This is a genomic window from Pseudoramibacter alactolyticus ATCC 23263, from assembly GCF_000185505.1.
Taxonomy (GTDB): Bacteria; Bacillota; Clostridia; order Eubacteriales; family Eubacteriaceae; genus Pseudoramibacter; species Pseudoramibacter alactolyticus.
On record NZ_GL622359.1, the window covers coordinates 959,447 to 1,017,117 of the forward strand.

General features: G+C 54.2%; 56 protein-coding genes, 1 other RNA gene and 1 other annotated feature (2 of these 58 running past the window's edge). Of the genes, 9 read left to right on the forward strand and 48 right to left on the reverse strand.

The features are described 5' to 3' along the window. From HMPREF0721_RS04525 to HMPREF0721_RS12580, 7 genes are all read right to left on the reverse strand, one after another. On the reverse strand, nt 1–974 hold the 5' portion of the coding sequence (locus HMPREF0721_RS04525) for an FGGY-family carbohydrate kinase (protein WP_040639908.1). It extends 532 nt beyond the left edge of the window; the window shows 974 of its 1,506 coding nt (coding positions 1–974); its start codon is at nt 972–974; the stop codon falls past the left edge of the window. A 128-nt stretch (nt 975–1,102) separates the two neighbouring features. Beyond that, nucleotides 1,103–1,693: a glycerol-3-phosphate responsive antiterminator gene (locus HMPREF0721_RS04530; RefSeq protein ID WP_242821852.1), complete on the reverse strand. Its 591-nt coding sequence runs from the start codon at nt 1,691–1,693 to the stop codon at nt 1,103–1,105. Next, entirely contained in the window at nt 1,694–3,184 is a 1,491-nt protein-coding gene (gene glpK, locus HMPREF0721_RS04535; RefSeq protein ID WP_040639909.1) for a glycerol kinase GlpK, read from the reverse strand. Nucleotides 3,185–3,477: 293 nt separating this feature from the next. Continuing rightward, nucleotides 3,478–3,642 (reverse strand): rubredoxin, encoded by a 165-nt coding sequence (gene rd / locus HMPREF0721_RS04540; RefSeq protein ID WP_006598413.1) that lies wholly within the window; start codon nt 3,640–3,642, stop codon nt 3,478–3,480. Nucleotides 3,643–3,761: 119 nt separating this feature from the next. After that, entirely contained in the window at nt 3,762–4,238 is a 477-nt protein-coding gene (locus tag HMPREF0721_RS04545) for a 23S rRNA (pseudouridine(1915)-N(3))-methyltransferase RlmH (protein WP_006598414.1), read from the reverse strand. Between the two features lie 5 nt (nt 4,239–4,243). Next, entirely contained in the window at nt 4,244–4,465 is a 222-nt protein-coding gene (locus HMPREF0721_RS12575; RefSeq protein WP_040639910.1) for a hypothetical protein, read from the reverse strand. Then, entirely contained in the window at nt 4,453–4,941 is a 489-nt protein-coding gene (locus HMPREF0721_RS12580; protein WP_006598415.1) for a DUF1638 domain-containing protein, read from the reverse strand. The genes HMPREF0721_RS12575 and HMPREF0721_RS12580 overlap by 13 nt, the downstream gene beginning before the upstream one ends. Nucleotides 4,942–5,142: 201 nt before the next feature. Here HMPREF0721_RS12580 and HMPREF0721_RS04560 point away from each other — a divergent pair, with 201 nt between their 5' ends. After that, nucleotides 5,143–5,553 (forward strand): ACT domain-containing protein, encoded by a 411-nt coding sequence (locus HMPREF0721_RS04560; RefSeq protein WP_006598416.1) that lies wholly within the window; start codon nt 5,143–5,145, stop codon nt 5,551–5,553. Nucleotides 5,554–5,621: 68 nt separating this feature from the next. Here HMPREF0721_RS04560 and HMPREF0721_RS04565 read toward each other — a convergent pair whose 3' ends face one another. Both HMPREF0721_RS04565 and HMPREF0721_RS04570 read right to left on the reverse strand, forming a co-directional pair. Then, the gene (locus tag HMPREF0721_RS04565; protein WP_006598417.1) at nt 5,622–7,019 is read right to left on the reverse strand and encodes an MATE family efflux transporter; all 1,398 of its coding nucleotides are present in this window, start codon (nt 7,017–7,019) and stop codon (nt 5,622–5,624) included. A gap of 167 nt (nt 7,020–7,186) precedes the next feature. After that, entirely contained in the window at nt 7,187–8,218 is a 1,032-nt protein-coding gene (locus tag HMPREF0721_RS04570; RefSeq protein ID WP_341349331.1) for a 3-deoxy-7-phosphoheptulonate synthase, read from the reverse strand. Nucleotides 8,219–8,473: 255 nt separating this feature from the next. Between HMPREF0721_RS04570 and HMPREF0721_RS04575 the strand changes: the two genes are divergently transcribed. From HMPREF0721_RS04575 to yaaA, 3 genes are read left to right on the forward strand one after another with little or no spacing between them, the layout of a single operon-like run. After that, complete coding sequence (locus tag HMPREF0721_RS04575) at nt 8,474–8,890, forward strand: secondary thiamine-phosphate synthase enzyme YjbQ (RefSeq protein WP_006598419.1); 417 nt, start codon at nt 8,474–8,476, stop codon at nt 8,888–8,890. 8 nt (nt 8,891–8,898) lie between these two features. Next, nucleotides 8,899–9,609 (forward strand): tetratricopeptide repeat protein, encoded by a 711-nt coding sequence (locus HMPREF0721_RS04580; protein ID WP_006598420.1) that lies wholly within the window; start codon nt 8,899–8,901, stop codon nt 9,607–9,609. After that, nucleotides 9,606–10,358, forward strand: a complete 753-nt coding sequence (gene yaaA / locus HMPREF0721_RS04585; protein WP_006598421.1) for a peroxide stress protein YaaA — start codon at nt 9,606–9,608, stop codon at nt 10,356–10,358. The genes HMPREF0721_RS04580 and yaaA overlap by 4 nt, the downstream gene beginning before the upstream one ends. 6 nt (nt 10,359–10,364) lie before the next feature. Here the strand turns inward: yaaA and HMPREF0721_RS04590 are convergent, their stop codons facing one another. From HMPREF0721_RS04590 to HMPREF0721_RS04605, 4 genes are all read right to left on the reverse strand, one after another. Then, nucleotides 10,365–10,787, reverse strand: a complete 423-nt coding sequence (locus HMPREF0721_RS04590; protein WP_006598422.1) for an EamA family transporter — start codon at nt 10,785–10,787, stop codon at nt 10,365–10,367. Further along, nucleotides 10,784–11,200 carry a GNAT family N-acetyltransferase gene (locus tag HMPREF0721_RS04595; protein WP_242821853.1) on the reverse strand — a complete coding sequence of 139 codons (417 nt, stop codon included), beginning with the start codon at nt 11,198–11,200 and terminating at the stop codon, nt 10,784–10,786. Before HMPREF0721_RS04595 ends, HMPREF0721_RS04590 begins: the two co-directional genes overlap by 4 nt. A 17-nt stretch (nt 11,201–11,217) precedes the next feature. Beyond that, on the reverse strand, nt 11,218–11,520 hold the full coding sequence (locus HMPREF0721_RS11760; protein ID WP_006598424.1) for a hypothetical protein: 303 nt from the start codon (nt 11,518–11,520) through the stop codon (nt 11,218–11,220). Nucleotides 11,521–12,201: 681 nt separating this feature from the next. Then, nucleotides 12,202–12,384 (reverse strand): hypothetical protein, encoded by a 183-nt coding sequence (locus tag HMPREF0721_RS04605; RefSeq protein ID WP_040639914.1) that lies wholly within the window; start codon nt 12,382–12,384, stop codon nt 12,202–12,204. A 274-nt stretch (nt 12,385–12,658) separates the two neighbouring features. Here HMPREF0721_RS04605 and HMPREF0721_RS12880 point away from each other — a divergent pair, with 274 nt between their 5' ends. Next, the gene (locus HMPREF0721_RS12880; protein ID WP_462687200.1) at nt 12,659–12,907 is read left to right on the forward strand and encodes a hypothetical protein; all 249 of its coding nucleotides are present in this window, start codon (nt 12,659–12,661) and stop codon (nt 12,905–12,907) included. Nucleotides 12,908–13,078: 171 nt separating this feature from the next. Here HMPREF0721_RS12880 and HMPREF0721_RS04610 read toward each other — a convergent pair whose 3' ends face one another. Then, the gene (locus HMPREF0721_RS04610; RefSeq protein ID WP_006598429.1) at nt 13,079–13,957 is read right to left on the reverse strand and encodes a DUF445 domain-containing protein; all 879 of its coding nucleotides are present in this window, start codon (nt 13,955–13,957) and stop codon (nt 13,079–13,081) included. Between the two features lie 114 nt (nt 13,958–14,071). Continuing rightward, nucleotides 14,072–15,013 (reverse strand): quinolinate synthase NadA, encoded by a 942-nt coding sequence (gene nadA, locus HMPREF0721_RS04615; protein ID WP_006598430.1) that lies wholly within the window; start codon nt 15,011–15,013, stop codon nt 14,072–14,074. 170 nt (nt 15,014–15,183) lie between these two features. On the opposite strand from nadA, the gene HMPREF0721_RS04620 reads away from it, so the two are divergent. Genes HMPREF0721_RS04620 through HMPREF0721_RS04630 form a run of 3 tightly spaced genes read left to right on the forward strand, consistent with a single transcriptional unit; the run spans nt 15,184 to nt 17,986 of the window. Next, on the forward strand, nt 15,184–16,515 hold the full coding sequence (locus HMPREF0721_RS04620; RefSeq protein ID WP_006598431.1) for an L-aspartate oxidase: 1,332 nt from the start codon (nt 15,184–15,186) through the stop codon (nt 16,513–16,515). Between the two features lie 10 nt (nt 16,516–16,525). Then, nucleotides 16,526–17,392, forward strand: coding sequence for a carboxylating nicotinate-nucleotide diphosphorylase (gene nadC / locus HMPREF0721_RS04625; protein ID WP_006598432.1), 867 nt, complete (start codon nt 16,526–16,528; stop codon nt 17,390–17,392). A gap of 36 nt (nt 17,393–17,428) precedes the next feature. Further along, a complete protein-coding gene (locus HMPREF0721_RS04630) occupies nt 17,429–17,986 on the forward strand; it encodes a transcription repressor NadR (RefSeq protein ID WP_006598433.1) in 558 nt (185 codons plus the stop codon). A gap of 76 nt (nt 17,987–18,062) precedes the next feature. On the opposite strand, the gene HMPREF0721_RS04635 is transcribed toward HMPREF0721_RS04630, so the two are convergent. The 30 genes from HMPREF0721_RS04635 to HMPREF0721_RS04770 all read right to left on the reverse strand — a co-directional run bounded on the left by HMPREF0721_RS04635 (nt 18,063) and on the right by HMPREF0721_RS04770 (nt 52,221). Then, nucleotides 18,063–20,312 (reverse strand): SulP family inorganic anion transporter, encoded by a 2,250-nt coding sequence (locus HMPREF0721_RS04635; RefSeq protein ID WP_006598434.1) that lies wholly within the window; start codon nt 20,310–20,312, stop codon nt 18,063–18,065. Next, nucleotides 20,303–21,574, reverse strand: coding sequence for a peptidase U32 family protein (locus tag HMPREF0721_RS04640; RefSeq protein WP_006598435.1), 1,272 nt, complete (start codon nt 21,572–21,574; stop codon nt 20,303–20,305). Before HMPREF0721_RS04640 ends, HMPREF0721_RS04635 begins: the two co-directional genes overlap by 10 nt. A gap of 87 nt (nt 21,575–21,661) precedes the next feature. After that, nucleotides 21,662–22,900, reverse strand: coding sequence for an endolytic transglycosylase MltG (mltG, locus tag HMPREF0721_RS04645; RefSeq protein WP_006598436.1), 1,239 nt, complete (start codon nt 22,898–22,900; stop codon nt 21,662–21,664). Nucleotides 22,901–22,932: 32 nt separating this feature from the next. After that, nucleotides 22,933–23,298, reverse strand: a complete 366-nt coding sequence (locus HMPREF0721_RS04650; RefSeq protein WP_040639915.1) for a YlbF/YmcA family competence regulator — start codon at nt 23,296–23,298, stop codon at nt 22,933–22,935. A 93-nt stretch (nt 23,299–23,391) separates the two neighbouring features. Then, entirely contained in the window at nt 23,392–25,155 is a 1,764-nt protein-coding gene (locus HMPREF0721_RS04655; RefSeq protein ID WP_462687199.1) for a ribonuclease J, read from the reverse strand. A 75-nt stretch (nt 25,156–25,230) separates the two neighbouring features. Then, on the reverse strand, nt 25,231–25,956 hold the full coding sequence (gene sfsA / locus HMPREF0721_RS04660) for a DNA/RNA nuclease SfsA (protein ID WP_006598439.1): 726 nt from the start codon (nt 25,954–25,956) through the stop codon (nt 25,231–25,233). After that, a complete protein-coding gene (locus tag HMPREF0721_RS04665) occupies nt 25,957–26,253 on the reverse strand; it encodes a DUF1292 domain-containing protein (RefSeq protein ID WP_050786963.1) in 297 nt (98 codons plus the stop codon). A 45-nt stretch (nt 26,254–26,298) separates the two neighbouring features. Then, nucleotides 26,299–26,508 (reverse strand): hypothetical protein, encoded by a 210-nt coding sequence (locus HMPREF0721_RS11765; protein WP_006598441.1) that lies wholly within the window; start codon nt 26,506–26,508, stop codon nt 26,299–26,301. Next, nucleotides 26,498–26,929 (reverse strand): Holliday junction resolvase RuvX, encoded by a 432-nt coding sequence (ruvX, locus tag HMPREF0721_RS04670; protein WP_006598442.1) that lies wholly within the window; start codon nt 26,927–26,929, stop codon nt 26,498–26,500. The genes HMPREF0721_RS11765 and ruvX overlap by 11 nt, the downstream gene beginning before the upstream one ends. A 116-nt stretch (nt 26,930–27,045) precedes the next feature. Continuing rightward, nucleotides 27,046–27,324, reverse strand: a complete 279-nt coding sequence (locus HMPREF0721_RS04675; protein WP_040639916.1) for an IreB family regulatory phosphoprotein — start codon at nt 27,322–27,324, stop codon at nt 27,046–27,048. A gap of 102 nt (nt 27,325–27,426) precedes the next feature. Beyond that, nucleotides 27,427–30,075, reverse strand: coding sequence for an alanine--tRNA ligase (gene alaS, locus HMPREF0721_RS04680; RefSeq protein WP_006598444.1), 2,649 nt, complete (start codon nt 30,073–30,075; stop codon nt 27,427–27,429). Between the two features lie 176 nt (nt 30,076–30,251). Beyond that, a complete protein-coding gene (locus HMPREF0721_RS04685; RefSeq protein WP_006598445.1) occupies nt 30,252–31,388 on the reverse strand; it encodes a cysteine desulfurase family protein in 1,137 nt (378 codons plus the stop codon). Further along, entirely contained in the window at nt 31,385–31,804 is a 420-nt protein-coding gene (locus HMPREF0721_RS04690; protein WP_006598446.1) for an RrF2 family transcriptional regulator, read from the reverse strand. Before HMPREF0721_RS04690 ends, HMPREF0721_RS04685 begins: the two co-directional genes overlap by 4 nt. A 211-nt stretch (nt 31,805–32,015) precedes the next feature. Continuing rightward, nucleotides 32,016–33,119 carry an HRDC domain-containing protein gene (locus HMPREF0721_RS04695; protein WP_006598447.1) on the reverse strand — a complete coding sequence of 368 codons (1,104 nt, stop codon included), beginning with the start codon at nt 33,117–33,119 and terminating at the stop codon, nt 32,016–32,018. A gap of 24 nt (nt 33,120–33,143) precedes the next feature. Beyond that, nucleotides 33,144–34,028 carry a tyrosine-protein phosphatase gene (locus tag HMPREF0721_RS04700; protein ID WP_006598448.1) on the reverse strand — a complete coding sequence of 295 codons (885 nt, stop codon included), beginning with the start codon at nt 34,026–34,028 and terminating at the stop codon, nt 33,144–33,146. Between the two features lie 29 nt (nt 34,029–34,057). After that, nucleotides 34,058–34,235, reverse strand: a non-coding RNA gene (ssrS, locus tag HMPREF0721_RS11485) — 6S RNA. Between the two features lie 74 nt (nt 34,236–34,309). Further along, nucleotides 34,310–35,716, reverse strand: a complete 1,407-nt coding sequence (radA, locus tag HMPREF0721_RS04705; protein ID WP_006598449.1) for a DNA repair protein RadA — start codon at nt 35,714–35,716, stop codon at nt 34,310–34,312. A gap of 57 nt (nt 35,717–35,773) precedes the next feature. Next, the gene (locus HMPREF0721_RS04710; RefSeq protein WP_006598450.1) at nt 35,774–36,616 is read right to left on the reverse strand and encodes a hypothetical protein; all 843 of its coding nucleotides are present in this window, start codon (nt 36,614–36,616) and stop codon (nt 35,774–35,776) included. A gap of 111 nt (nt 36,617–36,727) precedes the next feature. Further along, a complete protein-coding gene (locus HMPREF0721_RS04715; protein WP_006598451.1) occupies nt 36,728–37,492 on the reverse strand; it encodes a prepilin peptidase in 765 nt (254 codons plus the stop codon). Between the two features lie 130 nt (nt 37,493–37,622). Next, nucleotides 37,623–39,287: a biosynthetic-type acetolactate synthase large subunit gene (ilvB, locus tag HMPREF0721_RS04720; RefSeq protein ID WP_006598453.1), complete on the reverse strand. Its 1,665-nt coding sequence runs from the start codon at nt 39,285–39,287 to the stop codon at nt 37,623–37,625. 130 nt (nt 39,288–39,417) lie between these two features. Then, on the reverse strand, nt 39,418–41,061 hold the full coding sequence (gene ilvD / locus HMPREF0721_RS04725) for a dihydroxy-acid dehydratase (protein WP_006598454.1): 1,644 nt from the start codon (nt 41,059–41,061) through the stop codon (nt 39,418–39,420). 59 nt (nt 41,062–41,120) lie between these two features. Next, a complete protein-coding gene (gene leuB, locus HMPREF0721_RS04730) occupies nt 41,121–42,185 on the reverse strand; it encodes a 3-isopropylmalate dehydrogenase (protein WP_462687201.1) in 1,065 nt (354 codons plus the stop codon). Between the two features lie 27 nt (nt 42,186–42,212). Then, on the reverse strand, nt 42,213–42,704 hold the full coding sequence (gene leuD / locus HMPREF0721_RS04735; protein WP_006598456.1) for a 3-isopropylmalate dehydratase small subunit: 492 nt from the start codon (nt 42,702–42,704) through the stop codon (nt 42,213–42,215). Nucleotides 42,705–42,721: 17 nt separating this feature from the next. After that, nucleotides 42,722–43,984 carry a 3-isopropylmalate dehydratase large subunit gene (gene leuC, locus HMPREF0721_RS04740; RefSeq protein ID WP_006598457.1) on the reverse strand — a complete coding sequence of 421 codons (1,263 nt, stop codon included), beginning with the start codon at nt 43,982–43,984 and terminating at the stop codon, nt 42,722–42,724. A gap of 97 nt (nt 43,985–44,081) precedes the next feature. After that, a complete protein-coding gene (gene cimA, locus HMPREF0721_RS04745) occupies nt 44,082–45,674 on the reverse strand; it encodes a citramalate synthase (protein ID WP_006598458.1) in 1,593 nt (530 codons plus the stop codon). Nucleotides 45,675–45,719: 45 nt separating this feature from the next. Continuing rightward, nucleotides 45,720–45,983: a binding site (T-box leader), on the reverse strand. 103 nt (nt 45,984–46,086) lie between these two features. Beyond that, complete coding sequence (locus HMPREF0721_RS04750; RefSeq protein ID WP_006598459.1) at nt 46,087–46,581, reverse strand: nucleoside deaminase; 495 nt, start codon at nt 46,579–46,581, stop codon at nt 46,087–46,089. Between the two features lie 69 nt (nt 46,582–46,650). Continuing rightward, nucleotides 46,651–49,041 (reverse strand): endopeptidase La, encoded by a 2,391-nt coding sequence (gene lon, locus HMPREF0721_RS04755; RefSeq protein ID WP_006598460.1) that lies wholly within the window; start codon nt 49,039–49,041, stop codon nt 46,651–46,653. Continuing rightward, entirely contained in the window at nt 49,041–49,478 is a 438-nt protein-coding gene (locus tag HMPREF0721_RS04760) for a MarR family winged helix-turn-helix transcriptional regulator (protein ID WP_040639918.1), read from the reverse strand. Before HMPREF0721_RS04760 ends, lon begins: the two co-directional genes overlap by 1 nt. 212 nt (nt 49,479–49,690) lie before the next feature. Beyond that, nucleotides 49,691–51,268, reverse strand: a complete 1,578-nt coding sequence (gene pckA, locus HMPREF0721_RS04765) for a phosphoenolpyruvate carboxykinase (ATP) (protein ID WP_006598462.1) — start codon at nt 51,266–51,268, stop codon at nt 49,691–49,693. A gap of 269 nt (nt 51,269–51,537) precedes the next feature. Next, complete coding sequence (locus HMPREF0721_RS04770; protein ID WP_207635238.1) at nt 51,538–52,221, reverse strand: M48 family metallopeptidase; 684 nt, start codon at nt 52,219–52,221, stop codon at nt 51,538–51,540. 180 nt (nt 52,222–52,401) lie between these two features. Between HMPREF0721_RS04770 and coaBC the strand changes: the two genes are divergently transcribed. Continuing rightward, on the forward strand, nt 52,402–53,595 hold the full coding sequence (coaBC, locus tag HMPREF0721_RS04775) for a bifunctional phosphopantothenoylcysteine decarboxylase/phosphopantothenate--cysteine ligase CoaBC (RefSeq protein WP_006598465.1): 1,194 nt from the start codon (nt 52,402–52,404) through the stop codon (nt 53,593–53,595). Nucleotides 53,596–53,652: 57 nt separating this feature from the next. Here coaBC and dprA read toward each other — a convergent pair whose 3' ends face one another. The 3 genes in view from dprA to HMPREF0721_RS04790 are tightly spaced (at most 20 nt apart) and all read right to left on the reverse strand, a layout consistent with a single transcriptional unit that may run on beyond the window. Beyond that, complete coding sequence (dprA, locus tag HMPREF0721_RS04780; protein WP_006598466.1) at nt 53,653–54,762, reverse strand: DNA-processing protein DprA; 1,110 nt, start codon at nt 54,760–54,762, stop codon at nt 53,653–53,655. A 9-nt stretch (nt 54,763–54,771) separates the two neighbouring features. Then, nucleotides 54,772–56,286, reverse strand: a complete 1,515-nt coding sequence (locus tag HMPREF0721_RS04785; RefSeq protein WP_006598467.1) for a YifB family Mg chelatase-like AAA ATPase — start codon at nt 56,284–56,286, stop codon at nt 54,772–54,774. A gap of 20 nt (nt 56,287–56,306) precedes the next feature. Beyond that, nucleotides 56,307–57,671, reverse strand: partial view of an amidophosphoribosyltransferase gene (locus HMPREF0721_RS04790; RefSeq protein WP_006598468.1) — the 3' portion only. Its footprint extends 60 nt past the window's final position; 1,365 of the gene's 1,425 nt are visible here — the last part of the coding sequence; the start codon falls outside the window, past its right edge; its stop codon occupies nt 56,307–56,309.

The following is a 57,671-nucleotide window of genomic DNA, read 5'->3' on the forward strand; positions in this document are numbered from 1 at the left end:
ATATCCTTGCCTTTTAAATCCACATCCCGCAAAATTTCCGTGAGAAACCATTCGAGATTGCTGGCAGAGGTCGGACTACCTTCGAGGATCATCCAATAACCGGGTATCGTATCGATGGAGGTCATGAATAAATCCTTGTCCACCACCGGCTTTCTGCTGATATATTCGTTGATGCTCCAGGTGCCGGCTACCACACACATGGTGTTTTCATCGGTGACGCCCACGGCCATGGCCGACGCGTGAATATCCATACTGCCGCCGGCCACCGGCGTCCCTGCTTTAAGCCCGGTAAGCCCAGCCGCTTCTTCCGTCACCCGACCGCAGATTTCCCCGGCGTATTTGAGAGGCGGCAGCTTATCATAAATGGATTCAAGTCCCATCTCAGCCAAAAGCACCCGGTCGTAACATACATCCCGCACGTTCATCAGGCTGGAGCCCGAATAATCGGTAATTTCGGCATAGGGTTCCCCGGTGAGTTTCATTCGGATAAAATCCTTGCACATTAAAATCCAGCGGGTATCGGTCAGGACTTCCGGCCGATATTTCATAAACCAGCGCAGAATCGTCGTCGGCTGCCCGGCCCAGCAAGACTGCATCGTCTTGGGCAGGATGCGCTCGAAGGTGCCGTCGCTGTTCCAGGCGATGGCGAATTCTTTGCCGCGGGAATCGGTAGAAATGATGCCGTTGTAAGCCGGGGTGCCATCGGCCCGGGTTAAATAAAGCCCGTTGCCGTGGCCCGTTGCCGCGACGCCGAGCACTTCCTCCCCGGAGATACCCGCTTCGGACAGCACCGAGCGAATCGCCCCGACATTCGCTGCCCACATTTCATCCCCGTCGCGCTCGGTAAAACCAGGCTCCGGTTGAATCAGCGCCGTTTTGCGACTGCTCACCGCCACTTCATGCCCCTTCAGGTCGTAAAGCGCCACTTTGGTTATCGTGCCGCCGTTGTCGAGTCCCAATAAATATGCTCCCATGATTTTCTCCTTATCCATCTGAACGCATTTAAACCCACATTTAAAAAGCCTGTTTAACCGGCGAAACAACGCCGATCAAACAGAACTTCACCACATCTCTTTCCCGCTGCAATCTTTTGTTGTCGCTTTTAATACAAATCCCGCCGACTGATGGTTGCCCCGTTAAAGCCCGCCACCTGCACCTGTTCAAGATCCGAAGACGTTCGGATAAAGCCGCCGGCCAGCAGCGGCATGGCTGTTACTTGCCGCAGTTTCTCAATGATCATCACGCCGATCACCGCCGGCAAAATTTCTGCCGCGTGCGCAGCTGATCCCTTCAAAATGCGCGTGCTGGTGTCCAAAGCGCGGGAATCGCTGATCAGAAAACGCTGGATGGTGTAAAGCCCCGCATGACGTGCCATACCCAGCCGGCTGCTGTCGGTGGACATCACCCCGTCTACGCCGTAATAATTCTTCAGCAATTTAATACCCGCCTGGTCGCGCCCGAAGCCCCCCAACAGTTCCATATTGACGAGCACCTCTTTGCCTGCTGCATGTACTTTTTCAGCCAGCGGCTTTAAATTTGCAATATCCGCCCCCGTCAGCAAAATAGCCGAACAATCGCCCTTTAATGCCGCTGTCAAATCGCCGAGCCGTTTGATTGACGGAATGACCGTAAATCCCTTCGTCAATATGCTTTCGATGCTTTCCATGCGGTCGTTTCTTTCTTGTCGATCCAATTATGCTCTGGCCCAGTCCTTCGAGCGTTCCACGGCAGACCGCCACTGATCGTAAAGCAGCTCCCGCTCGGTGTCGCCGATCTGCGGTTCAAAAATTTTGTCGGCTTGCCACATATCCCGGATCTCATCGATGCTTTTAAAGATCCCGCAGCCGAGTCCCGCCAGATAGCAGGCACCGAGCGCCGTCGTTTCAATATCCTTCGGCCGGATTACTTTACAGTTAAGAATATCTGCCTGGAACTGCATTAGCCAGTCGTTTTGTGCCGCGCCGCCGTCCACCTTGAGCTCTTTGAGGGTGATACCGGAGTTCTCAGCCATGTCCTCCAGCAGATCCCTGGTTTGATACGCCATGGATTCCAACGCCGCCCGGGTGATCTGTTCCTGCGTCGTGTCTGCTGTGACACCGATGATCATACCCCGGGCATTGGTGTTGTAATGCGGAGCTCCCAGTCCGGTAAACGCCGGCACGAAGAAGACGCCGCCGTTATCCGCAAGCGAAGCGGCCATCGCTTCGGATTCGCTGGCTTTGCCGAAAAAGTGCATCTTGTCCCGCAGCCACTGCACCACCTGACCGGCGATTAAAATGGATGCGCCCATCGAATACTTGATCCGATCGTTGATGCCCCAAGCCAGAGTCATCAAGCCGGTGGCGGTGCGCGGGGCTTTATCACCGGTAAACATCAGCGGCACTGCCGAAGTTCCATACGTGTTCTTGGCCGCACCTTCATCAAAACAGGCCTGCCCGAAAAGCGCCGCCGACTGATCGCCGGCAATTCCAGTAATTGGAATTGCCGCACCAAACCACTTGGGATCGGCCATGCCGAAAAGTCCCACCGAGTTTTTGACTTCCGGTAAAATGTCCTTTGGAATGGCCAACACCTTGAGCAGATCGTCATCCCATTTGCCTTCGTAGGGGTTAAACACCAAGGTGCGTGCCGCATTGGAATAATCCGTCGCATGGACCTGGCCACAGGTTAAATTCCAGAGCAGCCAGGCGTCGATGTTCCCGAATTTCAAATCGCCGCTGTTCGCCTTGGTCTGAGCTTCCGGCACGTTATCAAGAATCCAACGGATCTTGGTCCCCGAATAAGTCGGATCCAGCACGAGGCCCGTTCGCTGATTGAAGAGCGCGTTGTGTCCTTCCCGGCGCAGCCGTTCCACAATGGGCGCCGTCCGGCGGCATCCCCAGACAATGTCATGATATACCGGTTTGCCGGTGTTTTTATCCCACATCACCGTGGTTTCCCGCTGGTTGGTAATCCCGATCGCCGTGATATCCGCCCCGGCCAGACCGGCTTTGGCGATGGCATTGCGCGAGGTTTCTAGCGTGACCTGCCAAATTTCTTCGGCCGATTGTTCCCACCAGCCGGATTTGGGATAAAATTGTTCGTATTCCTTGTAATCCAGTGCGACCACGTACCCATTTTCATCATAAATCACTCCGCGGGATCCCGTCGTCCCTTGATCCATGATCAGAATATGCTTTGCCATTGCTCCCCTCCTCATTGTTCACCATGTGCTGAGGCGATAAAAACATCCAACAAAAAATCCTGCTTAATAAGCGTACTTCTTTCTCCATACACTTATTAAACAGGACTCAGCGTTTCCGTCCATCTCCTCAATCTCCAGATGTATTCTGTTTGTCATTAGTCTATCACGACTTGTAAAGGGTGTCAATATTCCGTAGATGATTTCAGTTAATTTTTATTTTATCCATTCCATTCGAGGCGCAAAGAAAGACCGCAGGTCTCCCCGCGGTCTGATTGTGTTTGCTCTATCCTTAATTATTCTTCGACGAGTTCGAATTCGTCTTTGCTGGCGCCGCACAGCGGGCACTCCCAGTCCTCCGGCAGATCTTCCCACTTGGTGCCCGGTGCAACGCCGTTGTCCGGGTCGCCGGCTGCTTCGTCATAGATATAACCACATAAAGTGCATTCGTATTTTCTCATAAGTTCCTCCTTGATGGATCTCAGTAATTTAAACTGTTTTGATTATAACCGATCTAATGTGCTTTGTCTATTCGAAAAACAAAAAATGCTTTTTCTTCCGCTTTTTCTGCCCCGCCCGCCTATTTGTGATATTTCCGGCCTACGTCAATCATCAAACCTCGGTATATCTGTTCCAGCGCGAGCACCCGGGTCATCAAATGGGTAAAGGTCAGACGTGACAACTGCCAGCGCGCATCGGCACGCCGAATAAGGGCTCCGCCCACCCCGAGCGATCCCCCGATGACGAACACCAGCTCCGACGCTTTAAGCCGCCACACTGCCAGCTGCTCAGCAAAGGCTTCCGAGGTCCACTGATGGCCGTGCAGATCCAGCAACACCACCCAGGCCCCCGGTTTGATCTTGGCCAGAGCCCGCTTCGCCTCACGCTCCAAGATTTTCTGACGCTCGCCGGGGCGTTCTTCACGGAAATTGGCCTCATCCTTTATTTCGATCACTTCGCATTTGGCAAAGGCCCCCAACCGCTTGCAATAATCCGCCTGAAGTGCCGCCAGATGTTTATCCTTTAATTTACCGATGGCTACAATGGTCAGTTTCATCAAAATTAAAACCTCTCCTTGGCATAGGCCTGCCAACTTTCACTGAAGAAATCATCCCGGGTGATGATTTCTCCCGGCACCTTCACCATGAACTGATCGTCCCAGCGTCCAGTGATGAGTTTTTCGAGAACGCGGTTGCTCCCCGGCACTGGGTGCACCTGGGCCTTCATCAAATCGGCTCCGCGTTTCGCTTTGCCGGCGAAGGGCTCCCGGGTCAGATCTTCCACGCCGGTATCCACCACATCCAGCGCATCATAATCGGCGAACCAGGTGTCGAACAGCGCCTGGGCCTCGGCCTGGCCGTGCTCTTTCGCCAAACGGTGATACAAACGCTCCGGCGAAAAAAAGCCGGGGACCGGATATTGAACATATAAAAATGGCCGGCCTGCTTCAGATCGGGATGATAAGTGTCGTCGGTCGTCAAGGCGATGGAAACGCAATCGTCAAAACGCGGAATCACGATTTTCTGCCGGGCGGCGATCCCTTCCCAAACGCCGCCACAATAGCCCTGAGCCACGAGCACCGTGTCCCGGTCCCCGGGGATGCGGCGATCCAGAGCGTCGACGGCCGCTTCGCGCATTTTGGGCGGATCCACGTGCAGCCGCATGTTCAGGGCTACCACCGGATAGTGCGTGCCGCATTTTTTCTGGGCCGCCATCACATAGTGAACCAAATTACCGCAAGCTAAAATCACTGGCTTCATAACATTCCTCTCCTTTTATGCTCGATTGATGTTTTCGTGCTTCATTTCTTATTTTACGCCATTTTAACCGCTTTAGCAATTTGTGAAAAATATTTCAAAAAAACATGGCCCGGCAAAGTTCTGTGTTACAATAACATCAATCGATGTTAATCAATTCATCCGTCGGGCCGCCAAGCCCGGCGACTCTTCAAAGGAGACCATATGCCCAATCAAATTTCGCTATTTGCCGAAAATAAAAAAGGCGCCCTGCACGCCATTACTGCCGTTTTAGCCGACGCCAATATCAACATCAACACCATGCTGACCAACGACTCCGCCGAGTACGGCATCGTCCGGCTGATCGTCGACCGCCCAGAAGAGGCCATCGCCGCACTTAAAACCGCAGGCTATCAATGCCGGCTCGATCAGGTGCTCGCGGTACATATGCCCGACGATCCCGGTTCCCTCGACAAAATTTTAAAGGCCCTCTCCGACGGGCGCATCAATATCGACTATCTTTATATTTCCTACGACCGCCACGCGGCGACGCCCATCGCCGTGATTAAAACCAGCGAGCCGGAGGCCGAAGCCTTTCTGCGCGGCCGTGGCTATCAAATCGCCGATCAGTTTTAAATCAACCAATTGTCTTTAATGGCCGATACAAAAAATCAGCACGTCAAACGTGCTGATTTTTTTGCTTTTTATAATATCGCACCCGCCGAAAGCTGATCCATCTTCCGAAATTCAATGCGGTCGAGCACAAGACTGAGCACAAAGGAAGCCAGGTCGGCCACGGGTGCCGACCACATGATGCCGACAATCCCCCACTTTAACGGCAGAATCAAAATCATCGGGATCAAAAAGAGCACCTGACGCGAAAGCGAAAGCACGATGCCCCGGGCGGGCTTGCCGATGGCCGAGAAAAAGTTGGACGAGAGCAGCTGCACGCCGTTGATCAGCACGGTGCACAAAAACGTGCGCATGAAGAGCACGGTAAAACGCATATAAAGCCGGTTGTCCGCCGCACCGAAAAGGGACACGATGGTTTTCGGAAAAAACTGAAATGCCACAAAGGCAATGACCGAAATAATAAAGGAATATTCCACCGCGAGTTTGAAAGTCGCCTTGACCCGGCCGTACTGGCGGGCCCCATAATTAAAACCGAGAATCGGCTGGGATCCCTGGGCAAGTCCGACGAACACCCCGATGACAATGGCGTTGACTTTCATGCAGATGCCCGCTCCCGAAAGGGGAATATCCGTGCCGTAAATCGACAGGGCGCCGTAATGGGTCAGCGAATGGTTTAAAATCACCTGCACCAGCGCAAAGAGCACTTGATTGAGGCTGTTGCTCATGCCCAGCATCGCAATACGTCCGCAGTCCCAAAGATTCGGCCGCGCAAAGGAGGCTCGGGTCAGCTGCACCGTTTTGTACTGGAAAAGATAACGTACCGCGATGATGCAGGAAAGCACCTGGGACAGCGCCGTAGCCATAGCCGCGCCGGCGACACCCAAGTGCAGGCCAAAAATAAAAATCGGATCGAGAATGGTGTTGGTCACCGCGCCGACCACCATGAACATCATCGAGTACTTCGGCGAGCCGTCCGCCCGAATCATATTGCTCATCACATTGGTCAGCAGCAAAAAAGGCAGTCCCAGCCCGGTAAAGCGCACATAGCTTTGCGCATAAGGCAACACGGTCTTCGTGGCGCCAAAGGCATAAAGCATCGGCGTCATGGCCGACTCGACCACCGCCGCCAGCGTCACGCCGACAATTGCCGCCATCCATACCACCGTGCCCACGGTTTTTTCTGCCTGCGCATCGTTGCCCCGGCCAAGCTCCAGAGAAAAATTCGCCGCACCGCCGATGCCGATGAGCAGCGTCAGCGCGAGACAGATTGTCGTGATCGGAAATGCCACATTGGTCGCTGCGTTTCCCAAATAGCCCACGCCCTGACCGATAAAAATCTGATCGACGATATTGTAAAGCGAGCTGACGACCATGGCGATGATCGACGGCACCGCAAATTGCCGCAGGAGAGCCGGAATTTTTTCCCAGCCCAGCGGATTGCTTCCCTGGTTTTGTTTTTCTGCTGTCAAAGCTTTTCCACCATTCCTTTCAATCGCTTTTCATTAAAAGCCGATGCGCCATCGGCCTTCACACACGACGACCGCCGTCTTTTCGGTGCAAGACAGCCCGCCGACAATTCACAAAAAAAGCAGCTTCCCTTTTAAAACTGCTTCTCGAAGCTGCTGAATTTGAAGCTTCAGACCATTTCCGCCAATCCATAAATAAGCGCCTTCGATTTATCCCAGCCCAGGCAAGGATCGGTGATGGACTGACCGTAACACCCGCCGCCGATGGGCTGATTGCCGTCTTTCAGATAGCTTTCGATCATAAACCCCTTTACCAGCTGGTTGATGTCCGCCGAAACGCGACAGCTGTGCATCACGTCCTTGGCGATGCGTACTTGCTCCTGCCAGCGCTTGCCGGAATTGCAGTGATTAGTGTCCACGATCACCGCCGGGTTTTTAAGCTCGGCCTTTTCGTGATAGGCATCGAGCAATCCCTGCAGATCCTCATAATGATAATTGGGAAAGGTCCGCCCATATTGATTGACATAGCCCCGCAAAATGGCGTGCGCCAGCGGATTGCCGGCGGTTTTGACTTCCCAGCCGCGATAGAGAAAAGTGTGACCGTGCTGGGCTGCAATCAAGGAATTCATCATCACGGAAATATCGCCGGATGTCGGATTTTTCATCCCTGCCGGGATGCCGATGCCGCTGGCCACGATGCGGTGCTGCTGATCCTCCACCGAGCGGGCGCCCACCGCCACATAGGCCAGCAAATCCGAAAGATAGCGGTGATTTTCCGGATAAAGCATTTCCTCTGCACAGGTAAAGCCCGTTTCGCGCACAGCGCGGGTGTGCATCTCGCGGATCGCGATAATCCCCGTGAGCATATCCTCCTTCGCGTCGGGATCCGGTTGATGCAGCATGCCTTTGTAGCCCAGGCCCGTGGTCCGCGGCTTGTTGGTATAAACCCGCGGAATGATGAAAATTTTATCCTTCACCCGATCGGCAACCTTCGCCAGCCGATACAGATAATCGAGCACGGCGTCTTCACTGTCTGCCGAACAGGGGCCGATGATGAGCAGCAGCCGGTCGTCCTTGCCCGCAAAAATATCGGCAATCTGCTGATCCCGTTCTTCTTTAATCGCGGCAACCCGGGCGTTCAATGGAAATTTTGTCTTCAATTCCTGGGGCGTCGGCATCTTCCTGAAAAATTCCATTTGCATATCCATCGTGATCATCTCCTTTGTAAGCGCTGCGGCGGCAATAATCGGCGGACCGCACCAGCCTCGTTATAAATGCTTGATTTAAAAAACGGCCTCCGCCGTTTAAATTGGTCTCATTATAACATAACGATTCGAGGATACGCCCGTTTTAAGCATGTATTTATTTTCGTTCACAAGCCGTGAGCGATCGCCTCCCGTGTTATAATAAAATTGCGTAATAATTATCGTTTCATTTGCATTCAAAAGGAGTCTGTCATGCAATCTTTTCGCAAAGAATTATTTTTTCACTTCGACACCCGCCGCGGCTTGAAGAACATTACCCCGGACGTCAAGGCGGCGCTGGCCGAAAGCGGCATCAGGGAAGGACTCGTGCTGGTCAACGCGATGAACATCACGGCCTCGGTGTTCATCAACGACGACGAGCCGGGACTTCACCGGGATTTTGAACGCTGGCTCGAAAAACTCGCGCCGGAAAAACCCTACAGCCAATATGATCACAACGGCTACGAGGATAATGCCGACGCCCATCTCAAGCGCACCGTCATGGGCCGGGAGGTGGTTGTCGCCGTGACCGACGGCCGTCTGGATTTCGGCACCTGGGAGCAAATTTTTTATTACGAGCTCGACGGCAGGCGCACCAAGCATGCGCTGATCAAAATCATCGGCGAGTAGGAGTGGTCATGCCGACAACGGATTACGATTTTCACGCGCATTTTTTTGGCGACAATCGCCGGCTGATGACCGATGCTGAAAAAAAGCGGCTACACGCCGCCATCAGCACGGCCGCCGAGCATCGCGATCCCGAGGGAATGACGCTCCTCGGCCGTCTGTATTACGAAGGGTTTACCGTCGCGCAGAATTATACGGCTGCACGCCGCTGGTTTGAGCGGGCCGATACCGCCGGCGACAGTTGGGGAACGGTCTATCTGGCTTATTGCTATTATTACGGGCGAAATATTCCCGTCAATTATCCGCGGGCACGCGCGCTCTTCGCCAAAGCGGCCAAGGCGGGCAATCACTGCGCCCTTTATAAACTGGGCGACATGGCCCGAGACGGGCTGGCCGTCCCCGTCGATTTGCCCCGAGCTCTGGCCTGTTACCGCGAAGCCTTGGCCAAAATCACCCCAGCTATCCCCGAATATCCCAATATTGCCGCGCGCATCGGCCATTTGCTCCTCGCCGGTATCGATCCCGACGCCGGCACGGCGGACGCCCTGCACTGGCTGCACATCGCCCAAGAGGGCTGCTACCGCCTGTTGATGCGCGGCGATCCCTACGCCCATTTATCCCTTCCCCAAATCGAAGCGGATCTCGCCGAATGCACGGCACTTCTTAAAGCGGCCGTGGCCGATCTGCCGCAAAAAGTGCGGTATCCAGGAAAGCCTTCATGAAAATCATCATTTCGCCGGCCAAAAAAATGACAACGGCTGTCGATACCGTTGCCGCCACACGTCCGCTGTTGCTCGATCGGGCCAAAACGCTTTACGCCTGGCTGAAGGGCCGATATCCCGCTGCCCTGCAAAAACTCTGGCAGTGCAGTGACGCTATCGCCGCACTGAATATCGAACGGCTGAAAAACACCGCCCTCGAGGATCTCGACACGGCACCGACACCGGCGCTCTTGGCCTATCAGGGCATTCAATACCAAGCCATGGCGCCCTTGGTCTTCACCGAGCATGCCGAAGCCTATCTCGCCGAACATCTGCGCATTTTATCGGCGCTTTACGGAGTACTGGCCCCCACCGACGGCGTTGTTCCCTATCGCCTCGAAATGGCCCAGAAAGCTGTCGTCGCATCTCATCGCAATCTTTATGCCTTTTGGGGCGACGCGCTCTATCACAGCCTGATGGACAAAGACCGCACCATCGTAAATCTGGCCTCTAAGGAATACGCCAAGGCTGTCATCCCTTATCTCATGCCCGGCGACCGTTTCGTCACCTGCCTGTTCGCCGACCTTGTGGATGGCAAACCGCGGCAAAAAGCCACCTACGCCAAGATGGCCCGAGGCGAAATGGTCCGCTTCATGGCCGAAAACGCCGTCACAGATCTCGAGGCGCTTAAGGCCTTCGACGGCATTCATTATTTTTATGATGCCGGCCGGTCGAATGGCGATACCTTTGTCTTTATCCGCAGGCCTTGACCCCCATCATTTAAGCAGGCCGATGCCAATCAAGCAAAACACGATGCCGGCCACTTGTTTTAAATCGAGATGTTCTTTATAAAAAAGCACGCCCATCACCGCCAAAACCACCGCCACGCAGATATTTGCGATGAGAGAAGCCTGGCTGACAGCCCAGCCGGCACGGTAAATCAAAAGATAGCCGGCCTCCAGTCCGATGATGGCCAACCCCAGCGCCCAGGTGCTCCAATTCAAATGTCTGAAATCCGTCTGGAAATCGTGGGGCATGAACGCGAGATAAATAATCATGCAACAAATAAAGCTCACCAGATACGTCCCCGCCAGTGAAAGCATCGGGTTCGCATCGGGCGGCGTATTTTTTGACACATTATGATAGATCACATTGGATGCGATCACCATGACCATCGGCAAATAAACCATTAATTTCATGCTAATGTCTTCTCCATGGTGATGTGCTCACAAAATTCATCCAAATAATTTTCCCCTTTAGCTGCATATCCCAGCTTTTCATAAAAAGACTGCACCCGCACCTGCGCCGAAAGCTGCAGTATCGGCACGCCTCGGCCTTTCAGCACTTTCTCCGCCGCCATGACCATTTGCGCACCGAAGCCTTCCCCGCGATGGGTTCGGATCACAGCAATGCGTCCGATGTGATAAGCTCCGGACGCGTCCCGGTAAAACCGACAGCAGCCCACGGCCTGATTGTTTTCATAAGCGACCAGATGGGTCGCCGTTTTATCCAACGCATCAAACTCGTCATGAAAGCCCTGCTCGTCGACAAAGACGGTCTGTCGGATGGTTCTCGCATCCGGCGGCAGACCTGCCTGCATTCGTATTTCCACGATTTCAAATCTCCCTTTCAATTTTTGCGTCCTTTAAAAAAGGATTCAAAGCCTCCCTTATAGCGCAAACGCGCCGTACCTGCGGTGAGGCTTTGAATCCTTGACACGCCACCCGGTGATGGCGCAGGACGTTTATTTTTTACAGCATCTTTATTATAGAAAAAAGGCTCGAAGCCTGTCAAGGAAAAATGACCGGTCAACATAAAAAATCTTGTCGCTTTACAATAGATGTGAGACCTTGAGAATAGAAAAAAGCGATTGAGCCCGTTAAAATTGTTTTTGCCACTAAACTCCTTTGACGAAAGGTCTTCAATCGTCATGAATAGTATATCGCATTCACAACGATTACTTGCCCCATACTCTTGAAACTGGAAGCGTTAGGTATTAAATATGGCAGATGGATGTTCCAAAAGCTTATTATGTCGGCAAGATGCCTGACAAATTCATCAGTATACTTTGATGAAGCATCAAGGAAACGATTCTGCAACTTCCTGAATTTCTGCTCGTTCAAGGATCTGAAAAAGCAGATGGACAGATATATGCGCAGATCGAACAACCTCCCAATGGCAGTGCTTGGATGGATGTCTCCATTTGAAAGGCGTGCGCAGCCCAAGGGATAACTTTCGAGCCTTGGCAGAAACAATCGGATGTTATCAAATGACTTTCTCCTTTTTCAGATCTCACATCATTGGATAACGTACATTTTTATATTTTTTTTATTCTCATCGTTGACAAATTTGCCAATAGCCATTCACCATCAGGTTTTTCTATTTGTGCCGTTTCTTGTTGACTTTTCGATGCCCTGCCTTTGTCTATAAAAAGAGCTGAAGGCTTAGCTGATATACCGAGCCTTCGCATCGTTCAAATTTACACAATGGCAGCCAACATCTCCGTCGCTCCGCGCACCTTCGAAACGTTGCAGATAAAACAGAATTCATAAACTTGATCTTTGGCCAATTCATCCAGCTAAATGTACTCCAAGATATGCACGCCCTGCTGAATCAGCAGGTAATGGTGAACCGGCTGCAGGTGTTCCAAAACAAACAAAGAGCCACCCGCGTTAAATCCATCGACGCAGGCCCTGTCATTGCCGACGACGATAGCGCCGTCTTATTCGTCGGCTCATCCAGCCATTTCCCGGTTTCATACCAATTGACGCTTTTGTCGATCTGAGAGCCTTTCATAATTCCCCGCTTTATAACACAGATAACACACTTTATTTTAAAAATCTGCAATGTTTAATCATCACGCTTCCCACCTTCTCGAACAAATCGCCGATGCCCGTCTCTGCGACAGACATAAAAAGCTCATCTTTTCTGCCGTTCCGTCCGCAACGGACGTAAAACCATCCGTCGTACAGCGGCTACACAATTTAACTGCCTTTTGCTGCCCACGCAACCCCGTTCGCCGACGAAAAGAAGATTTTAAAAGCATTGTCACCATCTTTATATCCGTGAAATTAATGCCTGCCATGGCACTTCCGTCGTCGGATTTGAGGATGCCGCCGAAATACTTTTCATGCAATTTCCCTGGCCCAGCAATATTCCCCAATTAAAACGTGTCCTCACTGAGTTGATTCTATCCACCGAAAATTTCTATATTGCCAAAGCCGATGTCTCACGCGCTCTTCAAAATGAAATTTTCGATGCCCTTCAAAAATTTCATAATAATATTCATCTTGATCAGCCACTCAAGCCCGTCAATTAAGAGATCATTCAATTAGTACTCAAAGAAGAAGAAATGAATCACAGCCGGACTACCCTGTGGCGCATGCTCAAGAATCTCGACGCAAAACACAAGCCGAATGAATAACATGGTTCTTTAATATCCGAAATACACAAAAAAAGCAGTTCAGATGCACTGCTTTTTTGTATATTTTCACACCACCACATTCAATATCCCCAAAATAAAGCCGATGAGCGCCCCGAGATTGACAATGGTCGTAAATTCCTTTTTCATCACCGAAAGCACCATAACTTCCAGCTCATCAACATTCATTGCGCCAATCTTATCCTCGACAATCTGCGAAACCGAAATGTGCGCCATCAGGCGCTCCACCCCTTCGCGCACCAATGTTTCATAGGCGCGGGCCACCGCTTCCTGCCAGGCTGCCGGATCGATCGCGACACGGGCGAGCAATTCTTCCGGTGTATGCGCTTCGGTATGGCCGATTTTGCGATCAACTTCTCGGCGGATCAATGCCGGCCCTTTTTCGGCAATGGCTTCCGCAATTCCCTGCCCCACCGGCTCCGTCAGGGAGGCGATCATCCGATCAGTAACAAACACACCGGTCAGCGTTCCAGCCAATTTTTTTCGCACAAGCGCCGGTCCCCGTTCGGCAATCACCCCTGCCACATCCAGTTGATTCACGGAGGTCATGATCGAATCGGTCAGCACGCCGGCAATCCGGTTTTTAGCCTCGGCATAGCCTTCTTCAGAAGAGAAAAAATTCCCGGCAGACGCCCCCAACGACCGCTTCATAACCGCGGTGATGCGCGCCACCATCTGTGCTTCAAAGTCCGGTGCCGTGAGCCTGGCAACAATGTCATCCTTGGTGATGAGCGTTTCTGCAATCAGCGTCCCGGTGCGCTTTGCCAAATAATCTTTGCGTTTGGGAATGGCCCCGGGCGTAAAGGGCAGACGGCGGCCAAAGAAATAAACCGGATGCTTCGGGAAAAAAAGCATCCGCACCGCCAGGTAGTTGGTGATATAGCCGATGAGCGCCCCGATGAGCGGGCCGGCTAAAACTTTGAGCATGGTTTTGCCTCCTGTTTGCTAAAATAAAATATTTTCAGTTGTTTTTAGTATAGCATAACCGCCAAACGGCAATCCTGCACTTCCAAATAAAAAAAGCCCCGAAGGGCTTTTTTATTAGCCGGCTTCTACCATGCGGTCGATGGCCGCCCGGGATTCGACAATCACTTCCTCCGGCAGATCAATCGCTTCCCCCTCGCCGGTCACGGCGCGGTAGACATCCATCAGTGTGGTCATCTTCATGTTGTGGCACACACATTCTTTAGAGAGCAGATAAAACCGTTTGTCCGGGCATTCATATTGCAGATGCTCGACGATGGCGCTTTCCGTGCCGATGATAAAGGCTTTGGCGTCGCTCTCTTTCGCGTACTGCATGATCCCTGTGGTTGATCCCACATAATCGGCCCGATCAGTCACTTCGGCCAGACATTCCGGATGCACCAGCACCAGCGCGTTCGGATGAGCCGCCTTCACCCGGGCGACATCCGCCGCGCGCATGCGCATATGCGTGGGGCACCCGCCTTTGAAGAACGCAAAATGTTTTTCCGGAATCTGAGCCTCCACCCAACGCCCCAGGTTGCAGTCCGGCACAAACAGAATATTTTCTTCCGGCATCTTGCGGATGATCTTCACCGCCGACGACGACGTGACAATCATATCCACCCCGCGCTTAAAATCGGCCGTCGTGTTGATGTAGGCCACCGCCGCATAGCCCGGATATTGTTTTTTCAGCGCAATCAAATCTTCCCGGTCCATCTGGTCGGCCATCGGACACCCTGCTGCCGGGTTGGCCAGAAGCACCTGTTTTTCCGGAGAAAGCACCTTGCAGGTTTCTGCCATAAAGCGCACTCCGCACATCAAAATCGTTCGGTGGGGATCCTTAGCCGCCTGGACCGCCAGTCTGTAGGAATCACCGACATAATCCGCCACTTCCCAGACAGCGTGACTTTGATAAGCGTGGGACAAAATACAAATATCCTTTTCCCGCTTCAGGCGAACGATTTCGTCCTGCAGCTCTCGCGTGTTCACAATGATGCCTCCTTCTTGTTTTTCATGCATCCGTGCAAATTAAGCTCATTATACAGAACCCTTTTTTATCTGTCAATTAAATTGTCATATTATTTTTGTCATCTGTCTTGTCAGTACACGATTCCTGTGATACAATGCTAAAAATGCAGGCGAAACATCGCGCCCACACTGCTAAATATTCGAAAGGATTGACTACGATCATGCACACCCCTTCTTCGTCCGGCGGTCATCCGCTGAACCAAACCGACGTGCTCATCGTCGGCTCCGGTTGTTCCGGTCTTTACACCGCGTTAAATCTGCCCCGACATCTGAAGATCACTTTGATCACCAAGGCGGGCCTCACCGAAAATGATTCCTACCTGGCCCAGGGCGGCATCTGCATGCTTCGGGACGACAGCGACTTCGATGCCTATTTTGCCGACACGCTGCGCGCAGGCCACGGCGAAAACGACAGGAGCTCCGTAACGATCATGATCCGCGATTCCAAAAGCATCATCGAGGACCTCGTCGGCTACGGCGTGACCTTTGCCCGCAACGCCGACGGATCGTTTTGCTTCACCCGAGAGGGGGCGCATTCCCAAAATCGCATCCTCTTCCACGAAGACATCACCGGCCGGGAAATCACCAGCCATCTTCTGACGGCGGTTCAGGCCCTGCCCAACGTCACCCTGATGCCCCACACCACCCTGCTCGATATCGTCGAGGACGACGGTACCTGCGCCGGCGGTATCCTGCTCGGCGCAAACGGCAAGCTTTCCGCCGTTGCCGCAAGGCACACCGTGCTGGCCTGCGGCGGCATCGGCGGGCTCTATCCCCACTCCACCAATTTTCACCATTTGACGGGAGACGCCCTGGCCATCGCCTTGCATCACCACGTCGCGCTGAAAAACATCGATTACGTCCAGATCCATCCCACCACGTTATACACACCGAATCCTGAAGAGCGCTCCTTTCTGATTTCCGAATCGGTGCGCGGCGAAGGCGCACTGCTTTACGACAAAAACGGCCGCCGCTTTGTGGACGAGCTGCTCCCCCGGGACAAACTCACCCAGGCCATTCACGCTCAGATGCGCAAGGATCAAACACCATTTGTCTGGGAGGATCTGCGCCCGATCCCGGCCAGAGAACGTCACGCGCATTTCCCCAACATCATCGCCCATTGCGCCGAGCACGGTTATGATGTCGACAGGGAATGCATTCCCGTAGTGCCGGCCCAGCATTACTTCATGGGCGGGGTCGCCGTGAATTACGAAAGCGCGACCTCCATGCCCCAGCTTTATGCCGTCGGCGAAACGGCCTGCAACGGCGTTCACGGCAGAAACCGCCTGGCCAGCAATTCCCTACTGGAAAGTCTGGTCTTTGCCCGCCGCGCCGCCCGCGATATCTCTGTCCGCACCGAAGCCGCGCCATCTCTGCACCCTTTTAATGCAATCGATTGGGATCACTACGCCGACAGCCGGCGCCTGGAAGAAAACAATCACGAACAGGTCAAACTGGCCATCAACCGCGTCCACGCGCGCTGCATCGCCTAAGGAGGTTTTTATGGTTCAACTCGACCCGATTTCCATGACGTTAAACGCCGATCCGTTAATCACCGCTGCCCTCAAGGAAGATATCACCCGAGAGGACATCACCACCAATTGCGTGATGCCCGAAGCCTGCCCCGGCGAAGTGGAGCTGCTCGCTAAGGGTGACGGGGTCCTGTGCGGGATGCCGGTCTTCGCCCGGGTTTTTGCCCTATTAGATCCGGACACCGTCGTCGAAGCCCTTGCCGCCGACGGCAACCGCGTGACCCCCGGACAAAAGCTTGCCATCGTCCGCGGGGACATCCGCGTCCTGCTTTCCGGAGAACGCACCGCCCTCAATTATCTGCAGCGCATGAGCGGCATCGCCACCGCTGCTCGCAAGGTCGTCGATCTGCTGGCCGAATGCCGCAGCGATCTTAAGCTGCTGGACTCCCGAAAAACCACACCCAACAACCGGCTTTTCGAAAAATACGCTGTGCGCATCGGCGGCGGGCACAACCACCGCTACAACCTGACGGACGGGGTGATGCTCAAGGACAACCACATCGCTGCAGCCGGCTCCATCACCAGGGCGGTCACCAGCGCCAGGGCCTACGCGCCCTTTGTGCATAAAATCGAGGTTGAAGTCGAGACTTTGGCCATGGCCGAAGAGGCCCTGGCGGCCGGCGCCGATATCATCATGCTTGACAACATGGATCACGACGCGATGGCCGAAGCCATCGCCCGCATCAACCATCAGGCCGAGGTGGAAATTTCCGGCAATATCACCGCCGAAGCCATCGCCAAAATAGCCGATCTCGGCGCCGATTATATCTCCAGCGGTGCCCTGACCCATTCGGCCCCCATTCTCGATCTGTCTTTAAAAAATCTGCGCCGGCTTTAATGCCCAGCGTATTCATCCCATTAGAAAGGAGCCTTTATGAAGGGAAAAGAACGCCGACAACACATTTATTATCTGCTTTCCGGCAGTGCAAAGCCACTCCCCGGAGCCATCCTGGCCCAAAAAACCGGCGTGAGCCGCCAGGTGGTGGTGCAGGACATCGCCCTGATGCGTGCCGACGGCATCGACATTCTCTCCACCCATCGCGGTTATTGTCTGCGTCAGGCCGCATTGACAGCCAGCCGGGTATTCAAAGTCAATCACAGCGACGAACAGACAGAAGAAGAACTGACCACCATCGTCGATCTCGGGGGAAAAGTCGAGGACGTCTTTGTTTTTCATCGGGTTTACGGCGTGCTGAGGGCCCCACTTCCGATCCGTTCCCGACGCGATATCCACATCTATCTTTCCCATATTACGCCCGGCCCTTCAACCCTTTTGAAAAACACCACCGCCGGCTATCACTACCACACCGTCACTGCCGAGTCGGAGGAAATTCTCGATCTGATCCAGGAAGCCCTGACCGAAAAGGGTTTTCTGGCCAAACTCCAGGATTATGAACCGGTTGATTTCTGGCACGAAAACGCCACCGGCTGATCGCTTAATTGCAGACCGCCAAAAACAACACGCGAAAAAAGCAGCTCCAACGAGCTGCTTTTTGATTGGAAAGCCTTTATGAATGCGGCGGCCAGTCCATCTGATCTGCCAGCTGTTTGCGCCAAGCCTCAATGCGGGCGGCCAGCGCCGGATTTTCCTGCTTGAGAATCTGCCGATGGCGATTCCGCGCCTGTCTGAATTGTTCAAAGGTCTCCGGATAATGCGTTTTGAAATAGCGCTCCCGATGCATCCGAAAATGCACAATGCGCTTGAGGGCTTCCCGCTCCATGCCGATCAGCTTCTCGTCCAGATGCGCATGATAGGCCACCAAATCGGCAACGATTTTCTGATACTGTTCCGCGCTCAGATCGCCTTTGTTTTCCATCATAGCCAACCGCATTTCCAGAAGATCCATGAACTTTTCTTCGTCGAGGCCGCTCCAATACTGGCCAAACTGTCGCTGTTCCTTCGCGGCAATCTGTTCGCCGTCAAAGCGATCCGCCGCGGCAATATCCTCTGCAAAACGCTCTGCCATTTCCCTCATTTTGTGGTCGGCATCGGCACCGTAAACCCATTCGTATTCCGCCATCGCCGCATCGGCCGGGCCCCCTTGCCCTGCGGCGCCCTCCGGCAGGCGCACATAGGTCGCGCCGTCTCCCTCAGTTAGGGGATAGGGCGGTGTGAGGCCAGCATCCGCCAAAGCCATCGCCATTGTCGGGCGCAGCGCGTGATCGTCGAAAAGCACCTGTCCGCCGAAGGTGCGCAGCTGATCATTCACCGCACCGGGATGCTCGGTGAGATAAAGTCGAACACCTCGGGCCTTCAAATGCCGATACAAAATGAGCAGCTGCTCCGTGGCCGTCACATCCACGCTGCTGATGCCCCTGGCGTCCACCACCGCCACACGGGTGTTGCTGGTGACTGCCGCTTCCAGCTGAGACTGAAACACACCGATATTGGCAAAGAAAAGTGCCGCATTGAATTGGTAGAGCACCACATTTTCAATCGGTCGCGCATCCCGGGTGCGCGACAGGGCATAAAAACCCTCGTGATCTGGAATACAGCCGAGAAAAGCGGTTGCCGGTCGGGATGCCCTAAGCACCACGGTGAGAAACGATAGCCCCACACCGGCCACCACGCCGGCGACGGAGCCGCGGATGAGCACCACGGCAAAAACGATATAAAAAATCACGAATTCCACCCGGTCGACCTTTTTGAGTTTATGGGCCAGATCAAATTCAAGAATTGAGAACAGCGCCGCAATCACGATTCCCGTAAGCACCGGCACCGGCAAAAAGCCGATAAAGCCCGTCGCAAAACAAAGCACCAGTGCCATTGTCGCCGCGGCCACCACCGACATCATCTGGGAGTTGACCCCAAAATCCCCGGCAATCCCGGTGCGCGACACCGAACCGCTGACCGGCGGGCAGCCAAAAAGCCCCGATACCAGATTTGCCGCAGTATAGGCCAAAAGCTCCCGGTTGTTGTCAATGGAATCCCCATGGGCCATCCCCACCGAACCCGTCGCCAACAATGTCTCTGCCGTAATCACCAGCGCCACTGAAAAGCTGGATATGAAAATCCGCGGCAGCATGGCCAGAAGTCTGGCATCAAGCTGCGGGAGCACCGGCCGAGGCAGTCCCGGGGGCACCGCCGGCAGCAGCGCTACCCCATGCTGATCCAGGTGAAATATCAATGTTAATACCGCGCCGACGCCCATCATCACCACACTCATCGGCACCTTTGGGCACACCCTTTTGCCGAGCATAATCACGACAAAGGTCCCCACGCCAAGCGCCAGAGAAAGCACGTTGAAACCGGCCTGAGCCGTCGCCGCGATATGGGGCAGAAGCTCAGCGATTTCCCCCATGCCGGCCGTTCCGCCGTAAAGCTTGGGGATCTGCATCAGAATGATCTCAGTGCAAATCCCGGTGATGAACCCGCCGAGCACCGGCGAGGAGATAAACTTGGTGAACCGGCCTGCTTTAAGTAGCCAAAAAAACAATAGCCACAGAGTCACCGCCAACGTGATCACCGGCACCACGCGGACAGCCGCCGCCGATTGCAGCCTGATGCCAAGGGTCCCCACCACCAAACTGCCGACCAATGCCGCCGGCGCCGCATCCACGCCAAACACAAACCGGGGAGACGAGGTGATCAGCCCGAAAACCAAAATCGGCAAGAGAGAGCCATAAAGCCCATACACCGGGGGCAGCCCCGCAATCTGCGCGTAACCCATGGCGATAGGAATCGACACCAGCGCCACGATAATCCCCGACGGCAGGTCTTTTTTTAAATCCTCAGCGCGATAGTTTTTTAAAAACATAAAGCCTCCTCACGTTCGGCGCTTTTTCTGCGCAAAATGCTCATCGGCGCCACCGGCTGGTCGAGCTTTAAGCGATAGCGCATTTTGGCGTGGGGGGTCGATGCAATCGGCACGCCGGCCGCGTCTGTCAGCCCTTTAGCCTGCTGCGCCGAAAACAGCGGCGAATCCCCCGTGCCCGGCTGAATAATTTCGATTGCATCGCCCTCATTAATCTTGCCGCGCTGCTCCACCGTCGCCATGCCCGACGCCGCATCATAATCCAAAACCACCCCGGCAAAATCGTAATTCCGGGTGTAACTGCTGGTGCCGAAATTTTCAGCATCCGGCCCGGCAATGCCACCGTAGAAAGCCGTGGTGTAATGGCGGTGACTGACCTTGGTGAGTTCCGCCACCCAATCCGGCGGCACCACAAAATCGGGATCCGCCGCTGCCGCGTCGACAATGCGCCGGTAAATGCCCGTCACTGTCGCCACATAAAAGGCACTCTTCATCCGCCCCTCGATTTTAAAACTGTCGACGCCGAACCGCATCAGCTCCGGAACCTGACGCGCCAGGCACAAATCCTTGGAATTCATGATAAAAGTACCCGTTTCATCCTCAGACACCGGAAAATATTCTCCCGGCCGCCTGGACTCCTCCAACCGATATTGCCAGCGGCAGGGCTGAGCGCAGTCTCCGCGGTTGGCATCCCGCCCCGTCAGATAATGGGACAGCAGACAGCGCCCGGAATAGGAAATGCACATGGCCCCGTGCACAAACGTTTCGATCTCCATGCCGGCCGGCCGCGTTTCACAAAGGGTCTTGATCTCTGCGCCGGAAAGCTCTCTGGCCAGCACAATGCGACTGGCTCCCAAATCGTGCCAAAAACCCACAGACCGGCTGTTGACGTTGTTCGCCTGGGTACTTACCGACACCGCAAGCTCGGGCGCTGTCCGGCGCACCACGGCAAACACGCCCGGATCTGCGACGAGCACTCCATCCACGCCGATCTCATGCAAAAATTGAATATAGGGCTCCAAACCGTCAAAATCCGCTTCATGTGGGATCATGTTCAGCGTGACAAAAATCTTCTTCCCCCGGGCATGCACCCAAGCTGTCGCTTCGCCCAGTTCCTCATCCGAAAAATTATCGGCCCGTGCCCGCAGCCCAAAATGCGCTCCGGCACAATAAACGGCATCGGCGCCGTAAACAACGGCAAACCGCAGTTTCTCAAAATTGCCCGCCGGTGCCAATACTTCCGGCTTTTTTCTTTTTTCTTTCATCTTCCGCTCTTTTTAATTGTAACGCAGCATTGCTCTGCTTTTAAAAAGGACACGCCGCAGCGTGTCCTCTTGTTCACTTGTTCAAATTTAATTCATGTATTTTTTAATATTCTGCTGATGTTCATCAATCGTCTTGGCAAAATGGATTTTCCCCGACTTCATGTCTGCCACAAAATAATAATAATTCGTATCCGCCGGTGCAATCGCCGCCTTGATGGATTTCATCCCCGGCGAGCAAATCGGCCCAACGGGCAGCCCCGCATTTTGATACGTATTATAGGGTGAATCGGCTTTCAAGTCATTGTTGGAAAGCACCGCCTTCTTATTGCCCAACGCATAGTTAACCGTGATATCCGACTGAAGCTTCATCCCCGCCTTGATGCGATTGTAGAACACCGAAGCCACATTAGTCTTATCTTCGTCTAATTTGCTTTCCATTTCCACCAATGAGCCCATGGTCAAAATTTCATCAACCGAGTGACCGCTGTCTTTGATCTTCTTCAGCGTCGCTTCATTAAACTTCGCCTGGGTATTGGCCAGCATTCTGTTGACCACCGTCGCAGCACTGGTATTGGATACGAATTGATAGGTATCCGGGAAGAGATATCCCTCCATCGGCGTCCGCCCCGAAGCCTTGTCCGGATACGAACTCAAAATGCTGTAGCGCTTTTTATAGTCGCTGACTTTTTTTGTTTCGGTGATAAATTCATCTTTCGAACAAATATGTGCATCGGATAAGATTTCTGCCATTTCTTTAACGGTCTTCCCTTCCGGAATCGTGACCGATAAAGCCCCGGCATAACTCTTGCCGTTGAGCATGGCGTTAAAAATCTGCACCGAAGACATCGACGGTGTGAACTGATAATTGGCCGCTTTTATTTTTTTCGTGCCCCGGCTGTGGCGGCCGGCATAACTTTGAAAAACCATGCGGCTGCGGATCAAGCCTTTTCGTTCGAGAATTCTGGCAATATCCTCAATGTTCGAACCGTCCGGGATTTCAACAATGATTTTTTTCCTGCTGCTCGATACCGGCAATAGCTGACGATTGTAATAGCTGTGCCACCCAGCGATAAAAATAATCGCAGCAAGCGCGACGCACCCCAATGCAATCAGGATATGCTTTCGTGAACGCCGGCGGTTTTCTTCAAAAACGGGATCCTCATCGTCCGTCTCATACGCATCGTCATCAAATTCGTCGTCCCAATCGTCCGCCGTTTCCTCATCATACAATGCTTCTTCTGAAGCATCTGTCTCTTCTGCCAGAATGGTTTTATAGTATCCATTCTCGCGGCCGGTGCCATCGCTTGCGCCGTGACTTTTCGCCATGATTACCTCTCTTCTCGATTGTTGCCCGTTTTTTAATGAATTCCTGGCAATCCGCCGAATAAATTCGCATCCAAACCGATCGCAGTGCTGATTTTCTGAACAATATCTTGAAATATCGGCATCACTGCCATCTGCGCCTGGAAAAAGGAAGCGATTTCCGGGACGGCCATGATCTCCATGGTTTTTGCATTGAAATCTGCAATTTCCTCATTTGAAAGGGACTGGCCCATCGCCTGACGCGCCTGCATTGCCAGCTGCGCCTGCATATATCTTTGCGCCCGCTGAAACTGCTCCGGATTCTGCTTCAATGCCGCCTGCGCTGCTCTAAACCGCACACATTCAGGCGCATTTGCCAATGTTTCGGCAAAGGTATCTGCAGCGTCGTAAATATTTTCCACAGAAATGGCCTCCTCCCGCACGATATGATGTTTTATTTTAACATAGAACGATTGGAATTGTTACCCTTTTAGTCAATATTCTCGGCTGACGCATCAAACTTCCATCAAAATGGGCAGGATCATCGGCTTGCGCTGCGTCTTCTTATACAGGTAATGGAAAAGCGAATCCTGGATCGCATTTTTGATATTTTTCCAATCGGTGATATTTTTGTTTTCACAATCACTGAGCGCCTTGCGAACTTCCTTGCGCGCGCCATCAATCAAATCCTCGGACTCGCGCATATAAACAAACCCACGGGAAATAATATCCGGACCGGCGACGACTTTCCCCTTACGCATCGACAGCACAACAATGAACAATCCGTCTTCCGACAGCCGCTTGCGGTCGTTCAGAACGATATTACCGATATCCCCGACGCCAAGACCATCCACCAAAACAGCTTCTGCCGGAATTTCGTCCACTTTCTTGAAATCTTTGTGACTAAGTTCCATCACATCGCCGTTTTGCTGAATCCGAATATTCTTGGGATCCATCCCGAGGGACTCTGCCAGCTTGGCGTGACGCTTGAGCATCCGCGCCTCCCCATGGACCGGCATGAAAAACCGCGGTTTCACCAAAGTGTGAATGATCTTGAGTTCTTCACATTTAGCGTGGCCCGACGTGTGGATGTAGGCAAATTTATTGTAGATCACCTCCGCGCCCAGATCGACTAACTTATTCATAATTTCAGCGACCATTTTTTCATTCCCCGGCACCGGCGAAGCGGAAATAATGATCGTGTCGTTCTTATCGATCTGCAAGAATCGATGGTTGCCGTTAGCCATACGCCCGAGGGCCGCCATCGGTTCGCCCTGAGAGCCGGTGGTGATCACCACCAATTGGGATGGCTTGTATTTCTTCATATCCTTAATGTCGATCACCACATCTTTGGGGACATCGAGATAACCCAGGTCGCTGGCTACCGACGTCATGGTTTCCATGCTGCGCCCGTTGATGATCACCTTGCGGTTATAGTAAGCCGCCGTGTTGATCACCTGCTGAATGCGATGCACATTCGACGCAAAGGTCGTCACGATGATGCGGTTCTTATTGCCGCGGAACAGATTAAAAAAAGTCTTTCCGATATCGCTTTCGCTGCCGGCATAGCCTGATTCTTCCACGTTCGTCGAATCGCAGAGCAACAGGTCGACACCGCGATTGCCCAACGCCGCGATGCGCTGCAAATCGATGATGTCGCCATCCACCGGATGAAAATCAATTTTGAAGTCCCCAGTATGGAAAACCGTGGCCGCCGGCGTTTTGATGCACAGCGCAACCGAATCGGCAATCGAGTGGTTCACATGGATAAATTCCACCCGGAAATCACCGATGGTAACCTCGCTGCCGGCGCTGATGATATGCCGTTTGGTCTTGCTGATCAGCCGATGTTCTTCCAGTTTGTGATCAATCAAACCGACGGTCAGCTTTGTCGCATAAATCGGCGCATTCACCCGCTTCAGAAAATACGGGATCCCGCCGATATGATCTTCGTGACCGTGGGTAATGACCAGCGCCTTTACTTTATCGGCATTCTTTTCCAGATAGCTGTAATCCGGCAGCACCGTGTCGATGCCGTACATGTCATCATCCGGAAATTTAAGCCCGCAGTCGACGATGATGATTTCATCCCCGTACTGGAAGGCCGTCATGTTCTTCCCGATCTCGCCGAGGCCGCCGACGGGAATGATCCTCAGTTTCTTTTCCCGTTTCCGACTGGCTTCATGCTTATGGATGCTGCCGCTTTTTCCGTTCTTCTTGCGGCGAAACCACCCTCTCCGATGACTCTGATTCTTATTCTGCTGTTGATTCTCGCTCAAAAAAATAACTTCCTTTCTGATCGCACGTGATTGCACACCGCGCACTTATTTATTATTTTTATCCCTTCGGGGATTTTAAATTCTTTTTATCATTCCTTTATTGCTCGCAAAAGCGTCAACCGGAAGTTCACCCGTTATCGAAATTTCATCCCGCGTCACTTGACAGCGCAATGCCGTCACGCAAAGCCCCGCCGAAATGCCTTCCCGCAAAAGGGCCGCAAATTCCGAATCGGTCGCTTCGTTAGGAATCACACAGACCGCGTCCTCCCGCTGGACAACAAAACAAAGCCCGTCGGCATAACCCGCCCGAACCCCATCGATGAGACTGCGCAGGTGTTTACGCCCCCTGGCCGTCGGGGCATCCGGAAAGCAAGCGCAGGCCCGCCCGCCGCACTTCACTACCAAATTGACACTCTTCACTTCAATAGCGCCCGGGCGCCCGTCAAAAGTCCCGGCCAGATCGAAGCGGCTGTCACCTCGGGTCACCTCCCGCCGCAAGTCATTGATTTCAGGAAGCGACACAAAATATTCATAGGCCAGACGATTGGCCATCGTTGCATCAATACAAACCCAACGATCCTGATAACTCACCGCGAGCAGCGTATAATCCGTTTTGCGATTTGGCGCCGGATTAAAGCTCAAGCGCAGCGCCGCTCCCGGCAGCATCAATTCCCCCATACGGCCGGTATTGGGCACATGGGCGATCGTTTCGCTGCCGTCAGCAAGGCGCACCTCTGCCACGAACCGATTGCGCCGCTTGATCAAACTGGCATCGGCCAATGGCTGTTCCGACAGACGCAATTAACCTTCAAACCCCAATTCATCAGGGTCGATCTGGTCATAGGCATCTGCCACAGCTTGAAATTCCGCTTCGTCGTCCACCGGAACCAAAGCCATGGCTTCATCCTCATTTTCATCGCCTTCAATCCGCATGGCAATCGCTTCATCCAAATCGGCATCTGCCAGGATGGCGTAGTTTTTTTCTTCAACACTCAGGGTGCATACCAATTCAAAGGCTTTCTCTTCCCCTGCTTCGTTTTTCAGCATGATCGTTTCAGCGTGTCCGTTCTGATGATCATGATTGCGTTCTTCTGCCATTTGCATACCTCTTTTCTTTTTTATGGATCACTCCGATGCAACGGCTTATTGCTGTTGCCATTTGCTTTTAATCCGGGCTATCAACGGGGCATCCGCCACCGGCTCCAGCACCTCGTGCCGCTCTCCGCCATCGTCGATATCGACAATCGCCATGATGCGCAGCTGATGCTCGGCATTGCTAAAGATGGCATAACGCTTGCCATCCAAAGTCACCCCGCCTTGCCAGCACAGGGTCTCCGATATATTACTGCGCATACGGATCGTTCTCGCGGTCTAAATACATTTGCAAAATGAGCTGGGCCGACAGGGTATCAATATGCTGCTTGCGGTTTTCCCGACGCACGCCGCCGGCGATCAAAACCGCTTCCGAGGCTCTTGTTGTCAACCGCTCGTCAATATAGATAACTTCAAGCCCAAGACGCTTTGCTAAGAAATTACAATAATTTTTGGTTTTTCGCACTTGCGCAGTCTCCCGGCCATCCATATCCTTCGGCAGCCCCGCGACCGCGGTCTTAATGTTAAACTGTGTCACCACATCGCCGAAAAATGCCAAATCTGCATTTCGATCGGCTTTTTTATAGGTTCGGTAGCCCTGCGCCGTTACACCCAAAGCGTCTGAAACTGCAATACCAACGTATTTATCGCCGATATCTAAGCCTAAAATTTTCTCTGTCACATCTTTCTCCCGTTTTGACCATCCGCTATTTTTAACGCCGCATCCGCAAAACGGCTTAAAGAAAAAGCCCCAGATGGCCGCACCTGGGACTTCTATGAATCATTTTATTGGCTCGTTCACTCAGTGATACCGTCTAAATAACGCTTGACCAGCTCATCCAATAATTCGTCGCGCTCAATCCGCTGAATTAAAGTCCTGGCATCATTGTAGCTCGTAATATAAGTCGGATCTCCAGACATAACGTAACCGACGATCTGATTAACGGGATTGTAGCCCTTCGCAACCAAAGCTTCCTGAACGGCTTTCATAATCGCATCAATCGCCTGTCCTCTTTGCTTATCTGCATCGAACATGATGGTTCCACGATCAAAAATCGTCTGATTATTATCACTCATTATGCCTTCTCCTCCCATCGGGTCTTGTATCATTTTACCGCAACAAAGCAGCCAAAACAAGCTTTATTTCGATTTGGGACCGTTTATTTTCTCAAAACAGGTTTATGCCAATTGATCCTTGATTAAATCTTTAGCTTTTTCGAGAGCGTCGGCCATTTTTTCCGGTCGTTTGCCGCCGGCCTGGGCCATATCCGGGCGGCCGCCGCCGCCGCCGCCGGCAACTTGAGCCACTTCGCGAATCAAATTGCCCGCGTGAAAACCGCGCTTGACAAGATCCTTCGTCGCCGTCGCGATAAAATTGATCTTGCCGCCGTTCACCGTTCCGATCACGGCGATGCCGCTACCCATTTTATCCTTGAGCCTGTCGGAAAGCTCGCGCAGCTCGTCCATTTCCATGCCGTCTACGCCGGCAATCGCCGCTTTCACCCCGGCAATTTCGACGATGTTTTGGGCAATCTCCCCGGCCGCAGATCCTGCCTGCTGCTGCTTGAGCGCCGCGATTTCCCGATCCTGGGCTTTGCCTTGTTCCTCAAGTTCGGCGATCTTTTCAACCAGCTGTGCCGGGTTCGCCTTCACCATGCCCGAAACCTTTCGCAAAGTCGCTTCGGCCCTGGCCATTTCATGATAGGTATTCATCCCGGTTGCGGCTTCAATCCGGCGAATGCCGGCCGCAACACCGCTTTCGCTTAAAATTTTGAACATCCCGGCCTGGGCGGCGTTGGTTAGATGGGTGCCGCCGCATAACTCGATGGAATAATCCCCGACGCGCACCACGCGAACAATGTTGCCGTATTTTTCACCAAAAAGCGCCATGGCGCCGAGTTTTTTTGCCTCGTCGATATCCGTTTCGAAAATAGTCACCGGCATCGCTTCAAGAATCACCTGATTCACGATCGTTTCAACCCTGGCGATTTCTTCAGCCGTCATCGGCTGAAAATGGTTAAAGTCAAAACGCAGGCGGTCCGGCGAGACAAAGGAACCGGCCTGTTCCACATGATCCCCAAGCACCTGCTTGAGCGCCTTTTGCAGCATATGCGTGGCGGTGTGGTTGCGGGCCGTTGCCATACGGTCCGCCTTGTTCACTTCGCTGATCACTGTCTGACCCGTTTTAAAGCTGCCGCTTTCAACCTTCCCATAATGAATATGGCGCTTCAGACTGCCATAACGGCAATCGCTCACGGCAATTCTCGCGGTGCCGTCGGCACTTTCGATCACACCGCTGTCGCCAACCTGCCCGCCGCTTTGAGCATAAAACACCGTTTGATCAAGCAGCACCAGCACATTGTCACCGGCCTTGGCTTCATCCACCAAGGTGTCGTTCACGATCAGCCCCAGAATTTTGCCGTCGGCCTTCAGCGCGTCGTAACCCACAAAGGCATCCACCGCGTCGGCCCCCAGCGGGTTAAAAGGATCGTCCGCCCAAACGGCCGTATCGCTTTCGGCGCGGGCGGCGCGGGCCCGTTCCCGCTGGGCATCCATGGCCTTCTCAAAATCTTCGTAGGGAATGGCAAAACCCCGTTCCTCAACAATTTCCCGCGTCAGATCAAAGGGGAAACCAAAGGTGTCGTAAAGTTTAAACGCCTCTGCGCCCGAAAAAATCCTTTCGCCGGGGGCTTCCGCTTCGAGCTTTTCGAGCATCGCATTGAGCTGGGACAGCCCTTGGTCGATGGTCGCGTCAAAGCGTTCTTCTTCAATTTGAATAATCTTCTGAATGGTTTTCTGTTTTTCTTTGAGTTCCGGATAGGCATCGCCGGAAACGGCCACCACTTCCTTGGCCACATCGTGAAGGAAGGTGCCCTTGATCCCCAGCAGTCGGCCATGTCGGGCAGCTCGACGCAAAATCCGGCGCAGCACATAGCCCCGCCCCTCATTGCTCGGCATAATGCCGTCACCGATCATAAAGGTCACCGATCGAATGTGGTCAGTAATGACGCGGATGGAAACATCCTTTTCCGCGTCATCGCCGTAATGTTCGCCGCAAAGACTGCAAATGTAATCTAAGACGTGGCGGATCGTATCCACCTCAAAGATGTTGTCGACGCCCTGCAAAATCGTCGCCATGCGTTCAAGCCCCATACCCGTATCGATATTCGGATGGTCAAGCGGCGTGTAGCGGTCGTTTTCATCCCGATCAAACTGAGTGAATACCAGATTCCAGAATTCCACAAAGCGATCGCAGTCACAGCCCGGCCCGCAGGTGGGTTTGCCACAGCCGTAAGCCTCGCCGCGGTCATAGAAAATTTCCGAGCAGGGACCGCAGGGACCAGTCCCGTGCTCCCAAAAGTTGTCTTCCTTGCCCAAACGCACAATGTGATCTTCCGCCACGCCAACCGACCGCCACAAATCGTGGGCGGTGTCGTCGTCCAGATAAATCGTCACGTAAATCTTGTCCGGATCCATGCCCATTTTGTCGGTAATAAATTCCCAGGCCCACGGAATCACCTCCGGCTTGAAATAATCCCCGAAGGAAAAATTGCCCATCATTTCAAAAAAAGTCCCGTGGCGCGCGGTTTTCCCGACGTTGTCAATATCCGGCGTGCGGATGCATTTCTGGCAGGTCGTGACCCGTTTGCGCGGCGGCACTTCGTCCCCGGTGAAATAAGCCTTCATCGGGGCCATCCCCGAATTGATCAAAAGCAAACTTTTATCGTTGTGCGGCACCAGCGAAAAACTCTTAAGCCGCAGATGCCCCTTGCTTTCAAAAAAAGCGAGGTAGCGTTCGCGTATTTCGTTCAGTCCCAAAGGTTCCATCAATTTCTGTCCTCTCGTTTCCTGTGATTCGTTATGAAAACCGGAATGATCATCCGGCTTAAAATCAGCAAAAAGTGCTGCTATTATTTTAACGTAACCAATAAAAAAGTCAAGGTTCCGTGATGAAACCCTGACGGGATGCGCCGATGATTCTCCGCGCCGTTTCGTTTTATTTTTTATGCTCGCAGCCGTTCGACAATCCGCCGGACGGCCGTCACCGTTTGCTCGATTTGTTTTGCCGTAGTGCCGCGGCCAAGGGTCAGGCGCAGCGCGTTGCGCGCGCGGTTTTCCGGCACGCCGATGGCGGTAAGCACATGGGAGGGACTCAGCGAGCCCGCCGTGCAAGCCGATCCTCCGGAAGCTTCGATCCCGGCCAGATCCAGCGCGGTGAGCAGGGCCTCGCTGCGCAAATCGTCGAAGCAAAAGCTGGCATTCCCCGGCAAGCGACGCTCGGGATGCCCGGTGAGACGCACCCCGGGAATCGCCGTGAGCCCGGCAATTAACGCGTCCCGCAGCGCCGCTTCCCGCCTGGCGCCGGCCGCCTGATCGGCTGCTGCCAGCTTCGCCGCCGCGCCGATGCCGACGATGGCCGCCGTGTTTTCGGTGCCGGCACGGCGGCCGCGTTCCTGTTCACCGCCGTGAATCAACGGTTCCAGCTTGCAGCCCGGCCGAACGTAAAGGGCGCCGGCGCCCTTGGGCCCATAAAACTTGTGCCCGGAAAGGGACAGCAGATCCACATCCAACGCCCGCACATCCATGGATACATTGCCGCAGGCCTGCACGGCATCCGTGTGAAATCGCACGCCGGCCGCATGGGCAACGGCAGCCAGCTCCGCAATGGGCTCGACGGTGCCGATTTCGTTGTTGGCCGCCATCACCGAAACCAAAATCGTATCGTCTTGAATCGCCGCCTTAAGCGCTTTGGGATCGACCAAACCGACGCTGTCCACCGGCAAATAGGTGATTTCAAAGCCGCAGCGTTCAAGAAAAGCGCAGGTGCCGAGCACGGCGGGGTGCTCGATCGCCGTGGTAATCAAATGGCGCCCCCGCGCCCGAAGGGCAAAGGCCGTGCCTTTTATCGCCCAATTATCGGATTCGGAGCCGCCGGAAGTAAAAAAAATAGAGGCCGGTTCAGCTTTTAACAGCGCCGCCACCTGGCGTCTGGCCTCTTCAACGCCGGCCCGCGCCGCCTGACCGTCCCGGTAAACAGCCGAGGGATTGCCGAAAACCGCATCCAAATAAGGCTGCATCACCTGGGCAACGGCCGGATCCACCGGCGTTGTCGCCGCATGATCCAAATAAATCCGATTCATAAAGACTCTCCATCTGAGCCGCCGATCAAATCCTGAAGCGAGCGATGGTCGATCACCGAGCGGATGCTGTTCTGAACGTCCATCCACAGGTTCACCGTCGGGCAGGACTGCGCCCGGTTGCAGTCCACCGCTTCGGCATCACAGCCGCAAAATTCGATGGGGCCTTCCACCGCATCGATCACTTCTCCCACGACAATGGCGCTGGGCTCCCGCGTTAACTGATAGCCCCCATGGGCGCCGCGCAGACTCCGGATCAAGCCCGCCTTTTTGAGCTTCGAAAATAATTGTTCGAGATACGCATCGGAAAAATGCTGTTTATCTGCTATTTCTTTGATGGACATCGGCCCCTTGCCGTAGTGCGAAGCCAGTTCGCACATCGCAAGCACGCCGTATTGTCCTTTGGTTGATAATTTCATTTTTTGCCTCCTGAGCAATTCCAACTCGTTCGCTCGGAATTGTCTGTATTATATCACAGCAACGATCAAAATCAAGCCTGTTTTTATTTTGCCATCGACTTTTTTGTCAGCCTTCTGCCGGGCGAATGCCCTCCGAAAAACGAACGGTCTGCCATCCGGCTATCGCAAAAATAAAGGCAGAATCGAGGTTCTGCCTTGCTGCTGTGCGGCTTTAAATCGGCGTATGGTCCACCATTTGCAAAATGGCCTCGCCGTAACGGCTGATCTGCTCGCTGTCCATCCCGGAGACGCGGAGCAGCTGATCGATGCTCGACGGCTTGGCTTTCACAATGTTATCCAAACCGCGGTCGCTCAAAATCACAACTTCGCTGTGCCGGGTTCGCTGCGCCTGGCGCTTGCGCCAAAGCATCAGCGATTCCCGCAAGGCGAGCTCCGACCGCGTGAAGCGATCCTCTGGCTTACGCCTTTCCTCCGAACTGAGCGCATCGATTTCCTCCACGAGATTCTGAGGATCGTAAACGCGAGTGCGGCCGGTTGCCTGATCGGTTGCCCGGCGCATCGCCCGCGCCTTTTCGCTCTCGACCATCATGGTCTCTTTCAGTTTGATCAAACGCTGCTCCAGCCCCACGTTGTTTTTCATTGTCGCAAGTACCCGGGCCATCATTTTATCGACCCCTTCGGAAAACACCGGCGAATAGCCTTCCAAATCGGCCCTGAGGGTCTGCGGAAGATCGCTGAGACTGATCACATGATTGGCCGATTCTGTTCGAACGTCGCGAATTTCCGCATTGTCGCTGATCACCACAAAGCCGTGATAATCCTGACGCGCGGTTTTGGGAAAGAAAGAAATCAGCGCCTTAATATCGGCATCCACTTCGGCCATCGGATTATCGAAATAATTTTTATCTTCCGGCGATTTAAAGTGGGTCCACCAACGCGCACTTTCTTCGCCGACAATCCAGCCATCCGGCACATGCAGATATTTAAACACGTAAATCCCGCTGCGTTCTCTGAGCATCAGATGAATGACATGGGTGCCGCCGTCTGCCGTCGGCACATAGATATTTCGGTACAGCCGCGCTTCTTCGCCGCAGACATCGGCCACGGTGCCGGCCAAAAAACGCTCTTCATCGGTCGGCCCGTTATCCTGATCGGCCATGATCTCCACTTCTTCAAACAGACTTTCCGCCGCTTCCACTTCGGCCGCTGCCTTTGTTCGGGATGCCCGGCGCCTTCCGGCCACGAGCACCGCCACGATTACGATCACGACAACCGCCACTGCGAATATCACCATTCCAACTGTCCAATGCATCATTTCAACCTCCGTTCTGCATACGATTTAATCGGCCAAGTAATGTCTCCGCAAACGGGCCCTCGCCGCTTCGTCTAATCCCAAGGCCTTTGTCAAATAAGCATCGACACTGCCATAGGCTTCGGATACCGCGGCGGCTGCCGTTTCGAAATAAACCTGCTGCACTTGGCAAAGCAGGGCAATCTGCGCGAGCACTTGCGGATCATCCGTCGCCTGACGGGAAAAATCGACGATGCTTTTTATCCGCTCTGCCAAAACCGCGTTGGATGCCAGATAATCCGCCAGCACCACCGACATTTCCACGCCAAGGGCCAGCAGCACAACCGCTGCGATCATGCCCGTCCGGTCTTTTCCGGCCGTGCAATGCCATAGCACCGCACCGGTTTTGTTCTCCAGAATAATCGCAAGTACCTGCCGAATCTGAGCCATCACCCCATCGTTGAGCGCCGCCTGTCGGTAACGCGCCGCCTGAAATCTCACGACATCCAGATTCATCGCCTGCACCTGTTCCACCAATAACATGCCAGGTTCACGCTGTTTTTGGCCCGCGGGTTTTGACCTTTCATCCGGTAAAATCGGCACCCGGTGATAAAAAACCCGGGGAATAATCACATCGGGCTGGCGCGCCGTTTCCGAAGGACGGCGCAAATCCACGACATGGTGCACAATCCCGCCCAGTTTCTGGGCATCTTCTGCATCAATCCAATTCAAATGATCACCGCGCAGCAGGCGTCCCGGCGCGATTTTTCGCCCATCCGCCACCGGGATGCCGCCTAAATCCCTGATATTATAGGTGCCGTTTAAGGAAAGATAACGGCCATGGGGCAATCGCTCATCCATTTGCTTCATTTGCGTTGTCGTCATCATGCTGTTAAACCCTGATCCATTTCTCAATTCCGCTGCGGCCATCATGCTGACGCGGCCGCCTTTCAAACATATTAAAAAATCCCGAATGTGCCGTCCCATATTTTTGACGCCTAGCGGATGCTAGGTGGGTGCCCTGCTCTAAGCACCAGCCATCCGCTCAAAGGCGGCACGACATCGTCTAAGAGACATCCGGACTCCCTGTAAAAAGATGTAGGTTCAAAAATAGAGTGGTAACGTACACTTCAGGATATAAATATTATAGTCGATTTTTTTTATCTTGAAAAGGATAAAATCTTGCCACACTTTGCGGCGTTCCGAGCTTTATATCAGCCGTGTTCAAGATGCCGCTCCAGCAGATTCAGCGCCATCGCGATATTGTCCACCGGATAAAGTTTAAGCGGCAGCGCGCCGGAGCGTTTCATCGATTTTTTCAAGCGCTCGGCGTTGCTCCGAGGCAGGATGCAGGCGGAAAATCCCAGCTTGCCGCCCTCCTGCACGCGCTTTTCGGCGTTTTGAACGTTGCGCACTTCACCGGTGAGCCCCACTTCCCCCATGATCAGCCAATCCGGCGGCACCTCAAAATCCCGGAAACTGGAATAAAGCGCCGCCACCGCCGCCAAATCCGTGGCCGGCTCGTCAATCTTCATGCCCCCCACCACGTTCAGATAAGCATCCATATTTTGCAGACGCACCCCGAGGCGCTTTTCCATCACTGCAATGAGCAGCACCATCCGATTGTAATCCAGGCCGGTGGCCATGCGCCGCGGATTGGCAAAGCCCGATTCGCATACCAGTCCCTGCAGTTCCACCAACAGCGGCCGACTGCCTTCAAGGGTCGGCACCGCCACCGAACCGCAGGTGTTTTTCGGCCGGGACATCAGCATCATCTCTGATGGATTCTTGACCTGAGCCAGACCCGTGTCCGTCATTTCGAAAACCCCGAGCTCATTGGTTGACCCAAAACGGTTCTTCACCGCTCGCAGCATGCGGTAAGCATGGTATTTTTCGCCTTCAAAATAAAGCACCGTGTCCACCATGTGCTCGAGGATGCGCGGTCCGGCAAGATTTCCTTCTTTGGTCACATGTCCCACCAAAAACATGGCGATGCCGTCTTTTTTAGCTACCTGGATCAACGCGTTGGCATTTTCTCGAATTTGGGAGACCGAGCCCGGCGCCGAGGTGATCTCCGGGGAATACATCGTCTGGATCGAATCGATCACCACCAGATCTGGCTGCTCGGCCAGGATCGTCTCACGGATATAAGGCACGTTGATCTCCGACAGAAAAAATGCGTTCTCTGATGTCACCTGCATCCGCTCCGCCCGCATTTTGAGCTGTTCCTCCGATTCTTCCCCGGAAATATAGAGCACTTTCAGTCCCTGGCGTCCCAGGCTTTCCGCCGTCTGCAGCAGAATCGTCGATTTGCCGATGCCCGGATCCCCGCCGAGGAGCATCACACCCCCGCGCACAATACCCCCGCCGAGCACCCGGTCAAGCTCCGCGTTGTGAGTCGCAATACGCCCTTCCCGCTTGCTGGTGATCTGCGAAAGTTTTTTGGGCCTGGTATAGTTGCCGCGCTCACGCCGGGCCGCCACCGAGCCGCCCCTGGCCGCCGGCGCCTCCACTTCTTCTTCAAAGGTATTCCACTGGCCGCACTGGGGGCAGCGCCCCATCCACTTGGGCACCACATGTCCACAGTGACGGCACACGTATTTGGTTCGTAATTTGGCCATGACTGCCTCCAACTTTTGCCGTTAAGAAAAGGGCCCGAAGGCCCCGATATCTAAAATTTATGGTTGTGTGGGATTATCTTGAGGGCCACCGCTTGGCGGTGATTGTGTGTCGTTGTTTCCCTGACCGTTGTTATTGCTCCCGCCGGTATTACCATGCTGAGACGACGAATTATTCGATGAACTCCCGGAATGGTTCTGCGTGTTTGAATCCCGATTATACGAAGGATATCTGCTGGTATTACCAGAATTCTGCGTTGAGGTGCTGTTCGAATTGTAACGGCTGCCCGAGGAATTGCTTGACGCCCCGGACGACCAGTTGCCTGACGATGCCGACGATCGACTGCCCGTGCCTTTCTCGTTGGCGATTTCCGCTTTGCGGGTATTTATCCATTTGCCTGTTTCCTTTGACTGGTAACGCAAATAACAAATGGCGTAGGTCTTATCGTAATAAATCTGAGCCGTATTCTTCATTTTGCCAAAAGGAAATTCCTGAAGCACCGACCGGCTCCCGTCGCTCAGCGTCACGCGGAGATCGTAGGTGATTTTGCTCTTCTTAATGGCCTGATCCTGGGCCGCATCCACCGCGTTTGTCGCGTCGTAATACAAATAACGGGTTTCATTCACCGCAAAGGAATCGTTCTCTTCCAACATATTATCGTTGTATTCGTATTGTACCGAATCTCGAATATTCACCACAGTAATGGCCTTGCCGGTTTTATTTTCCAGCTTAATTTTATAGGTGCCCATGGTGTTGCTGGCCGTCCCGATGGACTTCATGACCGTGTGGGATTTGCGCGTCGCCTTTTGGGTTTTTTCGTTTAGACTGCTGCATCCGCCGCAAATGATGGCGGCACAAATCATCAGCGCCAGCCCGCTATAAAAACGCATTCGCTTTTTCATGCTTGTCTCCTTTGACGATGGTCATCGTCTTTACTGCGAACCATTATACGTTATTCCCCTGCACTTGGCAAGAAAGCCGCTAAAAATCATTGGTGCATGGGGGCCAATCGCTTAAAAAACCGTTAAAAGCGCGGTGACAATCGGGCCGCCGGCCAACACACAAAAGACGGCCGAGAGCGCAATGGCCGGCCCGAAGGGAATTTTCCTCTGCCGCGTCGCCGCCGCAAAAATAAGGCCGAAGCCACAGGCCAGCAGCAAAAAGAGGGACAATGCCCAAACGCCCACATAAAGTCCGGCCATCAAGCATAATTTAATATCGCCGTCCCCCAGCCCCCTGCGGCCGGTTCGGCGTTCAAAAAGCCACGCCACAAGCCAAAGAACCGCCGCGAGCACGAATGCGCCGCCGATATCGGCCAGCACGGTCTGCCATGCTGTCCCGAGGGTTAACGGCGCCATCGCGAGCCACCACACGATCCCCGCGGCGACCAGCCCATCGGCGATGGTGTAGGTTTTAATATCCACCAGGGCGACCGCCATCAGAATCCCGGCAAAGCCCAGCACCTTAAGCGTCGTCCAGCTCCAGCCGAAACGCTGCGCGATCACCGCGGCCGCCGCGCCGAAAGCGATTTCTGTGAAGGGCAATGCCGGCGGAATTTTGCTGCCGCAGTAACGGCATCGCCCCCCAAGCCGCAAATAGGCCAGCACCGGCACCAAATCCGCCGGCGACAACAGATGCCCGCAGGCCTCACAATGGCTTCGCCCACGCCATGGATTTTCTCCCCGAGCCAGTCGATCAGCCACACAGGCGATAAAACTCCCCAAGATGGCTCCTATCATAAAAATGACAAATCCCGTCACCGCATCAATCCGTTCCATCGCCCCATTTCCTTTCCGAATCTTTTCTGTATTTTATTCATTTTATCGAAATCGACTGCCGATTGCAATTTTGCACAACAAAAAAACAGACTTTCCAAAATTGCTTTTGAAAAGTCTGCAACCGCCTATTTTATTCGTAATAAATCTCGTCGATGGGTTTGCCCGCAGGCACCATCGGATAAACGCCTTCTTCGTTGTCAATTTGGCAGTGCACGAGCACCGGTTCGTCAAGATCCCTGATTTCGGCCAAAGTCTTGTCGAGTGACGCAAGATCCGTCACTTCGTAGCTGCGGATATTAAACGCTTCGGCCAGTTTCAGGTAATTCACCGCATGATCGTCAAGATCCGTCTGGGCGTAGCGGCGATCGTTGAAAAGCTTCTGCCACTGGCGCACCATGCCCAGGGTTTCGTTGTCGAACAGGAAAATCTTAATCGGCAGATTGTAGCGCCGCACCGTCGTCAGCTCGGTAAAATTCATCCGAAAAGAGCCGTCGCCGGCGACCAGTACGACGTCGTGACCCGGCTTGGCAAACTGGCAGCCAATGGCCGCACCGAGACCAAAGCCCATCGTGCCGAGCCCGCCGGAGGTGATGTACTGCCCCGGAAACTGGAACTGCCAGTATTGCCCAACCCACATCTGATGCTGGCCGACTTCGGTCACCACATAGGCATCTTTAAACGCGCGGTTGATGTGATGAATGACGGTTTTCGGGTAATAACTGTTCTCCGATTTTTCCGGCAGCGGCCATTCTGCGATCTGCGCGTACCATTCCGGATAGGTTTTTTCTTCCACCAATTCGTAAAGCTTGGGCAGCGCATCAGACACATCGGCGCAGATGTGCACATTGGCTTCGACATTCTTTTCGAATTCGGTCGGGTCGACATCGATCTGAATGATCTTTTTGTCCCGCATAAATTCGTTGATGTTGCCGGTGACGCGGTCGGAAAAACGCGCGCCCACCGCAATCAGCGTGTCGCAGTTGATGACGGCGAGATTGCATTCCTGAGAACCGTGCATCCCGACAAGCCCCAGCGACAGCGGATTGTCCCGCGGAATGCTGCCGAGCCCCATCAGCGAGTTGGCCACCGGAATGCCGGTCTTTTCGGCAAAAGCCACCAGCTCCCTGGTCGCACCGGATTTGAGCACGCCGCCTCCGGCATAGATAATCGGCCGCTCGGCGCGGTTGATGTATCTGGCCGCCCTATTTAACGCATCCCGCTGGGGTCTGGGCGACGCGCCGTCGAGAGAATAGGGTTCCTGCGGCGCGTATTCCACCTCCGCCATAAAGATATCCTTGGGCACGTCGATCACCACCGGGCCCGGCCGGCCGCTTTGCGCAATGCGAAACGCTTCGCGAATCGTCGGCGCCAGCATCGTGATGTCTTTAATGATAAAGTTATGCTTGGTGATGGGCATGGTGATGGAGGTCACGTCCACTTCCTGAAAGGAATCCTTCCCCAAAAGCTGCTGGGTCACTTGACCGGTGATCACCACCAGCGGCGTCGAGTCCAGATGTGCATTGGCAATGCCGGTAATGGCGTTGGTCGCCCCGGGACCGGAGGTCGTGATGCCGACCCCCACTTTGCCGGATGCCCGAGCGTAGCCCTCTGCCGCGTGGATGCCGTTTTGTTCGTGGCAAGGCTCCACCTGAAAGATATTGTGTTCGAGACGATAAAAAGCATCGAAAAGCGGAATGACCGAACCGCCGGGATACGAAAAGACAAAATCGACCTGCTGCTCTTCCAGACACTTGACGACGATCTCCGACCCTTTTAAAATTTGACTATTAATCATGGGATTCTCACATTTCTCGTTATTAGGCACAGGCGAAGCGCCAGCTGCATGGCAATGGCGCGCCCGTGCTTGTCAAGACAGACGGTGATTCGCATCCTTCCGCCTCGTCTTCGACTGCTGATGGCGTTTTCTATTTTAATACCGCGCCTTCGTTGGCCGACGATACCAGTTTGGCGTAGCGCGCCAGATAGCCGGTGGTGATGTCCGGCGTCTTGGGCGTCCAGCCCTCTTTGCGGGCCGCCATTTCTTCATCGGAAACCAGCAAATCGATCCTGCGATTCGGGATGTCGATGCGAATGCGGTCGCCGTTCTTCACAAAGGCGATGGGGCCGCCGGCGGCGGCTTCCGGCGAAACGTGGCCAATGCAGGCGCCGCGGGTCGCGCCGGAAAAGCGCCCGTCCGTGACGAGCGCGACAGAATCGCCGAGCCCCATGCCCATGATGGCCGAGGTCGGATTGAGCATTTCGCGCATGCCCGGGCCGCCCTTGGGTCCTTCATAGCGGATAACCACCACATCGCCGGCGACGATTTGGCCGCCGTCAATGGCTGCCTGGGCATCTTCTTCAGAGTCAAAAACTTTAGCCGGGCCTTCGTGCACGAGCATTTCCGGCAGCACGGCCGACTGCTTCACCACGCCGGTATCCGGCGCCAAGCTGCCCCCGAGCATGGTCAGGCCGCCGCGATCCATATAGGGACGATCAATGGGACGGATGACTTCCGGATTGAGATTAAACGCATGGGCGATGTTTTCCCCGACCGTTTTTCCCGTGATGGTCTTGCAGTCGAGGTTAAGCAAATCCTTTTTGGCAAGCTCCTTCATCACGGCATAAATGCCGCCGGCCGCGTTCAAATCTTCCATATGGTCGTCGCCGGCCGGTGCCAGATGACAGAGATTTGGCGTGCGGTCGGAAACGGCATTGACAATATCCGGGTTGATGACCACCCCGGCTTCATGGGCGATGGCCGGCAGATGCAGCATCGTATTGGTGCTGCAACCCAGCGCCATATCGACGGTCAGCGCATTATAAAATGCGGCCTCTGTCATGATGTCAGACGGACGGGTATCGCTTTCCACCATCTTCATCACCTGCATGCCGGCGTGCTTGGCCAGACGCAGCCGTTCGGAATAGACCGCCGGAATCGTACCGTTGCCCCGCAGGCCCATGCCCAGCGCTTCGGTCAGACAATTCATCGAATTCGCCGTGTACATCCCCGAGCAGGAGCCGCAGGTCTGGCAGGTGTGACCGACATAATCGTCAAATTGGTCGTCGTTGATTTTACCCGCGGCATAAGCGCCCTGAGCTTCGAACATCGCCGAAAGAGAAACCTTGCGGCCGCCGACATTACCGGCGAGCATCGGTCCGCCGGACACAAAGGTTGTCGGCAGATTGAGTCTGGCCGCCGCCATAAGCAGCCCCGGCACGTTCTTGTCGCAGTTCGGAATCATCACCATGCCGTCAAAGTGGTGGGCAATGGCCATAGCTTCGGTAGAATCGGCGATGAGTTCACGGGTGACCAGCGAATACTTCATGCCCTGATGCCCCATGGCGATCCCGTCGCACACGGCGATCGCCGGGATTTCCACCGGGGTGCCGCCGGCCATGCGCACGCCGGCCTTTACCGCCTCGGTGATTTTATCCAGATTCATATGCCCCGGAACAATTTCATTGAAAGAGTTGACCACGCCGATCAGCGGGCGTTCCATTTCTTCCCGGGTGTAGCCCAGCGCGTTAAACAGGGAATATGCCGCGGGCGTTCTTTTGATTTTTTCCATAATAATGCCTCTTCTTTCGCGCCGGATACGTTTTAGCGCGCTCAGTTTTTATTTAATCTTTAGAGATTTTCGATAATGTGCCGACCCATTTCCCGGCAGCCGATCACCTTTTCGCCGGCCGTGGCAATATCGCCGGTACGCCAGCCTTGCTGCAGCGTCTTCTCCACAGCGTCTTCAATGTTTTTTGCTTCTGCTTCAAGACCGAGGGTGTAGCGCAGCATCATCGCGACAGAAAGCACGGTCGCAATCGGATTGGCCTTGTCTTCGCCGGCAATATCCGGCGCCGAGCCGTGAATCGGTTCGTACATCCCGAAATTGTTTTCGCCCAGCGATGCCGACGGCAGCATGCCGATGGAGCCGGTGATGGTCGAAGATTCGTCGGAGAGAATATCGCCGAAAAGATTGCCCGTCAAAATGACGTCGAACTGCCGGGGATTGATCACCAGCTGCATGGCCGCGTTGTCGACATACAGATAATCGACTTCGACCTCGGGATAATCCTCGGCCACGCCCTGCACGATCTTGCGCCAGAGTCTCGAGGTTTCGAGGACATTGGCCTTATCGACACAGGTCAGCTTTTTGCCGCGCTTCATTGCGGAATCAAACCCGATTTTGGCAATGCGTTCCACCTCCGATCGAGAATAGTTCATCAAATCGGAGGCAAATTCATCCCCCTCGCGATGCTTTTCACCGAAATACACATCGCCGGTCAATTCCCGGACGACCAGCACGTCAAGCCCGTCGCCGATGATTTCCGGTTTGAGGGGCGACGCGTCCCGCAGTTCATCAAAGAGCATGGCCGGGCGCAGATTGGCATAAAGCCCCAGCGCCTTGCGAATGCCAAGCAGCCCGGTTTCCGGCCGTTTGTCCCCCGGCAGGTTGTCCCATTTCGGGCCGCCCATCGCGCCGAGCAGCACCGCGTCGGATGCCCGGCACACCTCCACCGTTTCCTGGGGCAGGGGCGATCCGGTTTTGTCGATGGCAATCCCGCCGGCGAGTACCTCGGCATAGTCGAACCGATGGCCGTACTTCCTGCCGATTTCATCCAGCACCTTCTGGCTCGCGCCGACAATCTCCGGGCCGATGCCGTCTCCCTTGATCACTGCGATTTTGTAATTCATGATGCTCTCCTTTAATCTTCTGTTTAAACCTTAAAGCATATTGGCGTTGACGTAGTTCACCAAACCCCCGGCCGCGATAAGTTCCTGCATAAACGGCGGGAAGGGCTGCCCCTGAAAGCTTTTTCCCTTGGTCACGTCGGTGATCTTCCCGGAATCGAAATCGACTTCGACGGTATCGCCGGCTTCGATCGCGGCGACCGCCTCCGGGCTTTCAAGGATCGGCAGACCGATATTGATCGCATTGCGGTAGAAAATGCGGGCAAAACTATTAGCAATCACACAGGAAACGCCCGATGCCTTGATGGCAATCGGCGCGTGTTCCCTGGAGGAGCCGCAGCCAAAGTTATCGTCGGCGACGATGATATCCCCCTTGTGAACGTTGTTCACAAAATCCTTATCGATATCTTCCATGCAGTGTTCGGCCAATTCCAGCGGGTCCGAGGTGTTTAAATAGCGCGCCGGGATGATGACATCCGTATCGACATTGTCGCCATAGCGAAAAACTTTTCCTTTTGCGTTCATCGTAATAAAATCCTTTCTTATAATTCATCCGGCGTGCCGATGCGGCCGAGGACTGCCGATGCGGCTGCCGTTTCCGGGCTGGCCAGATAAACTTCTGAATCGACGTGGCCCATCCGGCCGACGAAATTGCGGTTGGTGGTGGAAACGCAGCGTTCGCCCGCCGCAAGGATTCCCATGTGCCCGCCGAGACAGGGACCGCAGGTCGGTGTGCTGATGGCGCAGCCCGCCGCCACAAAGTCTTTGAAGAATCCGGCGTCCATGCATTGTTCCCAAATCTTCGGCGTGGCCGGAATGATGAGCACGCGCACCCCATCGGCCACTTTGCGGCCCTTTAAGATTTTGTCGGCCTTTTCGAAATCGGAGAAGCGGCCGTTGGTGCAGGAGCCGATCACGACCTGGTGGATGGTTAGCGGTTCTTCGATTTCGTCAACGGTCTTCGTGTTTTCCGGCAGATGCGGGAAGGCCACCGTCGGCTTGAGCTCCGACAAGTTGATGTCGAACACGGCGTCATATTCCGCGTCGGCATCCGCTTCGTAAACCGTGTAGGGTTTGGATGAATGTTCTTTAATATAGGCGACGGTCTGTTCGTCCACCGGGAAAATCCCGTTCTTGCCGCCGGCTTCAATGGCCATGTTGGCAATGGTGAAACGGTCGTCCATGGTCAGGCTGGCCACGCCGGGGCCGGCGAATTCCATCGATTGATAGAGGGCACCGTCGACGCCGATCATCCCGATGATGTGAAGGATCAGATCCTTTCCGGAGACATTGGGTTTAAAGCTTCCCGTCAGGTTAAACTTCAAAGCGCTCGGCACTTTAAACCAGGCCTTGCCGGTTGCCATGCCCACGGCCATGTCTGTAGAGCCGACCCCGGTGGAAAAGGCCCCCAGTGCCCCGTAGGTGCAGGTGTGCGAATCCGCACCGATCACCAGATCGCCGCCGACCACCAGACCTTTTTCCGGCAGCAGGGCATGCTCCACGCCCATTTCCCCCACTTCAAAATAGTTTGAGATCTTTTGCCCGCCGGCAAATTCCCGGACTTTCTTGCATTGTTCGGCCGCTTTGATATCTTTATTCGGCGCAAAATGGTCCGGCACCAGTGCAACCTTTTCCCTGTCGAATACTTGATCGGTATCGAGATTCTTAAATACGTTGATGGCCACCGGCGAGGTGATGTCGTTGCCCAGCACCATGTCTAAATTCGCCATGATCAAATCGCCCGCCTTCACGGAATCCGCACCGGCGTGTGCCGCCAGGATCTTCTGCGTCATTGTCATTCCCATGATTTTTCTCCTTCTCGTTGATACTAAAATATTAAAATGCTTTTTTGACGGCCTACAGCCTATCCTAAAAGCTTTCAAATGAGCTTAAAGGCACCGTTTACACCAGATGATATTCACGCACCCGACGCTCCATGTCCGAGAGCAGCTTGTATTCGACAGAGTCGATAAGTGCGATCAAACTGGCCTCGATCACGTCAGTCGAAACGCCAACATTGCTCCAAATATCCTGACCGTCGGTGCTTTCGATCAGCACGCGCACCTTAGAGGCCGTCGCCCCCTGGTCGATCACGCGCACCTTAAAATCCGTCAGGCGCAAATCGCGAATGCTGGGATAAAAGGTCTCGAGGGTTTTGCGCAGCGCTTTGTCCAGCGCGTTAACCGGGCCGTCGCCCTCCGCCGCATTGATGGCTTCCTCGCCGTCCACCGAAAGCTTAACGACCGCCGAAGCGGAGATCGCCCGGCCAGCCACCGGCTTTTCACCAATGGTCTTAAAATCTTCAATTTCGAAGAAGGGCTTGAACTTGCCGAGTTCCTTGCGAATCAAAAGCCGGATCGAACTTTCGGCGCCTTCAAATTGATAGCCTTCGTATTCGAGCGCCTTGATGCGGTCCATCACCCGGGTGGTGGCCTCCGAATGCTTGTCGATGGTCGGATCCACCTCGTTGATCAGCTGGATGATCGTTCCCCGGCCGGAGACCTCCGACATCAGAATGCGCCGGCTGTTGCCCACCGTTTCCGGCAGAATGTGCTCGAACGAACTCGGCGCTTTCATCACCGCGTCGATGTGCATGCCGCCTTTATGGGCGAAAGCGCTCTTGCCAATATAGGGCTCCTTGCCGCTGAGAGCAAAATTGGAAATTTCCGCAATTTTAATGGCCGCGCTCGTCAGATTCTGAATGCCGTCGGTTTCGATACAGTCATAGCCCATCTTCAGCTGCAAATTCGCAATGATGGTCGATAGGTTGGCGTTGCCGCAGCGCTCACCGTAGCCTAAAAACGTTCCCTGAACCTGGGTCGCGCCGGCTTCGACCGCCGCCATCGAGTTGGCCACGCCCACGCCGATATCATTGTGGGCGTGAATGGCGATCTCCGCCGCTATCGTCTTCTGCAGTTCACGGATGATCATCGCTATTTCCGTCGGCAGAGAACCGCCGTTGGTATCGCACAGCGCAAGCGATACCGCTCCGCCGCGTTCCGCGGCCTGAAGCACCGCCAGCGCATATTCGGCATTGAGTTTATAACCGTCGAAAAAATGTTCTGCGTCAAAGATAACCTTCACACCCCGATCGGTTAAAAAGCGGCAGCTGTCTTCCACCATCGCCAGATTCTCTTCGAGGGTCGTCCCGATGATTTCCTCCACATGGAAAGAGGACGCCTTTCCGAAAATCGCCGCATACGGAGTGCCCGCTTCAAGAATGGCCAGCAGATTGGTGTCGTCCTCCGGGGAAATTCCCGGCCGTCGGGTCGAACCGAAAGCACAAAGCACTGCGTGACGCAGCTCGACGCCCTTCAGTTCCTCAAAAAAGGCAATGTCCTTGGGATTGGATCCCGGATTGCCCGCTTCGATAATATCAATCCCCAGCTTGTCCAACGTTTTTAAAATATTCAGTTTGTCCTCAACGGAAAAGGAAATGCCCTCGGCCTGGGCCCCGTCCCGCAAGGTGGAATCAAAGGTTGTGATCTTTGTCATATCCCACTCCTTACAATAAAAAACGTCTCTTTATATCGTTTGATATAAAGAGACGGAGTAAACACATTTATTCCGCGGTACCACTCTTCTTGATATGAGCAACCACATATCCGCTTCAGGTCGGAGCTATGCTCTTAACCCTAATCCGTTAACGCCGGAATGGAAGTTTTCGGCCTCCCCTACTTTTGTTCCATTTGGGGTCGGCTGCTCACGAGTGATTATTGCGCATCCGCTTTTTATTGCCATCGCACCTACCGGCAACTCTCTTTAAAAAACTTGTGATGTTTTTCTCTCGTTCATCGCATTGTTATTTGATATTGGATACAGTATAGCACTTTCATGCATTTTGTCAACTGTTTTTTCAGTTGATTTGAAATAATTTCAAATTTATACATTTTTCAAAAAATTACAATCATTTTCTCTGATTGCGATTGTAAAAACATTGTTTCATCAATTCAATGCAATCATTTTCGCATATGCCGGCGTAAATTTCCATTGCGTTGGCAAGCATCGGATGCCTGCCCAAATCGGCCGTGGTCTCCACCGCGCCAAAACGTTTCTCCGCCGCGCCGTAAACCAGCTTGGCCAAGCGCGCCTGAATGACGGCCCCCATGCACATGGGGCATGGCTCCGCCGTCACATAAAGCGTGCAGTCGTCGAGGCGCCAGCGGCCCAGCCTCTGAGCCGCCGCGCGAATCACCAGCAGCTCTGCATGGGCCGTCGGATCCTGCAGTGTCTCCTTGCGATTGTGATCTGCCGCGACCACTTGACCGCCGCACACCACGACTGCTCCAACGGGAAACTCCCCCGCCGCCAAGGCTTGTCGCCCCTCATCCAGCGCGAGCCGCATCCAATCCTGCATCGTCAGCTGCCTGGCCTTTAAAAAAGTTTCTCTTTTAACATCCATTTAAGATCTCCGCAAAAAAACCGGCAAATCAAAAATATCCCGGCCTTTTTCTCTTCGCCGTGCAGCCAACTATAGAATCACGGATAGATCCGATTCTGCATCCTTCGCGCCGTTAAGCGCATGGTCAAAGCGAATCGCATAAGTCGGCAGCTCAATATCCAAAGCGATCTTCAGCACATCGTCAATGGTCTCGGCAAAATAAAACTGCAGCTGATCGGTCACTTCCTTGGGAACATCCTCGAGATCCTGCTCGTTTTCTTTCGGCAAAATGATGCGTTCGATGCCGCTGCGCTGCGCTGCCATCACCTTCTCCTTAATGCCGCCGACCGGCAGCACCTGGCCGGAGAGCGTGATTTCGCCGGTCATCGAGAGTTTGGCGTCCACCGATTTGCCGAGGATCAGCGATGCCAGTGCCGTCATCAGCGTCACGCCGGCGCTGGGCCCGTCCTTGGGCGTGGCGCCGGCCGGCACATGAATATGCGTATCGTATTTGTCAAATTCAAAATCGGAGCCTTCTTTCCCGATCCGCGAGCGCAGCAAGCTCATGGCGATGGTCGCGCTCTCCTTCATCACGTCGCCCAGCTGCCCGGTCATAATCAAGCGGCCGTTCCCCAGCATAAAGGTCGCCTCGGTAAAGAGGATCTCCCCGCCGACAGCCGTCCAGGCCATGCCGGTCACCACGCCGGGAGCGTTGTGCTCACTCGCTTTTTCGTGAAAGCGCTTTTTGTGCCCTAAATAAGTTTCCAGATTATCGACGCTCACGTGAACATTGTCGGCTTTGCGGGCAACGATTTGCGTCGCGGTTTTGCGCGCGATCTTATCCAGCTCTTTGGTAAGCCCGCGCACCCCGGCTTCCGCCGTATAATCCGCGATAATTCTGTCAATCGCCTCGCGGTCCACCTCGAGCTGTTCCGCCGTCAGGCCGTTTTCTTTCAGAATTTTGGGCAGCAAATGTTCTTCCGCGATATGACGCTTCTCGTTGTTGGTATAAGATGAAAGCTCGATCATCTCGGCGCGGTCCAAAAGCGCTCCGGGAATCCGGCCTGCGTCGTTGGCCGTCGCGATAAAGAACACGTTAGACAAGTCGTAGGGCACTTCCAGATAGTGATCCGAGAAGGTATTGTTCTGTTCCGGATCGAGCACTTCGAGCAATGCCGCCGATGGATCCCCTTGAATCGAGGCGCCCAGCTTGTCGATCTCATCCAGCACAAACACCGGATTCATCGTGCCCGCGTCGCGAATGCCCTTCACAATGCGCCCCGGCAGCGCGCCGATATAAGTTCGGCGATGGCCGCGGATCTCAGATTCGTCCCGCACGCCGCCCAAACTCGCGCGCACATATTGCCGGCCCAGGGCTTCGGCGATGGATTTTCCCAGGCTCGTCTTGCCGGTGCCTGGAGGGCCCACCAAAAGCAGGATGGTCCCCTGACGGTCCTGCTTCATTTCCATCACGGCCAGATGCTCGATGATGCGGTCTTTCACATCCTCAATCCCATAGTGGTTGGCGTCTAAAATTTTACGCGCTTCTTCGATATCGATATGGGTGGCTTCGCAGGTCCACGGCATCTCGAGCAGCAAGTCCAGATAATTCATGATGATCGCCACTTCGGAAGAGCCCTGAGGCGTGTTGTCTAACTTTTTCAGCTCCTTCAGCGCGACCTTGCGCACGGCCTCGGGCATATCGGAATCCTCGATGCGCCGGCGATAATCATCGCTGTCGTCAACGTCGTCTTCCCCCAATTCCGCCTCGATATTTTTGAGCTGCTCCCGCAGCATGGCTTCCCGATAATTTTTATCTTTTTCCCGGGCGTATTTCTTGCTGATCTCCAGTTTCAGGTGCACCGAATCTTTTTCTTTAATCAGAAAATCGATGAATTTCAATGCGCGCTTCTTCTGGGAATTGATTTCGAGCAGCGCCTGTTTTTCCACGATGGACAAATTCATCATCGGCACCACATAGCCCATCAGCTGCTCCACGGAGGTCAGTGTCATCATCACCTTCAGAAAATAGTCGGCACCTTTAAAGTTCGCCGCCAGCTGCTCCACCAGCGACTTAATATAGGCCGTCATTTCCGCATTATCCGCTTCGCTCAGGTCTTCCCAGTCGGGATGCTCGGCGTATTCTGCCGTCAGCTGCTCATCGGTGTTGTCGATATGAATGATGTCCACCCGCCGCAGGGTAAACACGTCGATCACAAAGCCGTTGCTGGCTTCTTCGATGCGGTCAAAGCGCAGCAAAACGCCGATGCGGTAAAAGGAGGCGTCGTTCATATCGTCCAGCGCCACATCTTCTTTTGTGGAAACGCCCACCGCCAGGGAGTTGGCTTCGCCGATATATTTTTGAATATTTCTGCCGACGGTTTCCGTCACGTAAATGCGATTTTTGATGCCCGGAAAGATCACCGTCTCCGTGATGGGGATCACCGGTGCGATCAGCGGAAGTTGATTGTCTAATGCCATTATTGCCTCCTGTCGTCGCTGACAATTTTGTGAATCAATGTAATCAGCGTTTCAATTTCTATTTCGTTTAATTGCGATTCAATCTGCTCGACGAGCTGCATCTGTGCCCGCAACTTCATCCGAGCAATCGTTTTGCCTTTGTCTGTGAGCCGGATATAATAAACGCGGCGATCTTCGCGGGATTTTTCTTTTACCACACAGCCACTGTCCATCAGCTTGCCGATGAGCTCCGTGACGGTCGGTTTGGACAACCCAAAGCGCACGGCCAAATCACTGAAGGTGACGTTTTTATTTGTGTCCAGCACCCGCAGGCAGGCCATCTGCCGCGCCGTCAACGCATCTTCACAGCAGCGTGCCTTGACATGCTCGCTGCAGGCGTCACCGAGTTCGGCAATCTGCACCGTCGCTTCAATTAGCCTCTGTCTGTTGCAGGTCATAAAGCACTCCATTAATTAGTTTGGTTTTACCTAATTTTTTAAAAGTATACCCTCTCTCCCCAAGGATGTCAAGCAAGGACGGGTGTTTTTTACTGACCCTCGTGTTCTTTCGACAACACATTTCTCAAAATAAAGCTTTCTTTTTGCAAGTCAAAATCAATCGCACGAAAAAGCCGACCTCCAAAGAGATCGGCTGAAAATTCTGTGACTGTTTACTTGCCTATCGGGCCGGCTGCGATAATCGCTTCCGACATATGGGTGTATTTCTTGAAATTTTCGACGAAGTGCTGTGCCAAATCTTTAGCCGTTTTGTCATAGGCATCTTTATCGGCCCAGGTGTTGCGGGGCATCATCACATCGTCCGGCACGCCGGGGCAACTCACCGGTACTTCGACATTAAAAATATCATCGTGGACCATCGGCATATCTTCGAGCAGACCAGCCGTCGCCGCGGACACAATCGCCCGGGTATATTTCAGCTTGATGCGGCTGCCGACACCGTAAGGCCCCCCGGACCAGCCCGTATTTACTAGATAAACGTTACAATTGTACTGGTCGATGCGCTGGCCAAGCAGCTCCGCATAGCGGGAAGCCGGCAGCGGCAGGAAAGGTTCGCCAAAGCAGGTGCTGAAGGTGGTCGTCGGTTCGGTGATGCCGCGTTCCGTTCCGGCAAGCTTGCTGGTGTAGCCGGAAACAAAATGATACATCGCCTGATATTTATTGAGCTTGGCAACCGGCGGCAGCACCCCAAAGGCATCTGCCGTCAAAAAGATCACCGTGCTCGGATGTCCCCCGACGCTGGGAATCACCGCATTGGGAATGTAGTCCAGCTGATAGCCGACGCGGGTGTTTTCCGTGTAACGGCTGTCCGCATAATCCGGCACCCCGTTTTCGTCAAGAACGACATTTTCGACCACCGACCCGAATTTGATCGCCCGGTAAATTTCCGGCTCTCTTTCTTCGGTCAAATCGATGCACTTGGCAAAGCAGCCGCCTTCGAAATTGAAGATCCCGTTATCGCTCCAGCCATGTTCGTCATCGCCGATGAGACCGCGGGAAGGATCCGCTGAAAGGGTGGTCTTGCCGGTGCCGGACAAACCGAAAAACAGCGCCGTCTTGCCATCGTCATCCACGTTGGCCGAACAATGCATGGTAAACACATCGCGCTGCGGCAGCAAAAAATTCATCACCGAGAAAATCGATTTTTTAATTTCACCACAGTAACGGGAGCCGGCGATGAGCACCACTTTTTTCTTGAAACTCAAAATAATGCAGGCTTCGCTGTTGGTGCCGTCCACGGCCGGATCACACTGATAGCCCGGCATGGCAATCACGGTGAACTGCGGATCAATCGCCTGAGCCTCGGCGTCGTCTGCCGGATCGATGAAAAGGTCACGGGCAAATAAATTCTGGCTGGCATATTCATTGATCACGCGGATCGGCAGCTGATAATCCTTGTCGGCTCCGGCATAACCGTCAAACACATAAAGTTCGTCTCTTTGGCCGACATATGCGATCATCTTCTGATAAAGCGCTTCAAATTTGGCTTCGTCAAAAGGCATGTTGGTATTGCCCCAGGCCACTTTATCGTGACTGATCTCGTCGTCAACGATGAAACGATCTTTGGGAGAACGGCCGGTGTATTTCCCCGTGTTCACCACAATGGCGCCCGTATTTGAAAGCACGCCTTCGCCTCTTTCAAGGGCCTTCGCCGTAAGTGTCGGTGCTTCTGCATTGGCTAACGCTTTTTTTCCGTTAAGTCCCAGATACGACAGATCCAATTCGTACATGTGTTTTCTCCTTTTGCCTCATTTTGAAAACCTTTTAATTCAGTTTTGTGATGTTCTGCATCATTATTCATTCTTCTTCATGCGCAAAACCCATCATTTTCATGTTTTTTCAAATATTTGCTTTGCTATTCGATTATTTTATCGGATAATGCGGCTAAACAGATGAAAATTTTCAAAATGTATACAAAAATTATACCCGAAGATGACTAATAATGCAACGATTTACCCGTCATTCCCGGTAAAATTTTATCAATCTTTTGAGAAAACCATTACCCTTTCCAATCCTCTGACGCCAATTTTTCCGAGAGCTGTGTCAACTTTTTCTTTTGATGCGCGTAATCCGGACAGTAGCGATGCACCATCTCCCAAAATGCCTGGGAATGGTTCATATGACTCAGATGGCAAAGCTCATGAATCACTACGGCGTCAATGGCCTCGCCATCGGCCATAATGAGTTTCCATGAAAAGTTAAGCCGCCCCTTTGATGAGCAGGAACCCCATCGCGTCGATGCGCCGTTGATGCGCACCTGCACCGGATGGTTGCCGATCACCATTTCAAACCAAGCCACCCGCTGACGGATCACCTCTTCGGCGAAGGTTCGGTACACGCCGACAATCCCCCGTTTGAGCGTCGCCTCGTCACAGCCGGTCGGCACCGTAACAAGGTTATCCCGGGGGTTGACGGCTCGCCGCAGCGCAAAAGTCCCGTCCGGCACTGCCAACACGGGAATCGATACCCCCAAAAGCCGCAGCCACATATGATCGGTCACCCGGAATTGCGTTTTTTGCAGCTGTGCCTTTTGCCGGGTCTGAATCCAAGCGCTCTTCTTGCGAATAAAACGGTCGATTTCGGAAACGGGCATGTCCAGTGGCGCCCGCGCTTCCAGACTGCCGTCTTCAATCACTTTGAGCGCAAGCGTTTTACGTCGCGAGCGTATTAAATGATAATCCACGATGGTCCCCCTTTCTGTGCCGTCGTTCGGCCGACGCATTTTCGACTATTTTACCACAACTGCGCCTTTCTTCCGGGAAATTTTTGCAATCCGAACTGCATTGCTTGTCGATAACGTCCATTTTTGTTATACTTCAACCAATTCACGCTGTTACGCAGCCGGATCACAAGAAAGGCACCTATGAATTTAGAAAACAAAACGGTGATTCTGGGCATTTCAGCCAGCATCGCCGCCTATAAAATGGCCGACGTCGCCTCGGCGCTGGCCAAGCAGCATTGCGCTGTGCACACGATCATGACGCCCAACGCCACAGAAATCATCACCCCGCTGACCTTTGCCACCCTCACCGGACACAATTGCATCACCGATACCTTCGACAAAACCGTCAACTACAACGTGGCTCACGTGTCCCTCGCCAAACAGGCCGATGTGCTGCTGATCGCGCCGGCCACGGCCAACGTCATCGCCAAACTGGCCCACGGCCTGGCCGACGACATGCTCACCACCACGGCCCTGGCCTGCACCTGCCCCAAACTCATCGCGCCGGCGATGAACACCGCGATGTACACCAACCCGGTCGTGCAGCGCAATCTTGAACAGCTGCGCCGGGACGGCTGGACGGTGATTGATCCGGATTCCGGCGTTCTGGCCTGCAAAGACGTCGGCGCCGGCAAATTGCCCCGGCCCGAAACCCTGCTGGATTTCATTTATCCCCATATCGCCTGCCCCCGGGACCTGGCCGGCAAAAAAATCCTGATCACCGCGGGGCCAACCTGTGAAGCCATCGATCCGGTGCGCTACATCTCCAACCATTCCAGCGGAAAAATGGGTTACGCCCTGGCCCGGGCAGCCATGCTTCGCGGGGCCGAGGTCACCCTCGTCTCCGGCCCGACCCATCTCCCAGCGGTTCCCTTTGTCGACACCGTTCCCGTCATTTCCGCCGAGGAAATGTACGGCGCCGTCGTCTCCCGTTTCCCGGCGCAGGACATCGTCATCAAAGCGGCGGCCGTCGCCGACTACACGCCCGCCCAAACAGCGGCCGATAAAATCAAAAAAAAGGACGGCGATCTCGCCATCCCCTTAAAGCGCACCCATGATATCATCGGCACCCTCGGCGCCCAAAAAAAGCCCGGCCAGTTTATCTGCGGTTTCTCGATGGAAACCCGGGATCTCGTTGCCAACAGCCGTAAAAAACTGGCCAAAAAAAATCTGGACATGATCGTCGCCAACAACCTGCGGGTCAAAGGCGCAGGCTTCAGCGGCAACACCAATGTGGTCACCCTGATCACCCGGGATCAGGAAGAAGCGCTGCCGCTGATGTCCAAGAACGAAGTGGCCCATGCGATTTTATCTTTCATTTTAAAGCGAGGCTGATGCTGCGAAAAAGATCGCCTGTCATTTTTTGACAGACGATTTTTTTAATGTTTGATTTTATGATCCCGCCAAAAGCGTGATCTGCCCGTAATCCACCGCAACGGCCCCTTTGAGTTCCAGCATCATCAACAGCGCATTGATCTGCTGAATGGGCTCCCCGCTCACCTGCACCAGAGCGTCCACCGTCAGAATTCCTTTTTGCAGCCAGTGATACAAAGCCGCTTCCTCCGCCGACAATGTCACAGCCGGCGCTTCGGCATCAACCGACGGTGTTTTGACTGCCGGCTGCAGCGGACCATAGTCCTCCAGCACATCGCCGGGTTCCGTCACAACCTTCGCCCCGTCTTTGAGCAATTGATTGCCGCCGACACTTTGCCGACGGTGGATATCCTGGGGAACCGCGTACACGTTTTTGCCCTGCTCCAGCCCGTGGGACGCCGTGATCAAGGCGCCGCTTTTTTCCCGGGCCTCCACCACCAAAATGCCGTCGCTCAAGCCGCTGATAATGCGGTTGCGCTGGGGAAAATGCCCTTTAAGCGGCGGCTCATCCAGAAAATACTCCGAGACCAAAAGCCCTTCGGCCGCCACTCGGTCGTAAAGCGCTCGGTTGCTCGCCGGGTAGCAGCGGTCGATGCCCGTGCCCAGCACGGCGATGGTCGAACCGATCCCCGAAAGCGCGCCCTCGGCACTGGCGGCGTCGATGCCGTCAGCCAGCCCCGAAACCACGGTGATGCCGGCTTCCGAAAAGGCATGGGCAAAATCCCGGGCCGTACGCTCGGCCCCCGGGGTCGCATTGCGCGACCCCACCATGGCGAGCGTCGCTTCGCTTGTCAAAAACGCCTCATTGCCCATCGCGAAAAATCCCACCGGCGGATCGTAAATCTGCCGCAGCCGCTCGGGATATCGCGGATCCTCCCGACTGATATAGACGATGCCGCGGCGCATCATCAATGTCCGGGCCTTTTCTGCCGGCGCCAAATCCCGCCGGCCTGTGATTTTCTCGATATCCTTGGCCCGCAGCATGCCCGTCGCCCGAAGCTCCGCCGCATCCGCGTGATAAATGCGCTCCGGCGATGCCAGCACCGCCAGCAGGCTGTTCTTCTTTTTGTTGGACAAATCGGTGATGCTTGCCAGCCACAAATCGTATAAGTGTGTATGTTCTGTCATCGCGCCCTCCTATTGCGCCGGGCGGTAAGCCACCGCCTCGGACAAATGGAGCAGACCGATGGTCTCAGCCCCGTCGAGATCGGCAATGGTGCGCGCAAGTTTTAAAATTCGGTGATAGCCCCGGCCCGAAAGCTTCAGCTTGCGATAGGTCATCTCCATAAAGCCGCGCCCCCGGGCATCCAATCCGCAATAGCGCTCGATGTGCCGCGGCTCCAGCTGCGCATTAAAATAAAGCCCCGGCTCATCGGCAAAACGCGCGTTTTGAATGACCCGGGCGCGATTGACCCGCTCGCGGATCGCTGCCGAAGGCTCCCCCCGTTCCCGGCTGGCCAATTCTTTGATATCCGCCGCCGGCACCTCCACACGGATGTCCATGCGGTCGAGCATCGGTCCGGAAATCCGTCCCTGATACTTGCGGATCTCGTTGGCCGTGCAGCGGCAATTATGGGTCGGATCGCCGTAGTAACCGCAGGGGCAGGGGTTCATACTGGCGATAAGCATGAAAGATGCCGGATAGGTCAATGTGGCGTTCACTCGGGAAATCGTCACCCGGTGGTCCTCGATGGGCTGGCGCAGCACTTCCAATGCGCTTTTCTGAAATTCGGGCAGCTCGTCCAGAAAGAGCACGCCCAGATGGGCCAGGGAGACCTCTCCCGGCTTGGGAATTTTGCCGCCGCCGATGAGCGAAACGTTCGATATGGTGTGATGAGGCGCGCGAAAGGGCCGTTCTGTCATGATATTGTCCGTCAGCAGACCGGAGATCGAATAAATTTTGGTGATTTCCAGGGCTTCATCCAGGGTCAAATCCGGCAGAATCGACGGAAAGGCCTTGGCCAGCATGCTCTTGCCCGATCCCGGCGGCCCGGACATCAGCACGTTGTGGGCCCCTGCCGCGGCGATTTCCAGCGCGCGCTTGGCATTGTCCTGCCCTTTAATCTCCGAAAAATCGATATATCCCCGGGGCCGGTCCGGGCGCAGCAAAGTTTCCGGCGCGATGGCAAAGGGCGCGATCGGGGCTTCGCCCGTCAAATGGGCAACCACCTCCGCGATGTTGTTCGCCGGCAAAATGGTCATCCCGTCCACCACGGCCCCCTCAGTTTTATTGCGCGCCGGCAGGATCACCTGTTTTACACCGTGAGCCTTGGCTGCCAGCACCATCGGCAGCACCCCGTTGACGGGTTTGATGTCGCCATTAAGCGACAATTCTCCAAACACGACGCTGTCGTCCAAGTCCGCACGCACCTGCTCCGACGCGACCAAAAGCCCTAACGCGATCGGCAGATCGTAGGCCGGACCTTCTTTTCGCAGATCGGCCGGTGCCAGATTCACGGTGATGCGCTTCAGCGGATAGCGCAGCCCGGAATTTTTGAGCGCCGAGAACACGCGCTCCTTGGATTCCTTGATGCCGGCATCCGGCAGTCCCACCACCGCGTATCCCGGCAGCCCGTTGTTGATGTCGACTTCCACCGTCACCAAAATACCTTCCACGCCTAAAAGGCCGCAGCTTTTAATTTGCGCCAGCATATGTGCCTCCCTCGATCCGATCAATCTTTTTCAGCCATATCTTCTTTGCCGTCCCAGCAATAGGTGCACAATTTGCAGCGGTCGATGCCCACCGCGTCGATCATATCTTCGAGCTCATGATAGCCCAAAGAGGTAAAGCGCGAATGCTCGCAAATCCGCGACACCATTTCCCGGTGCTCGTCCGTCCGATGATCGATGTAGGCCGGGAGCCGTTCTTCATCGTGTTCCCCCTCGATTTCACGCACCATCCGCCGCGCAATCAGATCATATTCCGAGGTCGAGCGGGAAAAGTTCAAATATTTGCAGCCGTACATAATCGGCGGGCAGGCCGAGCGAATATGCACTTCCTTCGCGCCGGCTTCAAACAGATAATCCGCCATCTTTTTGGTTTGGGTCCCGCGGACGATGGAGTCATCCACCAAAAGCAGCCGCTTGTCTTTAATCAGGCTCGGGATGCTGATGAGCTTCATGTTGGCAATCATCTGGCGCGTGCTTTGGGTTGGCGGCATAAAGCTGCGGGGCCAGGTCGGTGTGTATTTGATGAGCGGCCGGGTGTAGGGCAGGCCTGAAGCATTCGCGTAGCCCAACGCGTGCGCAATCCCCGAATCCGGCACCCCGCTGACACAGTCGACCTCAAGTCCCGCATCGCGCCTGGCCAACGACGCACCGCAGCGGTAGCGCACCGCTTCGACATTCTTCCCCGCGTAATTGGCCGGCGGATAACCGTAATAGGTCCAGAGGAAGGTGCAAATTTTCATCGTTCTGCCGGGTTTTTCAATGGTCTCATAGCCATCGGGCTTGATCAACACAATTTCATTAGGGCCTAATTCATAGGCATCCTGATAGTCCAAATTTTGGTAGGCAAAATTTTCCATCGACACCGCATAGCCGTCGCCGTTTTTCCCGATGGTGAGTGACGTCCGGCCATAGCGGTCCCGTGCCGCATAAATCCCTTCCGTGGTCATCACAAGCATCGTCAGCGATCCGTTGACTTGTGCCAGCGCCGCTTTCATGCCGTCGATCAGCGTATCGCAAGAAGAAATGATCGTCGCTACCAGCTCCGTTTCATTCACCCGGCCGCGGCTCATTTCCATGAGCTGCCCGCGATTGTCGCTCAGCACCTTTTTTAGAATTTCCCGGCTGTTATTGACGCGGCCGACGGTGCCCAGCACAAAATTGCCGAAATGCGCCCGCACAATCAGGGGCTGCGGCGAACCGTCACTGATGCTGCCGATGCCCAATGACCCTTTCATATGACGTACATCGTCGCTGAATTTCGTGCGGAAAGGGGCATTTTCGATATTGTGAATGGCCTTTGAAAAATGGCCGTCTTCGCAAACCACGAGTCCGCCCCGGTTGGTTCCCAAATGTGAATGGTAGTCTGT

Excerpts from the sequence above, each read along its gene's own strand:
- glpK (WP_040639909.1), bottom strand. The coding sequence starts at position 3,184 with ATGGCAAAGCATATTCTGATCATGGATCAAGGGACGACGGGATCCCGC.
- rd (WP_006598413.1), bottom strand. The coding sequence starts at position 3,642 with ATGAGAAAATACGAATGCACTTTATGTGGTTATATCTATGACGAAGCA.
- HMPREF0721_RS04545 (WP_006598414.1), bottom strand. The coding sequence starts at position 4,238 with ATGAAACTGACCATTGTAGCCATCGGTAAATTAAAGGATAAACATCTG.
- HMPREF0721_RS12580 (WP_006598415.1), bottom strand. The coding sequence starts at position 4,941 with ATGAAGCCAGTGATTTTAGCTTGCGGTAATTTGGTTCACTATGTGATG.
- HMPREF0721_RS04560 (WP_006598416.1), top strand. The coding sequence starts at position 5,143 with ATGCCCAATCAAATTTCGCTATTTGCCGAAAATAAAAAAGGCGCCCTG.
- HMPREF0721_RS04570 (WP_341349331.1), bottom strand. The coding sequence starts at position 8,218 with ATGCAAATGGAATTTTTCAGGAAGATGCCGACGCCCCAGGAATTGAAG.
- HMPREF0721_RS04575 (WP_006598419.1), top strand. The coding sequence starts at position 8,474 with ATGCAATCTTTTCGCAAAGAATTATTTTTTCACTTCGACACCCGCCGC.
- HMPREF0721_RS04580 (WP_006598420.1), top strand. The coding sequence starts at position 8,899 with ATGCCGACAACGGATTACGATTTTCACGCGCATTTTTTTGGCGACAAT.
- yaaA (WP_006598421.1), top strand. The coding sequence starts at position 9,606 with ATGAAAATCATCATTTCGCCGGCCAAAAAAATGACAACGGCTGTCGAT.
- HMPREF0721_RS04590 (WP_006598422.1), bottom strand. The coding sequence starts at position 10,787 with ATGAAATTAATGGTTTATTTGCCGATGGTCATGGTGATCGCATCCAAT.
- HMPREF0721_RS11760 (WP_006598424.1), bottom strand. The coding sequence starts at position 11,520 with ATGACGATTGAAGACCTTTCGTCAAAGGAGTTTAGTGGCAAAAACAAT.
- HMPREF0721_RS04605 (WP_040639914.1), bottom strand. The coding sequence starts at position 12,384 with ATGAAAGGCTCTCAGATCGACAAAAGCGTCAATTGGTATGAAACCGGG.
- HMPREF0721_RS04610 (WP_006598429.1), bottom strand. The coding sequence starts at position 13,957 with ATGCTCAAAGTTTTAGCCGGCCCGCTCATCGGGGCGCTCATCGGCTAT.
- nadA (WP_006598430.1), bottom strand. The coding sequence starts at position 15,013 with ATGCATGAAAAACAAGAAGGAGGCATCATTGTGAACACGCGAGAGCTG.
- HMPREF0721_RS04620 (WP_006598431.1), top strand. The coding sequence starts at position 15,184 with ATGCACACCCCTTCTTCGTCCGGCGGTCATCCGCTGAACCAAACCGAC.
- nadC (WP_006598432.1), top strand. The coding sequence starts at position 16,526 with ATGGTTCAACTCGACCCGATTTCCATGACGTTAAACGCCGATCCGTTA.
- HMPREF0721_RS04630 (WP_006598433.1), top strand. The coding sequence starts at position 17,429 with ATGAAGGGAAAAGAACGCCGACAACACATTTATTATCTGCTTTCCGGC.
- HMPREF0721_RS04635 (WP_006598434.1), bottom strand. The coding sequence starts at position 20,312 with ATGTTTTTAAAAAACTATCGCGCTGAGGATTTAAAAAAAGACCTGCCG.
- HMPREF0721_RS04640 (WP_006598435.1), bottom strand. The coding sequence starts at position 21,574 with ATGAAAGAAAAAAGAAAAAAGCCGGAAGTATTGGCACCGGCGGGCAAT.
- mltG (WP_006598436.1), bottom strand. The coding sequence starts at position 22,900 with ATGGCGAAAAGTCACGGCGCAAGCGATGGCACCGGCCGCGAGAATGGA.
- HMPREF0721_RS04665 (WP_050786963.1), bottom strand. The coding sequence starts at position 26,253 with ATGGCAGAAGAACGCAATCATGATCATCAGAACGGACACGCTGAAACG.
- HMPREF0721_RS11765 (WP_006598441.1), bottom strand. The coding sequence starts at position 26,508 with ATGCGCAGTAATATATCGGAGACCCTGTGCTGGCAAGGCGGGGTGACT.
- HMPREF0721_RS04675 (WP_040639916.1), bottom strand. The coding sequence starts at position 27,324 with ATGAGTGATAATAATCAGACGATTTTTGATCGTGGAACCATCATGTTC.
- alaS (WP_006598444.1), bottom strand. The coding sequence starts at position 30,075 with ATGGAACCTTTGGGACTGAACGAAATACGCGAACGCTACCTCGCTTTT.
- HMPREF0721_RS04685 (WP_006598445.1), bottom strand. The coding sequence starts at position 31,388 with ATGAATCGGATTTATTTGGATCATGCGGCGACAACGCCGGTGGATCCG.
- HMPREF0721_RS04690 (WP_006598446.1), bottom strand. The coding sequence starts at position 31,804 with ATGAAATTATCAACCAAAGGACAATACGGCGTGCTTGCGATGTGCGAA.
- HMPREF0721_RS04695 (WP_006598447.1), bottom strand. The coding sequence starts at position 33,119 with ATGATGCATTGGACAGTTGGAATGGTGATATTCGCAGTGGCGGTTGTC.
- HMPREF0721_RS04700 (WP_006598448.1), bottom strand. The coding sequence starts at position 34,028 with ATGATGGCCGCAGCGGAATTGAGAAATGGATCAGGGTTTAACAGCATG.
- radA (WP_006598449.1), bottom strand. The coding sequence starts at position 35,716 with ATGGCCAAATTACGAACCAAATACGTGTGCCGTCACTGTGGACATGTG.
- HMPREF0721_RS04710 (WP_006598450.1), bottom strand. The coding sequence starts at position 36,616 with ATGAAAAAGCGAATGCGTTTTTATAGCGGGCTGGCGCTGATGATTTGT.
- HMPREF0721_RS04715 (WP_006598451.1), bottom strand. The coding sequence starts at position 37,492 with ATGGAACGGATTGATGCGGTGACGGGATTTGTCATTTTTATGATAGGA.
- ilvB (WP_006598453.1), bottom strand. The coding sequence starts at position 39,287 with ATGATTAATAGTCAAATTTTAAAAGGGTCGGAGATCGTCGTCAAGTGT.
- ilvD (WP_006598454.1), bottom strand. The coding sequence starts at position 41,061 with ATGGAAAAAATCAAAAGAACGCCCGCGGCATATTCCCTGTTTAACGCG.
- leuD (WP_006598456.1), bottom strand. The coding sequence starts at position 42,704 with ATGAACGCAAAAGGAAAAGTTTTTCGCTATGGCGACAATGTCGATACG.
- leuC (WP_006598457.1), bottom strand. The coding sequence starts at position 43,984 with ATGGGAATGACAATGACGCAGAAGATCCTGGCGGCACACGCCGGTGCG.
- cimA (WP_006598458.1), bottom strand. The coding sequence starts at position 45,674 with ATGACAAAGATCACAACCTTTGATTCCACCTTGCGGGACGGGGCCCAG.
- HMPREF0721_RS04750 (WP_006598459.1), bottom strand. The coding sequence starts at position 46,581 with ATGGATGTTAAAAGAGAAACTTTTTTAAAGGCCAGGCAGCTGACGATG.
- lon (WP_006598460.1), bottom strand. The coding sequence starts at position 49,041 with ATGGCATTAGACAATCAACTTCCGCTGATCGCACCGGTGATCCCCATC.
- HMPREF0721_RS04760 (WP_040639918.1), bottom strand. The coding sequence starts at position 49,478 with ATGACCTGCAACAGACAGAGGCTAATTGAAGCGACGGTGCAGATTGCC.
- pckA (WP_006598462.1), bottom strand. The coding sequence starts at position 51,268 with ATGTACGAATTGGATCTGTCGTATCTGGGACTTAACGGAAAAAAAGCG.
- coaBC (WP_006598465.1), top strand. The coding sequence starts at position 52,402 with ATGAATTTAGAAAACAAAACGGTGATTCTGGGCATTTCAGCCAGCATC.
- dprA (WP_006598466.1), bottom strand. The coding sequence starts at position 54,762 with ATGACAGAACATACACACTTATACGATTTGTGGCTGGCAAGCATCACC.
- HMPREF0721_RS04785 (WP_006598467.1), bottom strand. The coding sequence starts at position 56,286 with ATGCTGGCGCAAATTAAAAGCTGCGGCCTTTTAGGCGTGGAAGGTATT.